The 57,671-nt window shown below is 38.9% G+C and carries 48 protein-coding genes and 1 pseudogene (1 of these 49 running past the window's edge); 26 read left to right on the top strand and 23 right to left on the bottom strand.

Going from position 1 to position 57,671, the window contains the following annotated elements; all coding sequences use genetic code 11:
* The 3 genes from GQR38_RS09535 to GQR38_RS09525 all read right to left on the bottom strand — a co-directional run.
* On the bottom strand, nucleotides 1-137 hold the beginning of the coding sequence (locus tag GQR38_RS09535) for a threonine/serine exporter family protein (RefSeq protein WP_076924234.1). The gene continues 1,090 nt to the left of window position 1, outside the view; the window shows 137 of its 1,227 coding nt (coding positions 1-137); the start codon lies at nucleotides 135-137; the stop codon falls past the left edge of the window.
* A gap of 116 nt (nucleotides 138-253) precedes the next feature.
* Nucleotides 254-1,483, bottom strand: coding sequence for a glycosyltransferase family 4 protein (locus GQR38_RS09530; protein ID WP_165721678.1), 1,230 nt, complete (start codon nucleotides 1,481-1,483; stop codon nucleotides 254-256).
* Entirely contained in the window at nucleotides 1,480-2,475 is a 996-nt protein-coding gene (locus GQR38_RS09525; protein ID WP_165721677.1) for a LacI family DNA-binding transcriptional regulator, read from the bottom strand. The genes GQR38_RS09530 and GQR38_RS09525 overlap by 4 nt, the downstream gene beginning before the upstream one ends.
* 166 nt (nucleotides 2,476-2,641) lie before the next feature.
* Between GQR38_RS09525 and GQR38_RS09520 the strand changes: the two genes are divergently transcribed.
* From GQR38_RS09520 to GQR38_RS09500, 5 genes are all read left to right on the top strand, one after another.
* A complete protein-coding gene (locus GQR38_RS09520; RefSeq protein ID WP_165721676.1) occupies nucleotides 2,642-5,104 on the top strand; it encodes a prolyl oligopeptidase family serine peptidase in 2,463 nt (820 codons plus the stop codon).
* Entirely contained in the window at nucleotides 5,105-5,380 is a 276-nt protein-coding gene (locus GQR38_RS09515; protein ID WP_165721675.1) for a hypothetical protein, read from the top strand.
* Nucleotides 5,381-5,451: 71 nt separating this feature from the next.
* Nucleotides 5,452-6,069, top strand: coding sequence for a LysE family translocator (locus GQR38_RS09510; protein WP_165721674.1), 618 nt, complete (start codon nucleotides 5,452-5,454; stop codon nucleotides 6,067-6,069).
* Nucleotides 6,070-6,122: 53 nt separating this feature from the next.
* The gene (locus GQR38_RS09505) at nucleotides 6,123-6,395 is read left to right on the top strand and encodes a DUF2798 domain-containing protein (RefSeq protein WP_240917393.1); all 273 of its coding nucleotides are present in this window, start codon (nucleotides 6,123-6,125) and stop codon (nucleotides 6,393-6,395) included.
* 293 nt (nucleotides 6,396-6,688) lie between these two features.
* On the top strand, nucleotides 6,689-6,877 hold the full coding sequence (locus GQR38_RS09500) for a DUF2798 domain-containing protein (protein WP_231615234.1): 189 nt from the start codon (nucleotides 6,689-6,691) through the stop codon (nucleotides 6,875-6,877).
* Between the two features lie 52 nt (nucleotides 6,878-6,929).
* Here the strand turns inward: GQR38_RS09500 and uvrA are convergent, their stop codons facing one another.
* A complete protein-coding gene (gene uvrA, locus GQR38_RS09495) occupies nucleotides 6,930-9,488 on the bottom strand; it encodes an excinuclease ABC subunit UvrA (RefSeq protein ID WP_206006134.1) in 2,559 nt (852 codons plus the stop codon).
* 268 nt (nucleotides 9,489-9,756) lie between these two features.
* Here uvrA and GQR38_RS09490 point away from each other — a divergent pair, with 268 nt between their 5' ends.
* The 6 genes from GQR38_RS09490 to GQR38_RS09465 all read left to right on the top strand — a co-directional run bounded on the left by GQR38_RS09490 (nucleotide 9,757) and on the right by GQR38_RS09465 (nucleotide 17,906).
* On the top strand, nucleotides 9,757-10,161 hold the full coding sequence (locus tag GQR38_RS09490) for a hypothetical protein (protein ID WP_346774068.1): 405 nt from the start codon (nucleotides 9,757-9,759) through the stop codon (nucleotides 10,159-10,161).
* 55 nt (nucleotides 10,162-10,216) lie between these two features.
* Nucleotides 10,217-10,762 carry a hypothetical protein gene (locus GQR38_RS09485; protein WP_165721673.1) on the top strand — a complete coding sequence of 182 codons (546 nt, stop codon included), beginning with the start codon at nucleotides 10,217-10,219 and terminating at the stop codon, nucleotides 10,760-10,762.
* Nucleotides 10,763-11,154: 392 nt separating this feature from the next.
* The gene (locus tag GQR38_RS09480) at nucleotides 11,155-13,587 is read left to right on the top strand and encodes a TerB N-terminal domain-containing protein (protein WP_165721672.1); all 2,433 of its coding nucleotides are present in this window, start codon (nucleotides 11,155-11,157) and stop codon (nucleotides 13,585-13,587) included.
* 2 nt (nucleotides 13,588-13,589) lie between these two features.
* Complete coding sequence (locus tag GQR38_RS09475; protein WP_165721671.1) at nucleotides 13,590-14,897, top strand: ATP-binding protein; 1,308 nt, start codon at nucleotides 13,590-13,592, stop codon at nucleotides 14,895-14,897.
* The gene (locus GQR38_RS09470) at nucleotides 14,894-17,119 is read left to right on the top strand and encodes a DEAD/DEAH box helicase (protein WP_165721670.1); all 2,226 of its coding nucleotides are present in this window, start codon (nucleotides 14,894-14,896) and stop codon (nucleotides 17,117-17,119) included. The genes GQR38_RS09475 and GQR38_RS09470 overlap by 4 nt, the downstream gene beginning before the upstream one ends.
* 355 nt (nucleotides 17,120-17,474) lie before the next feature.
* On the top strand, nucleotides 17,475-17,906 hold the full coding sequence (locus GQR38_RS09465; RefSeq protein WP_165721669.1) for a universal stress protein: 432 nt from the start codon (nucleotides 17,475-17,477) through the stop codon (nucleotides 17,904-17,906).
* A 348-nt stretch (nucleotides 17,907-18,254) separates the two neighbouring features.
* On the opposite strand, the gene GQR38_RS09460 is transcribed toward GQR38_RS09465, so the two are convergent.
* Together GQR38_RS09460 and GQR38_RS09455 are read right to left on the bottom strand one after the other, a co-directional pair.
* Nucleotides 18,255-19,838 carry a sulfotransferase gene (locus GQR38_RS09460; protein WP_165721668.1) on the bottom strand — a complete coding sequence of 528 codons (1,584 nt, stop codon included), beginning with the start codon at nucleotides 19,836-19,838 and terminating at the stop codon, nucleotides 18,255-18,257.
* An 87-nt stretch (nucleotides 19,839-19,925) separates the two neighbouring features.
* Nucleotides 19,926-22,343, bottom strand: a complete 2,418-nt coding sequence (locus GQR38_RS09455; protein WP_165721667.1) for a TonB-dependent receptor — start codon at nucleotides 22,341-22,343, stop codon at nucleotides 19,926-19,928.
* A gap of 477 nt (nucleotides 22,344-22,820) precedes the next feature.
* On the opposite strand from GQR38_RS09455, the gene GQR38_RS09450 reads away from it, so the two are divergent.
* Nucleotides 22,821-23,915, top strand: a complete 1,095-nt coding sequence (locus tag GQR38_RS09450; protein ID WP_165721666.1) for an NADH:flavin oxidoreductase/NADH oxidase — start codon at nucleotides 22,821-22,823, stop codon at nucleotides 23,913-23,915.
* 74 nt (nucleotides 23,916-23,989) lie between these two features.
* Nucleotides 23,990-25,186 (top strand): MFS transporter, encoded by a 1,197-nt coding sequence (locus GQR38_RS09445; protein ID WP_165721665.1) that lies wholly within the window; start codon nucleotides 23,990-23,992, stop codon nucleotides 25,184-25,186.
* 72 nt (nucleotides 25,187-25,258) lie between these two features.
* Here the strand turns inward: GQR38_RS09445 and GQR38_RS09440 are convergent, their stop codons facing one another.
* The 4 genes from GQR38_RS09440 to GQR38_RS09425 form a co-directional block, all read right to left on the bottom strand.
* Entirely contained in the window at nucleotides 25,259-26,122 is an 864-nt protein-coding gene (locus GQR38_RS09440) for a DMT family transporter (protein WP_007375633.1), read from the bottom strand.
* Between the two features lie 232 nt (nucleotides 26,123-26,354).
* Entirely contained in the window at nucleotides 26,355-27,098 is a 744-nt protein-coding gene (locus tag GQR38_RS09435; RefSeq protein ID WP_002960591.1) for a FadR/GntR family transcriptional regulator, read from the bottom strand.
* Between the two features lie 430 nt (nucleotides 27,099-27,528).
* A complete protein-coding gene (locus tag GQR38_RS09430) occupies nucleotides 27,529-28,515 on the bottom strand; it encodes a Gfo/Idh/MocA family oxidoreductase (protein ID WP_165721664.1) in 987 nt (328 codons plus the stop codon).
* 297 nt (nucleotides 28,516-28,812) lie between these two features.
* Nucleotides 28,813-29,832: an AraC family transcriptional regulator gene (locus GQR38_RS09425; RefSeq protein WP_165721663.1), complete on the bottom strand. Its 1,020-nt coding sequence runs from the start codon at nucleotides 29,830-29,832 to the stop codon at nucleotides 28,813-28,815.
* 102 nt (nucleotides 29,833-29,934) lie between these two features.
* On the opposite strand from GQR38_RS09425, the gene GQR38_RS09420 reads away from it, so the two are divergent.
* Nucleotides 29,935-31,539, top strand: a complete 1,605-nt coding sequence (locus tag GQR38_RS09420; protein ID WP_165721662.1) for a GMC family oxidoreductase N-terminal domain-containing protein — start codon at nucleotides 29,935-29,937, stop codon at nucleotides 31,537-31,539.
* Between the two features lie 27 nt (nucleotides 31,540-31,566).
* Here the strand turns inward: GQR38_RS09420 and GQR38_RS09415 are convergent, their stop codons facing one another.
* The 3 genes from GQR38_RS09415 to GQR38_RS09405 all read right to left on the bottom strand — a co-directional run bounded on the left by GQR38_RS09415 (nucleotide 31,567) and on the right by GQR38_RS09405 (nucleotide 33,473).
* A complete protein-coding gene (locus tag GQR38_RS09415; protein WP_165721661.1) occupies nucleotides 31,567-32,382 on the bottom strand; it encodes a class I SAM-dependent methyltransferase in 816 nt (271 codons plus the stop codon).
* Nucleotides 32,383-32,385: 3 nt separating this feature from the next.
* The gene (locus tag GQR38_RS09410; protein ID WP_002960599.1) at nucleotides 32,386-32,787 is read right to left on the bottom strand and encodes a hypothetical protein; all 402 of its coding nucleotides are present in this window, start codon (nucleotides 32,785-32,787) and stop codon (nucleotides 32,386-32,388) included.
* Between the two features lie 266 nt (nucleotides 32,788-33,053).
* The gene (locus GQR38_RS09405) at nucleotides 33,054-33,473 is read right to left on the bottom strand and encodes a DUF3429 domain-containing protein (RefSeq protein WP_165721660.1); all 420 of its coding nucleotides are present in this window, start codon (nucleotides 33,471-33,473) and stop codon (nucleotides 33,054-33,056) included.
* A gap of 282 nt (nucleotides 33,474-33,755) precedes the next feature.
* Between GQR38_RS09405 and ahpC the strand changes: the two genes are divergently transcribed.
* Together ahpC and ahpF are read left to right on the top strand one after the other, a co-directional pair.
* Complete coding sequence (gene ahpC / locus GQR38_RS09400) at nucleotides 33,756-34,325, top strand: alkyl hydroperoxide reductase subunit C (protein WP_008134426.1); 570 nt, start codon at nucleotides 33,756-33,758, stop codon at nucleotides 34,323-34,325.
* A 154-nt stretch (nucleotides 34,326-34,479) separates the two neighbouring features.
* Complete coding sequence (ahpF, locus tag GQR38_RS09395; protein WP_165721659.1) at nucleotides 34,480-36,054, top strand: alkyl hydroperoxide reductase subunit F; 1,575 nt, start codon at nucleotides 34,480-34,482, stop codon at nucleotides 36,052-36,054.
* 130 nt (nucleotides 36,055-36,184) lie between these two features.
* On the opposite strand, the gene GQR38_RS09390 is transcribed toward ahpF, so the two are convergent.
* The 4 genes from GQR38_RS09390 to GQR38_RS09375 all read right to left on the bottom strand — a co-directional run bounded on the left by GQR38_RS09390 (nucleotide 36,185) and on the right by GQR38_RS09375 (nucleotide 39,919).
* Nucleotides 36,185-36,445, bottom strand: a complete 261-nt coding sequence (locus GQR38_RS09390; RefSeq protein WP_165721658.1) for a hypothetical protein — start codon at nucleotides 36,443-36,445, stop codon at nucleotides 36,185-36,187.
* A gap of 40 nt (nucleotides 36,446-36,485) precedes the next feature.
* Nucleotides 36,486-38,507 (bottom strand): ATP-binding protein, encoded by a 2,022-nt coding sequence (locus GQR38_RS09385; RefSeq protein ID WP_165721657.1) that lies wholly within the window; start codon nucleotides 38,505-38,507, stop codon nucleotides 36,486-36,488.
* Nucleotides 38,508-38,917: 410 nt separating this feature from the next.
* Nucleotides 38,918-39,139: a hypothetical protein gene (locus GQR38_RS09380; protein WP_007581825.1), complete on the bottom strand. Its 222-nt coding sequence runs from the start codon at nucleotides 39,137-39,139 to the stop codon at nucleotides 38,918-38,920.
* A 9-nt stretch (nucleotides 39,140-39,148) separates the two neighbouring features.
* Entirely contained in the window at nucleotides 39,149-39,919 is a 771-nt protein-coding gene (locus GQR38_RS09375; RefSeq protein WP_010555290.1) for an undecaprenyl-diphosphate phosphatase, read from the bottom strand.
* Between the two features lie 237 nt (nucleotides 39,920-40,156).
* On the opposite strand from GQR38_RS09375, the gene GQR38_RS09370 reads away from it, so the two are divergent.
* The 3 genes from GQR38_RS09370 to GQR38_RS09360 are packed head-to-tail and all read left to right on the top strand — an operon-like array spanning nucleotide 40,157 to nucleotide 42,278.
* The gene (locus tag GQR38_RS09370) at nucleotides 40,157-40,444 is read left to right on the top strand and encodes a hypothetical protein (RefSeq protein WP_121955665.1); all 288 of its coding nucleotides are present in this window, start codon (nucleotides 40,157-40,159) and stop codon (nucleotides 40,442-40,444) included.
* A complete protein-coding gene (locus GQR38_RS09365; protein ID WP_206006132.1) occupies nucleotides 40,441-42,036 on the top strand; it encodes a PepSY-associated TM helix domain-containing protein in 1,596 nt (531 codons plus the stop codon). Before GQR38_RS09370 ends, GQR38_RS09365 begins: the two co-directional genes overlap by 4 nt.
* Entirely contained in the window at nucleotides 42,033-42,278 is a 246-nt protein-coding gene (locus GQR38_RS09360) for a hypothetical protein (RefSeq protein WP_007581829.1), read from the top strand. Before GQR38_RS09365 ends, GQR38_RS09360 begins: the two co-directional genes overlap by 4 nt.
* A 9-nt stretch (nucleotides 42,279-42,287) precedes the next feature.
* Here the strand turns inward: GQR38_RS09360 and GQR38_RS20510 are convergent.
* Nucleotides 42,288-42,422, bottom strand: a pseudogene (locus GQR38_RS20510) (DUF6363 domain-containing protein); the annotation flags it as partial.
* A gap of 100 nt (nucleotides 42,423-42,522) precedes the next feature.
* Between GQR38_RS20510 and GQR38_RS09350 the strand changes: the two are divergent.
* On the top strand, nucleotides 42,523-43,395 hold the full coding sequence (locus GQR38_RS09350) for an SMP-30/gluconolactonase/LRE family protein (protein WP_165721656.1): 873 nt from the start codon (nucleotides 42,523-42,525) through the stop codon (nucleotides 43,393-43,395).
* Nucleotides 43,396-43,429: 34 nt separating this feature from the next.
* On the opposite strand, the gene GQR38_RS09345 is transcribed toward GQR38_RS09350, so the two are convergent.
* The 3 genes from GQR38_RS09345 to GQR38_RS09335 form a co-directional block, all read right to left on the bottom strand.
* Entirely contained in the window at nucleotides 43,430-43,885 is a 456-nt protein-coding gene (locus GQR38_RS09345; protein ID WP_165721655.1) for an NfeD family protein, read from the bottom strand.
* Nucleotides 43,886-43,906: 21 nt separating this feature from the next.
* On the bottom strand, nucleotides 43,907-44,860 hold the full coding sequence (locus GQR38_RS09340) for a slipin family protein (RefSeq protein ID WP_007581832.1): 954 nt from the start codon (nucleotides 44,858-44,860) through the stop codon (nucleotides 43,907-43,909).
* Between the two features lie 129 nt (nucleotides 44,861-44,989).
* Nucleotides 44,990-46,429, bottom strand: coding sequence for a diguanylate cyclase (locus tag GQR38_RS09335; RefSeq protein WP_029769960.1), 1,440 nt, complete (start codon nucleotides 46,427-46,429; stop codon nucleotides 44,990-44,992).
* Between the two features lie 383 nt (nucleotides 46,430-46,812).
* On the opposite strand from GQR38_RS09335, the gene GQR38_RS09330 reads away from it, so the two are divergent.
* On the top strand, nucleotides 46,813-47,706 hold the full coding sequence (locus GQR38_RS09330) for a cation diffusion facilitator family transporter (protein ID WP_007581834.1): 894 nt from the start codon (nucleotides 46,813-46,815) through the stop codon (nucleotides 47,704-47,706).
* Nucleotides 47,707-47,775: 69 nt separating this feature from the next.
* On the opposite strand, the gene GQR38_RS09325 is transcribed toward GQR38_RS09330, so the two are convergent.
* Nucleotides 47,776-52,275 (bottom strand): EAL domain-containing protein, encoded by a 4,500-nt coding sequence (locus GQR38_RS09325; RefSeq protein ID WP_165721654.1) that lies wholly within the window; start codon nucleotides 52,273-52,275, stop codon nucleotides 47,776-47,778.
* A 166-nt stretch (nucleotides 52,276-52,441) separates the two neighbouring features.
* Here GQR38_RS09325 and GQR38_RS09320 point away from each other — a divergent pair, with 166 nt between their 5' ends.
* From GQR38_RS09320 to GQR38_RS09310, 3 genes are all read left to right on the top strand, one after another.
* The gene (locus tag GQR38_RS09320) at nucleotides 52,442-52,993 is read left to right on the top strand and encodes a hydrolase (RefSeq protein ID WP_165721653.1); all 552 of its coding nucleotides are present in this window, start codon (nucleotides 52,442-52,444) and stop codon (nucleotides 52,991-52,993) included.
* Nucleotides 52,994-53,141: 148 nt separating this feature from the next.
* A complete protein-coding gene (locus tag GQR38_RS09315) occupies nucleotides 53,142-54,608 on the top strand; it encodes a methyl-accepting chemotaxis protein (protein WP_165721652.1) in 1,467 nt (488 codons plus the stop codon).
* Nucleotides 54,592-55,116: a DUF6436 domain-containing protein gene (locus GQR38_RS09310; RefSeq protein WP_165721651.1), complete on the top strand. Its 525-nt coding sequence runs from the start codon at nucleotides 54,592-54,594 to the stop codon at nucleotides 55,114-55,116. The genes GQR38_RS09315 and GQR38_RS09310 overlap by 17 nt, the downstream gene beginning before the upstream one ends.
* Before the next feature lie 60 nt (nucleotides 55,117-55,176).
* Here the strand turns inward: GQR38_RS09310 and GQR38_RS09305 are convergent, their stop codons facing one another.
* Complete coding sequence (locus GQR38_RS09305; RefSeq protein WP_165721650.1) at nucleotides 55,177-55,734, bottom strand: TMEM165/GDT1 family protein; 558 nt, start codon at nucleotides 55,732-55,734, stop codon at nucleotides 55,177-55,179.
* A gap of 538 nt (nucleotides 55,735-56,272) precedes the next feature.
* On the opposite strand from GQR38_RS09305, the gene GQR38_RS09300 reads away from it, so the two are divergent.
* The gene (locus tag GQR38_RS09300) at nucleotides 56,273-57,298 is read left to right on the top strand and encodes a hypothetical protein (protein ID WP_101216112.1); all 1,026 of its coding nucleotides are present in this window, start codon (nucleotides 56,273-56,275) and stop codon (nucleotides 57,296-57,298) included.
* Complete coding sequence (locus GQR38_RS09295) at nucleotides 57,291-57,554, top strand: hypothetical protein (protein WP_206006128.1); 264 nt, start codon at nucleotides 57,291-57,293, stop codon at nucleotides 57,552-57,554. Before GQR38_RS09300 ends, GQR38_RS09295 begins: the two co-directional genes overlap by 8 nt.
* The last annotated feature ends 117 nt before the right edge of the window (nucleotides 57,555-57,671 follow it).

The raw sequence follows: 57,671 nt of genomic DNA, 5'->3' as shown, positions 1-57,671 counted from the left end.
GACGATTTAAGTCCTAAGTAAGTAGCCACTTCCATTAGGTGGGCTTCTAGGCGGTAGGCTGGGGTGCCATACTTGTGAAGCATTTTACCCAATTTAACGATAAATTTGCGTTTTTCTGTAAAGGTTGCAGTTTTCAAATCTTTTTGGACCAAATATTGCGATAACTAAGCTAAAAATATAGACAATACAGCTAAAACTGCCCACGTTTGATGGGCGCGATTTTAAACACTAATTGGTGTGTGTCTAGTCATTTTTAATCTAATTTTTTATTTTTTTCGGCTATCCATTGCGACATGTATTGAGTGCTGCGCATTGTATGATGTTTGAGCATTTGGCCTGTGAAGTTTTTTTCGCGATGAGCGCTTAAATCACAACTTATTGAATCAATTTTTTTAATTAACGCTGCGCTTAATTGGGCTTTATCGTACAGCGTATTAAGGAGTGTATTACCATCTTGCTGCGCTTGTTCAAAGTCACTTTGATTGGTGTGCATTTCAATGGCAGCGTTGGCAAAGTTATCGGCTGTGTTGGCTATTTTCCCCGGCCATGGTAAATCGTTATGCATGCCCTCTGCGCCAATGTTAGTGGTAACGCTGGGTGTTTGCATTATCATGGCTTCAAGCAATTTACCTTTAATGCCTGCACCAAAGCGCAGTGGAGCTAAACATACACGCGCACTTTGCATTACATCAAACGCATTATCAGCCCAGCCTTTTATTAAAAAACCGGTTTTAGGGTTATTTAGTGCCGTGGCTTTTGGTGGTGGGTAAGAGCCATAAATATGTAGTTCTGCTTTTGGGAGTTGCTTGCGAATAAGTGGCCATATTTTTTGTAAGTAAAGTACAGCATCCCAGTTTGGCGCGTGTCTAAAGTTACCTATTGTCATAAAGTGCTGGCGCTGCTCAAACGTTTTTGTACTTATAGGCAGTGAGCTTAAATCGACCATAAACGGTAAATGGTGTAATAAGCTTGGCTCTATTTTAAATACGCTGTTTAGCAGGCTCATTTCATAACTTGAAATAATTAAGCTCAGGTCGCAGCGTAAAATAGCGGCAATTTCGCGTTTTGCTATGTCTGAATGTAAATCGCTGGTTGTAAAGTCACGCTCACCTTTAAACGCTTCGTGGCGAGCATTACGTAGGCACTGTAAATCTTCGGTATCGAGAATTTTAATTGCGTGTGGGCAATGCTTATCGACGCGCCAGCCAAATTGTTCTTCCATCATAAAACGGTCAAACATGACTATATCTGGATTATAGGCTTTAACGTATTCGTCAAAGCTGTCGCAGTTTAATGCAATGCTTTGGCTGGTTATGCCGAAGTCGTCAAGGTTTACCATGTGATCGGTGCGCTGCGCGGGCGTTGCAAATTCAACGTCCCAGTTTTGCGCTCTAAATGCATTTAATAACGACATCATGTGCGTTCCCGCAGCAGACGAATTTGGCTCTGGCCATACGTAGCCAATTACCAGCACTTTTTTCATTGGCTAGAATCTCTAATTTGTAAGTTTACATTTACCAGTGTTTTTACTGGCGGGGCTGTATTTTGTAGTAGCTCTTGCAGTATTAAAAGGCACCGCTTGGCTATATCGGTTGTACTTATAGCCACGGTGGTTAAGTGATTATTTATAACCGCGCTATTAGGAATATGGTGGCAACTCACTACTTTAATACAGTGATGCGTTAATGAGTTAATAGCGGCAGTAACACCTTGAGCAATAATATCGTTTGAACACACCACTGCGTTTAATGTTGGGTTATGTTTATATGCTTCTATAAATGCATTTTTAGCGCTAAGGGCTGTGTTTACTGCGCAGTGAATGGGGGCTAATGGATTAATGCTGTGCTGCGCGCAAGCGGTATTAAAGCCACTTTGTAGTGCTTGTGAATCATTTAAAGTAAGTTCACTGCCTATAAATGCAATGTTTGTCACGCCTTGTGCGAGCAAATGCATACTGGCTACGTGGCTGGCTTTTTTATAGTCGGGTAATACACAAGGGGCTGCGCTAAAAGGCACTTCACTCATTACGGTAATTACTTTGTGTTGCGCGCTGAGCGTATCAAGCCATTTGGAGCAAGTATTAGCAACGGGGCAAATAATAAATGCAGCAGCGTTGTATTCCTTTAAGTTTTTAACTGCGTTTGCTTGTAGCTCAAGATTATTATTACTGCTTACAATCATGGCTTGTAGGCCACTTTCGTTTAACAAAAGTTGTAGGCTGGTAGCAAGTTGCGCCATAGTTGGGTTAGTTAAATCGTTTATTACTATGGCCACTAAATTTGAGCGCTTTGAGCGCATAGCAGCGGCATCACGATTATAAACGTAACCAAGCTCATCAATCGCTTTTAGTATTTTTTGTTTACTTTTATTGCCCACTTTATCGCTTTGGGTAAGTACCAAAGATACGGTTGATTTTGATACACCAGCACGCTCTGCAACATCAAAAATAGTGACTGATTTGGCTTTGTTATGCATTGTATTTTAAGTACCGCAGTGGTGAATAAATAGCGCTGTAGTTTAGCTTAATCAGCACTATTAAGTCATCTTTTAGAGGTGTTTAACTTACCTTAATACTTTATGAACAAAGCAAAACGTGTTTATATACGCCTATAAGAGTAAAAAATAACAAAAGGATAAAAACATGAGCGCTTTTAGGTTGTTAGTTGCCTTTATTTGTTGTGCGGCATTAGTACCAACAAGTTACGCCGAGCAGGGATATCAAACCCCATCACCTGAACTTGCAGCATTGGTTGACGCTAAGTTAGCACCCACTAGTTACTTATCGAGCGATGGCCAGTGGCTAGCGCTTTTTGAACGCAAACGTGTAGTAACCCTTGATGAACTTGCAAAAGAAGAGCTTAAGCTTGCTGGTATTAAGCTAAACCCCGCTAATTTTTCGCGCTCTCGTGTGAGTGCCAAATTTAGTGCCGTGGAGCTAAAGCATGTTCAAAGCGGGTCGGTTATCAGTATTAATAACTTACCTAATGGCATTATCCGTTCACCTAAATGGTCATCTAATAGTCAATATTTAGCCTTTATTGTTGAGCAACCAGCCCAAGCCAATTTATGGCTTTACAGCGTTGAAACCAAACAAGCAAAAGAGTTAACTAGCGCTGCATTAAATTCGGTACTAACTGCATCACCATATAAATGGCTGCCAGATAGCAGCGCCATTGTTGCAAACCTCGCTGTTAACTTTGGCAAGCCAAGGCTTGAAAATAACAGCCAAAATGTAGTGCCTGTTATTCAACAAAGTACTGGCGAAAAAGCGCCTGCACGTACTTACCAAAATTTATTAACAAGCCCGTTTGATGAATCACAATTTAAATTTTACGGCCAAGGGCAATTGGCTTACGTAACGCTTGATGGTAATACTCAAGCAATAGGTAGCCCTTCTTTATTTAAATCATTTTCGGTATCACCTGATTCTACCAATATATTAGTCGCCGGTATTAATGAGCCGTTTTCGTATCAAGTGCCTTACAGCCGCTTTGCAAGCACGTGGCAAATATGGGGCATGCGCGGCTATGCATTAGCAGAGCTGGCAAAACAACCACTTGCCGATAACATTCCACAAGGTTACGACAGCGTACGCACAGGCCGCCGTAATTTTGAATGGCGAGCCGATCAGGGCGCTGAAGTTATTTGGGCCGAGGCGCAAGATGGCGGCGACATGAAAACTGACGTTGAGCATCATGATTATGTATACAGCTTGCGTGCACCATTTAAACGCGAGCCTAAATTATTTGCCAAAGTAGAACGCCGTTATGCAGGAATGGAGTGGGGCAACGAAAACGTAGCAATGCTGACAGACTGGCGCTTTAGCGATCGCCAAGTACGTACTTACATAGTACAGCCACGAAATGCCGACAGAAACCGCGTTTTGTTTTCAGAGCGTAGTTACAACGACGCGTATAAAGATCCAGGTAATGCAATTTACGAGCGCAACGATTTAGGCGCAAACGTGATTAAAATTGTAGGCGGGCGTAATATTTACCTGCGCGGTAATGGTGCTTCAGAGCAAGGTAATGTGCCGTTTTTAGATCAATACGATGTTAAAACAAATAGCAGCAAGCGTTTATGGCAATCAGAAGCGCCATACTACGAGCGTGTACGCGCACTGCTTGACGACGAAGGTGAGCGATTTATTACTATTCGTGAATCTAAAACTGAGCAACCTAACTTTTTTATACGCAATTTAGATAACGACACGCTAACGCAATTAACGACATTTGAGCATCCGTATCCTGCATTTAAAGGGGTAACTAAAGAGCAATTACGTTATAAACGCGACGACGGTGTTGAGCTTTCGGGTACGCTTTATTTACCACCAGGGTACGATAAAACACAAGGCCCGTTACCTGTACTTATGTGGGCTTACCCACTTGAATACAAAGATAAAGCCGTAGCATCGCAAGTTCGCGAGTCGCCTTACGCATTTACCTACATTGGCTATTGGGGTCCTATGCCTTACCTTGCCAAAGGGATTGCCGTGTTTGACGACCCTAAAATGCCAATAGTGGGTATTGATGGCAGTGAGCCAAACGATAACTTTAGAAAGCAGCTAGTATCCAGCGCACAAGCAGCTGTTGATGTATTGGTTAAAAAAGGTATTGCCGATAAAAACAAAATAGCCATAGCAGGGCACTCATACGGTGCATTTATGGTTGCTAACTTATTGGCTCATAGCGATTTATTTAAAACAGGTATTGCCCGCAGTGGCGCGTATAACCGCACATTAACGCCGTTTGGTTTTCAAGGAGAAGAGCGTGATTTTTGGCAAGCACAAAGTGTGTACGCTAATATGTCGCCGTTTTTTCACGCTGAAAAAATTAACGAACCAATGCTAATGATCCACGGTCAGGAAGATCCTAATTCTGGCACTTTCCCAATGCAAAGTGAGCGCATGTACGCAGCCCTAAAAGGTTTAGGTAAAGATGCTCGCTTAGTAATGCTCCCATATGAAGCACATGGTTACCGTGCGCGTAAAAGCTTATTACACGTGTTGTGGGAACAAGAACAGTGGTTAGATAAGTATTTGTTAAATGATACAGCAAAGCCTGTCGAGGTCATTACTGAACCAATGGTAAGTACTGGGCAATAGATGCTTTTTACATATGGGGTGGGGTGCAAGAAGATCCACCCTCAATCTCACGGCACTTTCCCAATGCAAAGTGAGCGCATGTACGCAGCCCTTAAAGGTTTAGGTAAAGATGCCCGCTTAGTAATGCTCCCTTATGAAGCACATGGTTACCGTGCGCGTAAAAGCTTATTACATGTGTTGTGGGAACAAGAACAGTGGTTAGATAAGTATTTGTTAAATGATACAGCAGAGCCAGTAGAGGTTATTACTGAACCCGTGGTAAGTACTGGGCAATAGTAATAAACATGAGTAAGCAACAGCGCGGCTACTTATAGCCGCGTTTTTGCTTTTAATATGAGAGTAAATTAATGATTGATGTAGCAGCACTTGCGGTTTTTATCCCTACGTTCTTTTTTGTGTCGATAACGCCTGGTATGTGTATGACCCTTGCTATGACACTCGGTATGAGCATTGGCGTGCGCCGCACATTATGGATGATGATAGGTGAGCTGTTAGGTGTCGCAAGTGTTGCCATAGCGGCGGTATTAGGCGTTGCAAGCGTAATGCTAAATTACCCAGATGCGTTCGCTATTTTAAAGTGGGTAGGCGGTGCGTACTTAATTTATATTGGCGTTAACATGTGGCGAGCCAAAGGAAAAATGTCGGTCGATACCTCAAAACCAAGTGACGTAAGTAGGAAATCGTTATTTACGCAAGGTTTTGTAACCGCAATTGCTAACCCTAAAGGGTGGGCGTTTATGATTTCACTACTACCGCCCTTTATAAGTGTTGAGCATGCTGTAGCTCCTCAGCTTTTAGTATTGCTTGGCGTTATAATGACCACCGAATTTTTAAGTATGTTAGCTTACGCAACAGGCGGTAAAAGCTTACGTTTATTTTTAACTCGTGGTGATAATATAAAATGGATGAACCGTATTGCTGGTAGCTTAATGGGGTTAGTTGGAATTTGGCTTATTTTTGGTTAGTTTAAAAAGTAGTTGATTTTGTCATCTATTTAACGCTTAAGGCATGCCCAAAAATGAGTACACCCGTATTAGTAAATCCAGTAATGGTTGAGCCTAAAAAAACACCTGTAATTTATAAAATACTGGTTATGGTAAGTATTATCACTCTAATTGGCGGTACTCTAACTGGCATTATGACTTATGTGAATGTGGGTGTTACAGAGCATTTTTATGTAGATTGGTTTACCTCATTTATAAGTGCAGTACTTGTAATGGCGCCTATTGGTTTTGTAATGATGACCTTAATGCATAAGCTAGTTGCTAAGTTATTACCTAGGGCGTGTTGATCTTTGGTGGTTGAATTTGCAGCAGTATGTTTGGTTTTTAGGCAAGGCAGAGCCTATGTAGTGTGGTTATTCCCCATAAATAGGCGATAACGCAGCATAAATACCAAACATGCGCTGCCTATTGGGTTCTTTCTAGGGACGATTAACTCTTTGTTGCTCGGTTTTGACTTAGCCCACTAGGTTACAAACCTCGCGCCGTGATTTAATCGCCCCTAGATTGAACAAATTTCAATCTACAAAGATAAACACGCCCTAGTAGCGAGCTAAAACGTAATTTAGTGATTAGTGTTTTTATGGCGCTGATCATGGAGTCGGTGATGGCGTTTGTTACCGCTACTAATAATATTGGCTATGCAGATATGCGTGTATTTGTAACTGGATGGGCTGAAGGGTTATTAGCCGCATTACCAATAGGTTTAACTATAATGCTGATAATGTCGGTTACGGTAAAACCTAAAATAGAACGCTTTTTAAAGAGCTAATAACAAAAAAGAGCCATTGGCTCTTTTTTGTTATTTAGTGTTTACCTACTCTTTAAATTGCGCCATTCAAAAAAGGTGCTGTTCGGCTTATTTTAGATTGAGCTACATCGATAGGTTTCCCTTGCGCTACAATTAAGCCGCCTTCTTCACCAGCACCGGGTCCTACGTCAATTACCCAGTCACTATTGCGGGCCACTTGCATATCGTGTTCAACCATAATGACGGTATTGCCAGCATCTACTAATTTATTTAACTGCGACATCAGCATTGATACATCCGATGGATGCAGGCCTGTCGTTGGCTCATCAAGAACATAAAGTGTGTTACCGCGCTGCGCACGTTGAAGCTCTGTTGCTAATTTAATACGCTGCGCTTCACCGCCTGAAAGCTCAGTTGCAGGTTGTCCTAAACGCAAATACCCAAGACCAACTTGCATAAGTGCATCGAGTGCTCGCAGTATTGCAGGTTCATTTTCAAAAAAGGTATACGCCGATTCAACCGTTAAATTGAGGATATCGCTTATGTTTTTATCACGATATGTAACCTCAAGTGTTTGCTCGTTATAACGTTTGCCATGACATACTTGGCAAGGTGAATAAACGCTAGGTAAAAACAGTAGCTCTATACTCACAAAGCCAACGCCTTCACAGTTTTTACAACGACCTTTTGCAACATTAAACGAAAAGCGACCGGCATCATAACGGCGCTCTTTTGCTTTTTGGGTTGAAGCAAATAGTTTACGCACGTGATCAAACAAACCCGTGTAGGTAGCTAAGTTTGAACGAGGGGTACGGCCAATCGCTTTTTGATTTACGGTAATTAGGCGGCTTATATTATTTATACCTTCAATGATTTTTCCGCTGGTGTGTGTTTGCAGCTCTTGTTCGAGTAAGTCGGCTTCGTCGGTTGGCGCTTCCGTTATTATTTTTTGCCCAAGTGCTTCGTAAACAAGCTCTACTAACGCTTGGCTCACTAGGCTTGATTTACCAGAGCCCGAAATCCCAGTAACTGTTGTCATAACACCCAATGGAAATTCTGCATTGAGTTTTTTAAGATTGTTACGATCAATATCAGCCAATTTTAACCACGCTTTTGGCTGCCTTTGAGCCTTTTTTTGCGCGCTGTTTTGAGTAGACTCTTGACTGGTGTTTTTAGCAAAAAGGTGACGACCGGTGTGCGAATTTTTTATTTTTCTTAACCCTTCAACAGGACCGCTGTAAATAATGTCGCCACCATGCACACCGGCATCAGGGCCTACATCAACAATCCAATCGGCATGTTTAACAACGCTAACATCGTGCTCAACAACAAATACAGAATTGCCAGCCGCTATTAGCTCATCAAGCGCTTTTAAAAGTGCTTGTGTGTCTGCAGGGTGTAAACCCGCTGAAGGTTCATCTAACACGTAAACCACCCCAAATAATTTAGAGCGAATCTGTGTGGCAAGTCGCAATCGCTGTAGCTCTCCGGGTGAGAGCGTTGGCGTTGTACGCTCTAGCGACAAGTACCCTAAACCAAGCATGGTTAGTGCTTCAATACGGGTGAGAATGTCACTGGCAATGCGCTGCGTAACTATGGCTTGCTCTGGATTTTTTGTATTTTTATTTACTTTGGTATTGGCGGCGTTACTTAGTTTTTTAGCAAGTTCGTTTAATGTAAGTTGAGATAGCTCGCCAATATCGAGCCCTGCAAATTTAACACTTAACGATGCTTGTTTTAATTTTTTACCTTGGCAAGTTGGGCACTGCGATATTTGCATAAACTGCGATACGCGCTTTTTTGTACGCGGGCTTTGGGTAGTAGCAAAAGACTGTAAAACAAAGCGTTTAGCGCTTGAAAAAGTTCCCATGTAGCTTGGATTTTCGCTATTTTTTATCGCATTCTGTGTTTGCTCATAGGTGTAATCTGGGTATACCGGCACAGTAGGTGTTTCGTCGGTAAATAAAATCCAATCGCGTGCTTTTTTAGAAAGTTTGTTCCAAGGTGTGTCTATGTCATAACCAAGGGAAGTAAGAATACGGCTTAGGTTTTTACCTTGCCATGCTGGTGGCCACGCTTCAATGGCGCGCTGGCGAATAGTTTTTGTATCATCTGGCACAAGTAGCTTTTCGGTTACTTCAAACACTCGGCCTATTCCTGAGCATTCTGGGCACGCACCTTGTGGCGTATTTGGCGAAAACGCATCGGCATATAAAATACTCTGCCCAGCTGGGTAATCGCCAGCACGAGAGTAAAGCATACGTAGCGCGTTAGAAATAGTTGTTATGCTGCCAACTGATGAGCGAACCGACGGTGCGCCGCGTTGCTGCTGCAAAGCAACGGCAGGCGGTAGCCCTTCAATAGAATCAACATCGGGTTCATCAACTTGATCTATTAACCTACGGGCGTAAGGCGATACTGAATCAAGATAACGGTGCTGCGACTCAGCAAACAGCGTTCCAAACGCAAGCGACGATTTTCCAGAGCCCGATATTCCTGTAAAAACAACCAATGCGTTACGAGGTAAATCAACGTCTACATTTTTCAAGTTGTGAACGCGTGCCCCTCTTACTTGAATGCTATTACTGGGATCAGATAAATCCATTGTTGAGTTTTTATGTGTGCTTGCCATACGTTTATACTCCTGTTTAATCGCGCTTTTTACTTTAGGTTAGCTTTGAATTATTTACTCTTATCGCTCGTTATTACCCTAAAGTAGCGCAAGCACACTGAATGAGCGCTTAGTCTGTAGTGGGGCAGCCAAAGCGCTGTATAAAATGGCGATGATTGTTTGTTTACATAATGGGTATGGAATGCGAATATAATTTAAACAGTTATTGGTATGTAATTTGTTACGTAATTTACTAGGTATTTTACTAGGTAATAAAAAGGAACTAACAGTGAATAAAGCCTTCGTGATCATTTTGTTGATGCTTTCGTGGTCAACCCAAGCCGACTCTATCAAAGCGCTAAATGTTGACCGTGCAGTACCAAATAGCATGCACTTATCGTTTGCAAACGATAGCAACATAACCTCTAAAAAAGGGGATTTTAAAATCGTTAATTATGTATTAATGAGCAATGAAGAGGGCGAACGCTGGGCTGTTATAACACTAACTAACTTATCGTCGGGCAATCGCGAATTAGGCGAGGAACACATACTTGCACTTTTTGCCGACGGCAGCCGATTCATGCCAATGGAATTTAAACTCGGTTTCAAAGGTAGTGAAACACAATCGGTAGCTGTATCGTTTGCCGATTATAAATTCCCTATTTTAAGTGTGTATTCGAGTAACGATCTGTAATTAATAACGATGCGATAATATTAAATTAGGGATATTTTTAAAATTAAGGATGTTTATGAAGTTTGAAGATGCGCAACAAAATATGAACCTCGCATACTTCGGTGGTGGAACCGGTGTATTAGTGTCTGGCTTGGTTTGGTGTATAGCTGGCTTTGTCGCATTATTGTATTCAAATCAATCGAGTATGCTTACTTTGTTTTTTGGGGGCATGTTTATACATCCTTTAGCCATGCTACTTTCAAAAGCGCTTAAACGCTCTGGCAATCATGACCCTAAAAACCCATTAGGTAAATTGGCCTTAGAAAGCACTATTATTTTATTTGTTGGTTTGTTTTTAGCGTTTTATGTAGCAAAACTTCAAGCTGAATGGTTTTATTCAATAATGCTGATGATAATTGGTGTTCGCTATTTAGTTTTCAACACTTTATATGGCATGAAAGTGTACTGGATTTTAGGTGTTTCGCTTATGTTTTCTGGCATGCTGTGTATTGTATTAAATGCCACTTTTGTAATCGGCGCCTTTATTGGCGGGATAACCGAAATAGTATTTGCGCTAGTGATATTTGCCCAATCGAAAGGTATGGTTTTAAAAACAGAATAATAAGCCCCTATAATCACAAAATAATGTGCTGCTGGAGTTACCTTTCAGCTTGGTATATAGCAAAGGCTTTTTAAAGTATTAAGTATCTGCAAATTGCATGTATTCATTAGTTGGCTTAGAGCGAGAAGCAGTCAGTCACTAGCTATGGATTAAGCTCAAGTTTATCTTAAAATTTTGCAAATTTAAGAGCACAATACTGATGGTCAAGTCACATCAGTGGAGAGCCTTATACAAAATTAAGCTTTATTAAAGACGATTTTATTGTTTGATTAAGAATAACTGCAATTAGCTAGCAGCAGTATTATACATTTCTGATTTTTTTAGTAATATGTTAGTAGCCGATGGAGTTTTAAATACCAAAATGGTACCAACCATTTTTAAAGGGATGTTACATGGAATTCATTTTTATAATTGTAGTTGTTATATTGATAATCTGGTTAATTACCAGTTCACGCTCAAATTCAAATAAAGCAAAGCCTCGAGTATTAGATAATCCAAGCTCGGACATAAAAGGCACTTATGATACGTCAGCCTCTAAGTCTTCTATATCTGCTCTATCCAATGATGCAATCAGCCCAATAAAATCTATTAAAATTGATAAAGCATCAGTAAGTGTTGAATTACACGAACAAACTAATGAATTAGCAACCTCAAAGGAGACAACTCCAAAACCTCGCATCACTGTTGTTAATACATCTACCCCAACTATAGAAAGTGCTGATAGTTCGACAAATTCTGAAGACGATTTAGCCACATTTAATATTTTTGAGAGTAATGTATCTGAAGACACCTATATCAATAAGGGTAAACAAGCTCAATGGTTAAGCAAGGGTCAAGAAGTTACTATTCACAGTCGAAAGTTAAAAGGGTTTCTGTACGTAGGTGGGGTGATGGAATCATTGGTTGGTTATCGCTCTGAACCAGCATTAATTTGTACAGACTTACCAGTAATATCACCACGGACTAATTCAAACGAATTCCCAACTGATGAATCTTTAGGCTACTGGCCAAGCTACGGTTTATTATCTAAAGAGTCTAGAGGTGCCTACCTTGATTGGTTAGCAACCGATAGAAGTGCGGGCAACACCCCAATTGGCTTTGTATTTTTGTACTTTTACGGATTTGAAAGATTTGTTGTTGAGAATGGTCAAGATAATAAAATTGGAGAGGAACAATTTGAAGATATTTTTGATGAAGTACTTCGTTTACATAAAGTGTTTGCTTCAAATCGCTCTTTTGCGGGTTATTCAGCAAATCTCTTAGAGTTTATGTATTTAGTTAAACCTAAATTACTTAAAGGTAAAAAACATACATTACCGAAGACGCGTCATTCACTACTTTTTAAATTACGCCTTTCAGAGCAAATCGTTGCCACAGAAAAAGTGGATGATGAGTTGGCACTTGAATGGATCAAAAATACAGACCAATACAATTTAAAAACCGCAGCTAGGCGTTGCGATGTAGAGTTTGATGCACTTTTTAAACTTTACTACAATCAAAAATTCTCTGAGGGAATGCAAGTTAAACCAAATAAAACCAAGTTAAACGCTGAGTACTTTGCCGCCAGCGGTGGTATCCCTAGCGTTAAAATTTTACTAGATAGTTTACCAGACCCGAGTATATTAAAAGCCCCTATTAAAAAGCTAATACCTATTGCTGATAAAGCCGCTGAAGAGCTCGCTAGTTATAGCCGTTACTTAGGTAAAGCAGGCACTAGTAGAGATGACTTAGCTGCACTGATGTTACTTCCACGCGCTATTACTAATAGCCAACCATCACCATTAATTGAAAAGTTTAAAAAGTGGGCTAAGGCTATCATTTTAGAAAATGATGGGGTAACAAACGTTTCTGAATTTTGGTTGCAAACAGACTTACCAGCACCAAAAGCGATAAATAAAAAGGAAAGTGAACTCATTTATAACCTAGCGAGCTTTGCTGATATAGGTATTGCACCTGACTTACGTTACCACCATGCAAAACCTAAATTAGATGGCAAACTTGTCTTATTTACTCCAGGGCATGGGGAAGAGTTTGTCCCTAGTCATGTATTTAACCAAGTGGGTGTCGCACTTCGCTTAGGTGCGATGGTTGCAAACATAGATGGGGTTGTAGATGAGTCAGAAAGTTCTGAGCTAGAAAAGCTAATTGCTCATGATGAGAAATTAACGGATACAGAAAAGCGATCTTTAAAGGCTTATCTTACATGGCGATTAGTTACCCCATCGGATAATGCGGGTTTAAAAAATAGACTTAATAATTTAGGTGAAACAGAAATAGAATTTGTGAAGCGGTTTATTCTGTCTATTGCGCTCGCTGATGGCAACGTCGATAACAAAGAAGTAAAACAAATCGAGAAGCTCTACACGAATTTAGGGTTGAATAAAGAGTCTGTCACGAGTGATATTCATCAGCTTACTACAAGTAGTCATCAGCTTGCGCCAAAAAGTCAAAATTCATCAGAATTTAGCTTAGATGAAACAATCTTAGCCCTTCATGAAAGCCAAACAACAGAAGCTAAAAATATGCTGGAAAAGATCTTTACCTCAGATGAAGATGAAAGCGATTATATTGAAGTCTCAGAGCTGACAAACGAAGTTGAAGGATTAGATCAGGCTCATAGCCAGTTGTTTGAAAAGCTATGTGCTAAAGCGCAATGGGGTCGCGAAGAGGTAGCTCAAATGTGTAGTGAGCTAAAATTAATGGTCGATGGTGCTATAGAAACCATTAATGACTGGTCATTTGATTTAGTGGATGCACCAGTAATTGATGATGACGGTGATATATACATTGATGAAGAAATAGTCGAAGAGATAAGGGAGTTATAACAATGGCAGCAAAAAAAATTAGATCAAAAGAGCGCGATGCAATTATACAGTCTCTTAAATCGGGTGTTACCCCAAAAGTCGGCATACAGCATATACAAGTAGGTCGTGGTAATGAGCTTAAAGCGCTCATTAAAGATATCGACAGAGTGACAGAGGGCGGCTCTGCTTTTCGGTTAATTATTGGCGAATACGGCTCAGGTAAAACATTCTTTTTAAGTGTAGTAAGAGCGATAGCATTAGAGCGCAAGTTAGTTACTGTTAATGCAGATCTATCTCCTGACCGTCGTATTCATGCATCATCTGGACAAGCCAGAAACTTGTATTCTGAGTTAATGAGAAACATGTCTACTCGTAATAAGCCTGATGGTAATGCATTGACCAGTGTGGTTGAAAAGTTTATTACCGAGGCACGAAAAGAAGCAGATAATACAAGCAAAGAAATAACCACAGTGATCCACAAAAGGCTCGCGTCTCTCTCTGAGCTTGTAGGTGGTTACGACTTTGCAAAAGTTATAGAAGCATACTGGACTGGCCATGAAACAGATAACGAGCAACTTAAGAACAACGCTGTAAAATGGTTAAGAGCAGAATATGCAACAAAAACAGATGCTCGCAAAGATCTTGGTATAAGAAGTATTATCTCAGATGCGTCGTTTTATGACTCTCTAAAGCTTATGAGTTTATTTGTAAGGCAAGCTGGCTATGAAGGGTTATTAGTTAACCTCGATGAAATGGTAAATTTATACAAACTCAATAGCACCCAAGCACGATTATCAAATTACGAGCAAATTCTAAGAATACTCAACGACTGCTTACAAGGATCGGCTGAGTACTTAGGGTTTTTACTCGGTGGTACACCCGAGTTTTTACTTGATCCAAGAAAAGGGTTATATAGCTATGAGGCGCTGCAATCTCGTTTAGCTGGCAATACGTTTGCAAAGCAAGCTGGTGTTATTGATTACTCATCTCCAGCATTGCATTTGGCAAGTTTAACGCCAGAAGAGTTATTTATACTACTTAAAAACCTGAGACATGTTTTCGCATCAGGTGATGAATCGCTATATTTAGTTCCTGACGAGTCCCTTAAAGCATTTTTAGTCCATTGCAGTAAAACAATTGGAGACGCTTACTTTAGAACGCCAAGAAATACGATCAAAGCGTTTTTAGATATGCTTGCCGTGATTGATCAAAATCCAAACATTTCGTGGGACAGTTTAATAAAAAATGTTGATATTGCAGAGGAAAAACCTTCCGATGTAGAGCTAGACATTGAACCTGAAGACGATGAGTTAGCTGACTTCAAATTATGATTGACGCACACGAAAAGCTCGATTTGCGCATTCAGCAGTGGATTTTTAAACAAGGTTGGGATCGGCTCAGAGAGATACAATGTTTAGCAATTGACCCTATTCTTTCAGGCAATACTGATGTGCTTATTAGTGCCTCTACTGCCGCAGGTAAAACCGAAGCATTTTTTTTACCTGCAATAAGTAGCATCGCAGATCAAGTAAGCGGTGTAGGCATTTTATATATCAGCCCGCTAAAGGCGTTAATAAACGATCAAGATCGAAGGCTAGAAAGCTTGTCAGACTTGTTAGACATACAAGTTACACCTTGGCATGGTGATAGCCCTCAAGGTCGAAAAAATAAGCTGAAACGAAATCCATCTGGCATCATGTTAATAACGCCAGAGTCCCTAGAGTCATTATTAATAAGAGACAGTGGCTGGGTAAAATCTGCTTTTCAGAATTTAAAGCATATAGTTATAGATGAATTTCACGCATTTATTGGTACTGAGCGTGGCCATCACTTATTGAGCTTACTGCACCGCTTAGAGCATTTGCTTGGCCGTGTAAACGCACCAATACCCAGAACCGCTTTAAGTGCCACTTTAGGTGACTTAGAAAGTGTCCCGGCATCTTTAAGACCCAATAAATCACTGTCTTGTAAAATAATAAAGCAAACGCAGTCTTCATCAACGTTAAAAATGCAAGTGAAGGGATACATTGAAAGCGCTGTAGTAACAGATGAGGCGGTTACTGCGGAGCAAAGCGTATGTAACGATTTATATGGCCTTTGCCGAGGTGGAAACCACTTAGTGTTTGCAAACAGCAGAAGTCGCACCGAAAGCATTGCGACCACTCTTGCTGAGATGTGTGAGAGTAACACTGTGCCTAACGAGTTTTTTCCACATCATGGCTCGTTAGCCAAAGAAATGCGAGAAACACTTGAAGCTCGGCTTCAGCAAGATCAAATGCCCACTACAGCAGTGTGTACTATGACTTTGGAGTTAGGCATTGATATAGGCAAGGTTAACTCTGTCGTGCAAGTTACTGCGCCGCATTCTATTGCAAGTTTACGGCAGCGCATGGGTCGTTCAGGTAGGCGTGGTGGCGCTAGTATTTTGCGAATGCTGATAACTGAGGCTGACCTTACAGAAAAATCGAGTATTGTAGATAAACTGCGGCTTGAATTGGTTCAATCGCTAGCGATGATACGGTTATTGGTTGCAAGTAAGTGGTACGAACCAGCAGACACTTCGCTCTATCACTTTTCAACATTACTTCATCAAGTTTTAGCTCTCATCGCGCAATGGGGGGGTATAAGAGCAGATCAAATCTACGTATTACTTTGTAAAGACGGTCCATTCCAACAAGTTACTGTTACACATTTTAAAGATTTGCTATCTCACATGGGTAAGGTAGATCTTATTACCCAGTTAGGAAGTGGTGAACTGGTTTTAGGTTTTATGGGTGAAAAAATAACAAATCATTATACGTTTTATGCCGTTTTTAAAACCCCTGAAGAATTTAGAATTATAACGGGTAGTAAAACACTAGGGACATTACCCGTAGATAGCCTTATTTTAGAGGGCCAACATATTGTATTTGCGGGTAAACGTTGGGTGGTTGAGCTAGTCGATACAGACAAAAAAGTGATTTCAGTACAGCATGCAAAAGGAGGGAAACCACCTAAATTTGGTGGTTCAGGGATGGCTGTTCATGATGTAGTGAGACAAGAAATGCTTAAAATTCTGGAAGAAGGTGACTACAGAGTTCAAGTTGGTGAACAAAGAATTGAATTTGCTGATGCCGTTGCTCAAGCACTTTTCAAAGAAGGTGCTGACTTTTTTAAAACTGCAAAACTTGAAAGTACGCATTTCTTACAGCATGGCAATACAGCCGTTTTTTTGCCCTGGGCCGGCGATAAAGTTGTAAATACACTCGTTGCAGTACTTATACACAAAGGGTTTGGAGCAGGTGCATTTGCAGGAATTATAGAAGTTGAGAATACCTTAATTGATGATGTTATCGGGGCTCTTAAAAGCTTTCGAGATGATCAAACCATATCAGCAATTGATTTAGCTGATGCTATTGCAGAAAAAGCCATAGATAAGTTTGATGAATATTTACCTCAAGAAATTCTTGCAAAAGGGTATGCCGCTAGAGCATTTGATGTAGAGAAGGCCCGAGTATTAGTCAAAAAATTGCTCATGGCAAGATTTAAACAAGCCAAAGAGGTTAAATTATGACTTCATACATTATATTCATCAAGGATCATCAATGTCCGCTTCTGGCACTTTTGTGAAGTTCAACTGTGAGCGAAAAACTGACTGTCAGCCCCAATTATTCCAAATATTGATTATCTTATAAAAGAAACAACAACGACAACCAGATTAATAAACCCCGCAATCACAGCCTAATCAATAAGCATAAATTGATGAGGTATTGTTACTTTTAGTGCCTTATTGTTATTTATTGATCGTAATCAATAGATAACCTTTTAATACTCACTACACTTAACTTGCTGAGATGGAGCCGAGTCTATTCTTATGGAGTTGGTAATATCATTGAAAAATATGATTTTAGATTGTGAAGGAGAATAATATGCGCACAGGTAATATTTTATGGCCTACGGATTTTTCTGATACTGCATCACATGCTTTGCAATATGCCATTGAAATGGCGAATTTATATCAAGTAGGCATTCGTATTTTACACATTATTGATCAGCCTTCAGATAATGAGAATTATATGATCCTTGCGATAACTCCCCAAGAGTTAGCTAAAAATATGGAAGACGCTGCGGCGAGTAAAATGCATGAGTTATTAGGTCAGTTGAATACTGATTTAAAGATTGAAACGGTTATTCGACATGGTGATGCCATTAATGAGATTTTAGATGAGGCTAATAGCGGTGATATAGGCATGGTGGTAATTGCCAGTCATGGGAGAACCGGACTTTCTCATTTTTTGAATGTTAGCGTTGCAGAAACGATCGCCAATAAAGCTGATTGCCCAGTGTTAATAGTCAAATAAAATTGGCGTGTATCTCTTGTCCCGCTGCGGTTTTAGACGGGACAAAGTGGCCAGCAGGTTGGGTAAAAATGTGAGTTGTGTAAACATCAATACACGGTTTAATTGCCCGAAAGTGAACGTTTCATACTGGGGCAGTACCTGCATGTATAACCTGGTCTTTTCCTCATGAATTGACTGAATAATGAAGGTTCGCTTATGGCCACTCTCCAACCACTCGACAACATAAAATGTTGAAAATAATTGGCAAGGTATTTTACTGTGTCGGATGGCGCTTCGCTTATCCGACCTACGCTGGCACAAAGCGGACTATCCCTAAGTCCACTCATTTAACTCCCAGCTATAAAACCCTTACTCAAAACTGATACCTTGTTTTAAAAGGTACTCCACTGCTTTATCAGTATTGGGCTTAAATGCTTTCCAACGGCCTATTGCTTTATTATTAAGTGGTTGGCGTACCTGCATTTTACTGGCGGTAGAAACTGGTGCGGTGTTTAAGTGAAAATCTATACATTGCTCTTGCCACTCTAGGTTACAAAAGCTGACTAACTCTTTTATTTGTTGCTCAGGCTGTGCGACTAATTCTTCGTATTTTACTAATTTTACATTGCTGTGTTGCATGCTGAAGTGCTGCATTAGTTTGTAAAAACGGCTGTAAAATTTTGCAGTGTCGAGTAGGTCGAGCGAGTACGCATAGTAGGGATTATTAATGGTAAATAATTGGCGGTAGTTACCAATACAGGTGTCCATTGGATCGCGCAGCATACAAATAATTTTAGCGTTTGGCAGTGCTTTGGTTATTAAATCGATATAAAAAAAGTTAAACGGGAGCTTATCAATAAAGTGTTTATGGCTGCCTGTTATTACGCGTGTTGCGTTTAAATAGGTTGACCCAAGCTGATTAAAATCAAGTTCGTAGGCTTTACTGAGCGTTTGAGTGTCGAGCACGTGAGGTGTTTGTGTTTGGCTTAGCTTTTTAACACTTAGGCCAAAGTCTTGTAATTCACCGGCTGATTGCACGTCGCTGTGGCTCGATAAAATACGCTCAACTAATGTGGTGCCAGAGCGGGGCATACCTAATACAAAAATAGGTTCTGCCGTTGGGTTACCTTGTGTTAGCGCTTGTGTGTGCTGCTCACTTAAGCGTTTAATGTGTTCAAATAACTCAGTTGAGCTTTTATGATCAAAGGGCTGCACAGCACGTTTTGCTACTTTACCTTGCTCTAACGCGTTAAAAGCCTCTGAAAACTCACCAATATCTTGATACTCTTTTGCTAAAGCATGGCCAATATGCAGTTTTGCATCGGGGTGTGTTACTTGCTCAAACACGTTTTTTAAGCGCTCAATATGGTTGTTTTGCTTACTTACTTTAGTTAAATCACTTAATGCAAAATGACTTTGATGGTGCAGCGGGTTAAGCGCTATGGCATTTTCAAAAGCGTGTTGGGCTTTATCAAATAGTCCTAAAAATTTAGCGCTTACGCCGTAGTTATAATAAAACGGTGGTTGAGCTTTGTTAGCTGCTGTAGCCAGTTTAATAGCGCACTCAAAGTAGTTAAGTGCGTGTTCGTGAATGCCTGCTTGAGTAAGTGCAACGCCGAGTGTGTCGGCATCAAGTGCTTTAGTTATTTGCTTTAATGGCACCGATAGTGCGGTATTTTTTGCTTTTTGTAATTCGCCAGTAAGTGCGTAACATTTAGCAAGTTGCGCGGTGTATTCAATACTTTGGCCAAGGGTAAGGGCTTTTCCGATGAGCTTTATTGCTTTGTGTATTTGCCCAACAGTTAAATTAACCATTGCCAGCAAAAAATACCCATCAGCAAAGTCTGGTTTGAGTGTCACTAACTCCACTAGGGCTTTGTGTGCTTGCTCTATTTTACCTTGGTTTAGGGAGTGTATTGCGCTTTGATGAAGTTGCTTTAAATTTGGCTGCATGGTTTTGGTAATTATTATTTTGTAAAAGAAAATAAAAAGGCTCAAATAAATTTGAGCCTTAAAACATTGTTTAAAAATTACTATAAATTATATTTCAAATTTGTAGTTAAATTTAACACCTACCGTAAGCGGGCGATTAATGTAATGGCCGTAGTTACGTTGTATGTCGGCGCCATTAGCTGATGTTATATCTGCATCTGAGCGACGAACGGATGTAACCGCGTATTTGTTGAATAGGTTATCAACATATAGCGTAGTTGACCATGCATCAGCCGTTAATTTAGCTGATATATTACTTAAGCTGTAACCTGGTAGTGTTTCACCGTTATCACGAAGCCCTACTCTTGAAAGTACATCGCTTTGCGCGGTTAAACCGTAGTTAATATCAAGCGTTTTGTCGTTAAACACGTCTGTTTGATAGTTTACACCCATCGAAAATTGGTTTTCAGGTGAACCAGGTAAACGGTCGCCGTCTTCTGCGCCACCGGTACCATCGGCATTAAACAAAAATGGTGCGTCTGATGTTAGTTCTGCTTTTGTGTAAGCGTACGTAGCGTAAACCGAAAACGAGTCAGATAAAATAGCGCGGGTTGAAATTTCTACCCCTTTTGCATTAGCGCTACCTGCGTTTGAAAGGTACGTTAATTGACCTATATCTGTAGCGCCCGTAATTTGTGCATCATCCCAATCTACGTTAAATAACGCGGCGTTAAAGTGTAGTTGGCTTCTAAACCATGTACTTTTAAAGCCTAGCTCGTAGTTTGTTGTGGTGTCGGCTTCATATAATAATTCGTCAGGTTTACCACAACCTGTTTGTTGATCCTCAACAATTGGATCAGGGCAAGACACTAACCCATTTGAGCCGCCAATTCTAAAGCCTTCACTTACTGTTACATAACCCATTACTGAGTCAGTGAACTGGTATTTAGCATTAAATTTAAATAAGTTACCGTTATCGCCTGCTTCGTCTTTTTCGTATGCAACGGTGGTTACATCAGGATCTACTCCACCATACAATGTATTTGCTAGCGGGAAGTCAAAAGCCGCTTGCGACTCTATATCGTATTTGTAAAAACGGGCACCAATGGTCACATCTAATTTGTCGGTAACTTGGTAGCCAACTTCACCAAATAGTGCAGACTCAGTGACGGTACTTTTTGTAAGCTCTAAGTATTCTAATGAGTCAGGTCTTAGCTGCTCGCCACCAAAGTTATCGATAGCGAATTGGTCAAACCCAGGCGTAAACTCTCTGCTTGATGCTTCGGTTTCTGTTTTGTTGTAAAAGCCACCCACAATCCAGTTAAAGTCGCTGTCGCCTTGCGACACTAAGCGAATTTCTTGAGTGAAGGTATCTTCTTCGTCAATTTCACGGGTAAACGTTGAAAACGAAGGAAACTCTTCATAACCGTAATCAAGACGAATAAGTAAATCGGTTTGATCGCGTTGGCCGTCGGCATCAAAGCTTGAAATACCGGTTGCCGATACGAGCTCTGCAAAACCTAGGTCGGCTTTTAGTTCAAGGCTTAGTAATTGATCTTCTTTTTCGCGAGGCTCTTCAAAGCGATAAGCCGATTCGTATTTACCTATTACATCGCTTAAGCCGTTGTTTGCATTAAGGCTGTTGTAATGAACAATCGAGCGGCCTTCGCTGTCTTGGTTTTGATAAAAGTAGTTAAGCGTACCTTCAAATGATTCATTTGGTTTAAAGCGTACAGAAATACGACCAGTAGTGGTGGTTTCGCCGTTGGCGTCTTTCACATTTTTAAGGTTGTTGTTAACTGCTGAGCTGTCGCTCCAATCAGGATCTGGCAACGATACACCAGGCTCGCGTACTACGTAGCCGTAATCGATAAAACCTGGATCTTCATATACATTTAAGCTGGCGCGTACTGCTAATTTATCTTCAATAATAGGAAGGTTAAATATAAAGCCGCCTTCGCCACCTAAAGAGTCACTTTCTTTTGTTTGAAATAGGTCGCCGTAAACTTCAAGCGATGTAAAATCAAGCTCAGGCTGTTTAAGCATGTAACGAATTGCACCACCTAATGTACCTGCACCATAAAGCGTGCCTTGTGGCCCAATTAATACTTCAACACGCTCAATATCTACTAGGCGCATATCTACCGAAACCGGAATTTCGTTAATATAAGTAGATACTGTTCCGCCATCTGACGATGGACCAGATGAATTTGTATTTAAACCACGAACAATAATAGGCGAGCCAGAGCGGCCACCTTGATCGGTAATTGTTAAACCAGGGACCCAGCGTGCTACGTCGGCAAGTTCGCTAATATTTTGATCTTTCATTATATCAGCGTCAAGGGCGGTAATATTTAGCGGTGCATTTTGCACAGAGCCGCTGCGCCTTGTTGCTGTAACTTCGATTACTTCGAGTGATTTGTTTTTAGCTGCAACTTCTTCTTGAGCAAGTGCGGCATTAGGCAATAAAAATACGCTAGAAACAGCGCTCGAAATAGCCAAGGTTAACAAGCTTGGTTTAAACATAAAAAGTGATCCCCAGTTCAAATGTTTTACATTAGTAAATTAAGTTAAGCAGTTTATCAGGGAGTGAAGTAGCTTGGAATATTTAAATTGAATTTTAATTCACTTTTGTAGAATAAATATGGTTTGTATGTGGGGTTTTTATTTAGTTAATAGGCAATATAAGCAATAGCTTAGTGCTATTAGGTACAGTTAGGTTAAAAATCACACCCTTGTTTAAAGGTAAATAGTCATTCATTTTTTAAAGATGGCTTTATGACGTGTTCGTTAAACAAATTATTACATTAAAATTGATAGTTTATAATGTCATTAGTTATGCTTTTATCAGCACTATTAAAGTGTGTTTTTATCCCCATTAAGAGTGGTAGTCGTATTTATAAGTAACTGTGTAAGTTATTGAGTGAGCGTGTTTGATTGCCGCTTCGTATACTCTTTTTTGTTTTGTCCGCACTTTTTTGTGCGTGTTTTTAAGGATTAACAATGAGCCAACTATTTTCGCCTTTATCACTTGGGCAAGTAACGTTAGATAACCGTATTATTATTGCACCAATGTGCCAGTACTCAGCAAACAATGGCGCTGCTAGCGATTGGCACACTATTCATTTGGGCCAATTGAGTTTGAGTGGTGCAGGATTGCTAATTTTAGAAGCAACAGCAGTAAACCCAGAAGGGCGTATTAGCTACGGCGATTTAGGGCTTTGGAATAATGAAACCCAGCAAGCACTGGACAAAAGCCTGAAAGCAGTAAGGCAATACAGCTCTATGCCTATTGGTATTCAGTTAGCGCATGCTGGGCGTAAAGCCTCTACAGGTAAGCCGTGGGAAGATATTGGCGCTATTGCACCTGATGACGTAAATGGCTGGCAAACCGTGGCACCTTCGGCAGTTGCGTACGACGATAGCAGCCCAGTGCCAAAAGCAATGAGCCAAGACGACATAGACTCATTAATTAAAGACTTTGTAAGTGCAGCTAAACGCGCTGATGAACTCGGCCTTGATTTAATCGAGCTACATGGTGCGCACGGTTACCTGTTACACCAGTTTTTGTCGCCACTTTCAAACAAGCGCGATGACAACTACGGTGGTAGCCTAGAAAACAGAATGCGTTTATTGCTTGATGTGTTTAAAGCGGTAAGAGCGGTATTTCCTAGTGAAAAAGCGGTAGGTGTGCGTATTTCGGCAACTGATTGGGTTGAAGGCGGCTGGGATTTAGATCAATCGATAGTGCTTAGTAAAGCGCTTGATGAACTCGGCTGTGACTTTATTCATGTAAGTACTGCGGGTTTAAGTCCTGAGCAAAAAATACCAGTAAAACCTAATTTTCAGGTACCGTTTGCGACAGCCATAAAAGAAGCGGTTAAAATGCCTGTTATAGCGGTGGGTTTAATTACACAGGCGCAACAAGCCGAAGATATTATTAGTGAGCAGCAAGCCGATGGTGTAGCGCTGGCGCGTGGCATTTTATATAACCCGCATTGGCCGTGGCATGCAGCTGCAGAGCTTGGCGCTACAGTAACTGCACCTAAACAGTATTTACGCTCAAGCCCACATGGGCAGCCATCACCAATAAAATAAAACGAAGTTTTTTGTAAAAACCCAACCCGCGTTTGCTGGTTGGGTTTTATTATTTTTATAAAGTAGAGACACACATGACCCAACCAGGCGTTTCAGCGCAACCACTTAGCAATACACTCGTTACTATTATTGCTTTGTGTTGCGGTCTTATTGTTGCCAATATTTACTACGCTCAACCTATTATTGAGTTGCTTGCCCCAGAAGTTGGATTAAGTGCGCACAGTGCTAGCCTTATCGTATCGCTTACACAAATAGGCTACGCTTTGGGGTTGTTTTTTTTAGTGCCATTAGCTGACTTAATTGAAAATAAGCGTTTAATGCTTATTACTTTAGCTGTGTCGTTTTTGAGTTTAGTGGGTACGGCACTTGCTGATTCACCTAATGTAATGCTTATTTTATGTTTAATGATAGGCATGAGCTCGGTTTCTGTTCAGGTGCTTATTCCGCTTGCTGCGCATTTATCGTCTGACGAGAAGCGCGGGCAGGTTCTTGGTAATATTATGGCGGGTCTCTTGCTAGGTATTTTGCTGGCAAGACCTATATCGAGCTTAATAGCCGATCACTTTGGTTGGCGTGCTGTATTTTACTTTGCAGCAGGGTGTATGGTGTTTATTGCAGGCGTAATTTATTTTGCTATTCCAAGCAGGCAACCTACCCATAAAACAACGTATTTTAAGTTATTAAAATCGCTTAAACAGTTAATGATTAGCCAACCAGTGCTGCGCCAACGTTCACTTTTTCAAGCATTAATGTTTGCATCGTTCAGTTTATTTTGGACGAGCGTACCGGTTGTGCTTGCCCGTGAGTATGGTTTATCGCAATCAGAAATAGCATTGTTTGCATTAGTGGGTGCGGCAGGTGCTGTAGCTGCCCCCATTGTTGGTCGCTTGGCAGATAAAGGCTATACGCATCAGTTATCGTTACTGGCCAAAGTAATTGCAGCAGTGTGCTTTTTACCAAGCTTATTTGAGCTACCTTACGGCATTATAGTATTGGCATTAACCGGTGTGTTTATTGATTTTGCTGTGCAGGCCAATATGGTACTTGGGCAACGCGCAGTGTACGCACTAGAGCCACAAAGCCGAGCACGTTTAAACGCTATTTATATGACGAGTATATTTGTAGGTGGCGCAGTAGGCTCGCTTATTGCCAGCCCATTATATGAAGCGGGCGGCTGGACAGGTATTGCTCTGGTCGCTACCGGCATGCCGCTTATTTCGTTGATTGGTTATTTGGTTACAACTAAAAAGCAAGGTAAGGCTGTGAGTTAAAAAATTACCGGATACAACATAATAAAGTCACCATGTTGCGTGGTGACTTTATTTAGATTATTTGGTAGTTAACTAAGTAGTCTGTTTTTTTGCGTTTGAAAACGAGCTACCAACAGATGCAATAATTACAAGTAAAATAGCGAGCCACTGCCATAAAGTAAGCAATTCACCCAGTATAATAAACCCTGCGAGCGAAGCTATTGCAGGCTCTAAACTCATCATTACGCTAAACCCTTGTGAAGGCATGTTTCGCAGTGCAACCATTTCAAGTGTGTAAGGCAGTGCGCTTGATAAAATAGCAATACCAATACCCAGTGGGATAATTTCCCACGTAAACGCGGCGCTTTGCAGAATGCCGCCGTAAGGTACTAGCACTATAGCGGCAACGGTCATACCCAATGCGACAGTTGCTCCACCAGAGCTTTGTGTGCCCGTTTTTTTACCAAATAATATATAACCTGCCCAACATGCACCAGCACCAAGCGCAAGCGCTACACCCAATGGATCAAGGCTGTCTTGGCCGCTCATATCAGGAAGCAGAAGCAAAATACCGGCAATAGCACAGGCAACCCAAAATAAGTCACGTTTGCGGCGTGATGAAAATAAGGCAACAGCAAGCGGACCTGTAAATTCAAGCGCTACACCTATGCCTAGTGGAATGCGTTCAATGGCATAATAAAACAAAATGTTCATGCCGCCTAAACTTAAACCATACACAATTATAGGAATACGATTACCAGAAGTAGGTAAGTGTTTCCAAGGTTTAAACACTAAGCAAAGTATAAAGGCAGAAAACCCAAGCCTAAGGGCAGTTGTACCTTCAGGACCAACAATAGGAAAAAGCTGTTTTGCAAATGACGCGCCCGTTTGAATGGTCATCATTGCAAGCAGAACACACACGATAGCCAGTAAATAACTTTTTGAAGATGCTTGCATTTTTATCCTTGAGTTGAGTAACTCTATCAATTAGTTATGTAATGCAGGGAGTATAAAAGCTAAACCCGCCCGATATTAATGGCGGCATAGTATCTTTTTTTAAATTTATAGGTAAGTGTTTGCGACCAAAAATAGCGCAATTAAAAGTATATTAAATAGGGCGCGTAAATAAAGTAAGAGGTAAAGTTAGCAAACAGGCGTTTGCTAACTTTAATCAGTTGGTTAAAAGGCCTTAGTGGGCACTTTTATTAACTAAACCATCAAGCGAGTAAAGGCCTCGTTTTTCATCATTTTTGCGTTTAATTTCTTCAAGTGCACGCGATTCTACGGCATCAAATAAAGCATTAATTAAGCGGTTAAAATGTTTGTGCATTGCACTGCGCGCTGCATTTGCATCATGCGACTTTAGAGCTGTATAAATAGCGGTGTGTTCGTCCATAACGCACTCGTTATTGTTTTTACACACACTGCCATAGTCAGCAACAATTTGTGGGTTTGTTAAACGTAAATCCCACAAGTTAGACACTGCAAATTCAAGTGCTTTATTGCGTGTTGCTCTAGCTATAATTTCGTGGAACTCACGGTCGGCTTGCTCAACATAAAGGCCTTTTTCCATGGCAATTAATGTTTTATTTAGTTGCTCTAGTTCTTCTTCTGTAATGCTTTGAGCAGCTAAAGCGGCAATTTCGCCTTCAATTAATGCGCGAGCTTGAGTAAGTTCAAATGCACTGATCTCTTTTGATTTTATAGATGCATTTTTTTGTTCTACTACGTAAACACCAGAGCCGGTTTTAACTTCAACTCGGCCACGTACTTCTAATGCGATAATAGCTTCTCTAATGGTAGGGCGACTTACATCAAACATTTCTGCAAGTTCACGTTCAGGTGGTAAACGACTCCCAGCAGAAAATTCGCCTTGATTTATTAAAGACTCAATTTTATCAACTATGCGCCAAAATAAGCGACGATTACCCATACTTTACCTTCATTACCTTAAGGAATAATGGCCTCTGGGGCCTAAAAGTCAAAACCAACTGTTAATACCAGAGGTTACCTCAAAATTCACTATTATGTCAAAATTCTAACGCGATGTTATGGTTAAAAACCACTATACACCAATGGTTGTATTCTTGTATTACCAATTTAGTTTAAAATAATGCAATTGGCTAGCTTGATTGGTAATGTTTTTATGTGTTAGGTTAGTTTTAAGGTTATTGAATAATAAATATTGGTAATAAACCGAATTTGGGTTGTTAGTGTTAAGTTTGCTGTAGAAGTATTTGATTGCCCATGGATGGGGATCGCTATTTTTAAATGTGTTTTATAAGATATGTCGTTGTACGAGAGCTATTTAAGCTTTCTTCTGGGCGTTAACTGTCGTTGGTTAACGCCCAAATTTTATTTAATTAGTCGTTAGGGTACACAACCCCAAGCTGTTTGCGCGCTTCATCAAGTACGCTCATTACGTTACTGGCTAAAATATGTGTATTAACGGGTGACTCAAGAACATTTTGCTTCACTAATGCCATAAAATGTTCAACTTCGTATTTCATAAAGTGCTCATCAAACGGCTGGGATATAACCTCTACCTCACCATTATTAGCAATAAACTCCACCTTTTTGAGTTGCGATACGGCTTCTATACGTATGCGTCCAAGCTCGCCTTGTATTTCGGTTATGTTGTCGCCTTGCGATATTTTAGAGTAGCTAATAACGGCTTGTTTATCAGCGTAGTTTAGTAATACATCCCCCGCACCATCAACACCTGTATCAAGTAATACGCCGCTTGCGTGTACACTGCTTGGTGCGCCCCACAATGCAATCAATAAATACAGTGGGTAAATCCCTAAATCAACCAAAGCACCGTTAGCAAACTCGGGTAAAAATGTATTTGGGCGTTCGCCATTTTTATACTTATCGTAACGCGATGAATATTGACTGTACTGCCCAATATATTTACGTGGTATGCCAATTTTTACCATTGCCTGTTGCAGCCGTGCAAAGTTAGGCAAGTGAGTGGTCATCATGGCTTCCATGTAAAGGCGCTGATGCTTTTTTGCTGTAGCTATAATGCTTGCAAGCTCTTTAGAATTAGCAGCTGATGGTTTTTCGCCAAGGACATGTTTACCTGCTTCTAGGCACATAACGGCATATTGCTTATGTAAGCTGTTAGGGGCGGCTATGTAGACAGCATCAACATTTTGATCTTGGCATACTTGCTCGATTGAGGTGAAAATTTTTGCTTGTGCATTTTGTGGGTGTTTGGCTAAAAATGCTTCGCCGCTTGATACTGCGCGCGAGCACACCCCATATAAATTAAAATCGTTTAATGTATTTGCAGCGGCTAACAGTGTGTCGCTAATAAAATTGGTGCCAACAATAACAAAGTTCATGCTCACTCCTTAGCTTAAATAAAAATAATAATAAGAGTGTTTAGTTTAACATTTTTTTAGTCCTATATGCTTTAGGGCGTGTTGATCTTTGGTGGTTGAATTTACAGCAGTATGTTTGGTTTTTAGGCAAGGCAGAGCCTATGTAGTGTGGTTATTCCCCATAAATAGGCGATAACGCAGCATAAAGGCCAAACATGCGCTGCCCTATGGGTTCTTTCTAGGGACGATTGACTCTTTGTTGCTCGATTTTTACTTAGCCCACTAGGTTACAAACCTCGCGCCGCGATTAAATCGCCCCTAGATTGAACAAATTTCAATCCACAAAGTTCGACACGCCCTAGGAGAGCAACCAAACCAGCGTTTAACATTAACACTTAGCGTTGCTTGCTCCTGATACCCTAAAAGCTCAGATATGGTTGATATTGTAAATTGGTTTTGCGCTAAATAGTGTGCAGCTAAAGCGCGACGAGTGGCATCTTTAAGTTTTACAAAGCTCGTATTATGTTTGATAAGTTCTCGATGCAGAGTACGCGGGTGCATACCCAGCGCAGCTGAAATAGTTTGGTTACTACATTGATAAATAGGAAGCATAGGCCTAATTAGTGCACTAACTTGGTTGGGCAATGGTTGTGTGTGTTCTTTGTTTTTTGCCAAGAAGCTTAGCGCTGCTTGTACTTTATTTAGTTCAGGGTGATCAAGCTCAAGAGTTAAATCACTTTTTGAGATTACAATACCAGCGCTGTTGCGATGCTCTATAACGTTACAACCAAAGTAAGTGTTATAGGCACGAGTATTAGTACTTAATTTTTTTGGCAAAAATATATTAATTGGTTTGCAGCGGTTATTACTCAGCTTTTTAATAACAGCCAATGCTAAACCAATAGTTAGCTCAATCACTTGGTTGATGTTCGGTAATGGTTTTAAATTAATTTCGAATGATAAAAACAAGCTTTTATCATTCTCTAAAGGGTGCGAGTTTAAGCTAAGTGCAGGGCTGTGCAAGTGAAGGTATTTAATAACCCAATTAAGTGCATCACCTAAATTAGTACTACTTTTAGCTGCTATTGCAATATGCCCTAAAATATCAAAATTTTGTCTACTTGCGAGCTTAAGGCCAAAACTAGAGCAATTGAACTTACAAGCACAGTATTCTAATAGCTCAGCGTAATCTCGATAAGGTAAATATTGGTTATCGAGATTTTTAAAGTCAACGTTATTAATATTACAGTTTTGCATTATTTCATGCGGATCGCCGCCAAATTCGCTAATTAGGGTGTCTATACCTTGTAATGACGTGGCTCTGATTAGGCTGCTCATGGTTAACCTCAAATAAATGATGTCTAAAAATATCAAGTTTTGTTGAGTTTTTCTATGCACTATTACTGTTAAGGCCGTTTAAAACTTTTATTAAGGTACACCATGAACAATACAACATTTGATTACATTGTGATTGGCGCAGGTAGTGGCGGCTGCGTTATGGCATCGCGATTGTCTGAGGATAAAAATGTAAGTGTGTGCTTAATTGAAGCTGGGGGCAGCGATAAAAGTGCATTTGTACAAATGCCAGCAGGCATAGCAGCGAGTGTGCCTTACGGTATTAATAGTTGGCATTACAATACGGTGCCACAAAAAGTGCTTAATAACCGCTGTGGTTTTGTGCCGCGTGGCAAAGTGCTGGGCGGCTCGAGCTCTACCAATGCAATGGTTTATATAAGAGGTAATAAGTACGATTACGATAATTGGGCACAGCTTGGTAATGAAGGCTGGGATTTTGATAGTTTACTCCCGTACTTTATTAAAGCTGAGAACAATAAAGCGTTTATAAATAATGAGCTGCACGGGACAAAAGGCCCGCTACATGTACAAGAGCTAAATAACCCAAGCAATATAAACCAATACTTTTTAAATGCCTGTGCTGAGCAGGGCGTTAATTTAAGCGACGATATAAATGGCAAAGAGCAAAGCGGCGCACGTCTATCGCAGGTAACTCAGCACAATGGCGAGCGTTGTAGTGCAGCAAAAGCATATTTAACACCGCATTTAAACCGCCCAAATTTAACGGTATTAACCCATAGCCACGTTAATAAAATAAATATAACCAATAAGATAGCGCAAGGCGTGCAAATAGAGCGTAATAAAGAGGTTATTAATTTACGTGCTAAAAAAGAGGTAATACTTAGTGCTGGCGCTATTAATTCGCCGCAAATATTAATGCTTTCAGGTATTGGCCCAAAAGAGCAGTTAAGTGCACATAACATTAGGGTTCAGCACGTACTTGAAGGTGTTGGCGCTAATTTACAAGATCATTTAACGGTAGTGCCACTTTATAAATCAAAAACAAATAAAGGCACATTTGGTATAAGCCCGCTAGGCATTGTCAGCATTATAAAAGGCTGTGTTAACTGGTTTAGTAAACGAGAAGGGCGATTAACCAGTAACTTTGCAGAGTCGCACGCGTTTATTAAATTATTTGAAGGCTCGCCAGCGCCCGATGTGCAACTAGAGTTTGTAATTGGGCTGGTGGACGATCATAGTCGTAAGTTACACACTGGGCATGGTTACAGTATACACAGCAGTATTATGCGCCCCAAAAGCCGAGGTACTATTACATTAGCTGATAACAACCCGCGTAGTGCACCGCTTATAGACCCTAATTATTTAAGCCACCCAGACGACTTAGCTGTAATGATTGCTGGCCTTAAAAAAACACTCGCTATTATGCAAACTAAAGCTTTTGATAACATACGCGGTAAAATGATCTACCCGCTTGATATAAATAATGATGATCAGTTAATTGAGTTTATACGCCAAACGGCAGATACCGAGTATCACCCAGTTGGTACATGTAAAATGGGGCAAGATCCAATGGCAGTGGTGGATACTAATTTGCGAGTACACGGGGTAAGTAACTTACGCGTAGTCGATGCGTCGATTATGCCTACCATTATTACCGGCAACACAAATGCACCTGTAATTGCGATTGCTGAAAAAGCAGCTGATTTAATTAAACAGGCAAATGTTTAATTGAATCAACTTTAGTAGGGCTATTAATTAGCTATAAAATTCATTTAGCCATTGTTGCCAATCGCTTTCAAGATGTAGCATTTGCTGATGCTTTTTAGCGTTTAGATGCTTGGTTTCGTCCTCGCTTGCCATATAGGGTCCAACGCGGCAAAGGGGGCAATGGTTAGATGTTAAGTATGCAGGTTTGGTAAGACGTGAGCTTAATTCGCTAGTATGTGTGTCAATACTTTTTGGGCTGAAAACGTAAGTTATCCCGCTGGTGTCTTTTACGTGTTTATCGCGGTCAACATTACGAATTTTATAACCTTCAAAATGGCTAATATCAAATGGGATTTGGCCTAAATAATCAGCGTTTAAACCGTTATTTAAACTCCCTTCTATGTTCCATTCTCGATAAGGTTTTACATCCTTTGAAGTGATATAACACAGCATTGGGCCATTTTTATCAAGCGCGTATTCGTTAGCGTATTTAATAAATTGATGCAGCAAAGCGCGGTTTAATACGTTCATACTGGTTTGGCGCGTGTTGTTTTCAAATGCTTCACGGCCAACAAAGGCAGGTATAAGCGGAAATTGAAAAATAACCACGTCAAAGCTGTGCTGGTTTTCACTTAGAGTTTGCCAACACGCGGGATTTGTTACATCAAAACTATTAAGTACCTCAACGTTATGCGCTTTTAGGTTACCAAGTGCATTGTGCTGATACTTTTTCTCAATAGTAGTTTGGTCATCGTAAGTGGATGCAACCAAAGCTTTTGGCGATAGATGAGTGTAAATAGCGTTCGAAAACGATAAATCGCCATCGCCTACGGTGAGTATTCGCCATTGAGGATTTAAATACATATTTTATTTAGCGTTTATGTTTGTAGCAGTATTATTTATATCGCTATTTGTTTGTGAGTCTTTTGCTAGTAAACGATGAAACGCAAGTCTGGTTTTTAACCCTTCAATTGCGATTTGTTTAATAATAAGATTAAAGGTAATTAAAATGGCAAAGGCAATATGAATAGGGCCGTGAGTAAATCCTGCATCTGTATCGTAGAGTGTTAAACCGAATAGCAAAAATAAGACGACTAAGAAAATTTCGAGTAATTGACTTGAATAAAAACTTAAACGACCTTCGCTTTTATGATCTTTTTTAATGCGAATAGCACAAAAAAATGGGATCACTTTGATTTTAAATGCAGCGTTTTTTTCTACGTAGTTTTCGCCAAGTTCGTCGAGTTGTTGGCGTAGTTGGTCAATCATGGTGTGTCCTCAAATAGCAGTGCGCGGATATTACCTTATTACCACGCAATATTTAAGTTTACAGCCACTATTTAACCTGAACTCTGGTTAATAGATTTGCTAACGCATTGAATTATGGTGATATTTAAGTTTATTTTCTCTAGCCAGAGATTTTCTGTGAGAACAAGGCGAATTTACGCGTCAATAGCGGGCCTATTGCAAGTAAATTCAACGCAGTTAGCGCTGAAAATAGCTGCTTGAGATAGATTTATTATCCAGAGCTCAGGTTACTTAGGGTAAATACTCATACCAATAGTAAGGATATGACACACAAACACAACAGAGGTAAGTACTACACGCATTTTTTGATAATCTTTATGATAGGTTTTCCATTGCGGCGTGGCTTTTTCAAATATAAGTACTAACCAAAAACTAGCACCTAGCCAAGCCAGTGCCCACTCTACAGGTAAAAATGATAAAAATGGAACTGGGATAACAGGTAATACCGCTTTAATTGCATTGCTATAGCTTTGTTCTCCGGCGCGCCACAAGTTACCTGCCATAAATGCTAAAATGGCGATACTGTAAAAAGTAAAAAACTCTAAGTTAAGGCTATTACTGCCAAACATAAGTGGCCAACCTACACACCCTAAAAACGGGATTAAGCCTAAATAACCTAGTTGTATGTGGTTAACAAATTTTTCCATTACAGCGTGCCTTATGTTTAATGACTTATTTGAAGCGCGGCTATTGTAGCAGTATTGCGATTAGCGATCTTAATAATTCGCCAGCGTTTACAATCCAAATAATGCTTACGGTAAAAGAGATTACATAGTTCAATTCAAAAAACCGATTGTTTTAATCTAAACAATCAATTTTATTTAATTTCTCATTAGCCTTATTGTATCAATCAAGCCAACGCAGAAGGTCGTTTTAAACGAAAGCGTTGATTACTTTTTAAATACATTAAATATAGATGAGGAAATACCATGAGCACTTCATTAATCAATACAAAATTACAACCATTCAATGCAACCGCTTACCACAACGGTGACTTTGTAGAATTGTCTGAAAAAGATGTTCTAGGTAAATGGTCAATCTTCTTCTTTTACCCAGCTGATTTTACGTTTGTATGTCCTACTGAACTTGGCGATGTTGCAGATCATTACGCACAACTTCAAGAGATGGGCGTAGAAGTTTACTCAGTATCTACTGACACTCACTTCACTCATAAAGCATGGCACGATACGTCAGACACAATTGGTAAAATTACTTACCCAATGATTGGCGACCCAACAGGACGTATTACTCGTAGCTTTGGCGTAATGATTGAAGAAGAAGGCTTAGCACTTCGCGGTACATTTGTAATGAACCCAGAAGGCGAAATTAAAATTATCGAAACTCACGATTTAGGTATTGGCCGTAGCGCTAAAGAACTTGTTCGTAAAGTACAAGCTGCACAATACATTGCAACTCACGACGGTGAAGTTTGTCCTGCATCTTGGCAGCCAGGTGAAGACACACTTGCACCTTCACTAGACCTAGTTGGTAAAATCTAAGTATAGATTTATTCCTACTATAAGGGCAGGTAACTGCCCTTAAATCAACGAACATCCGTTTGTTGGTGCCTCCTATATCAATATACTTGTTTAAGCACATGCATTATTTGGCATGGGAGGCTTGCTGTTTAAATTTTCCTAAAAGGGTTAAGCCATGTTAGATAACAACATAAAAAATCAATTAAAAAGCCATTTTGAATCGCTTACTCAACCTGTTGAGCTGCTTATTGCCTTGGATGACAGCAAAAAATCAGCAGAAGTAGAAAGCTTAGCGAACGATTTAGCCTCACTGAGCGATAAATTTACGGTAATGAACAATCCTGATACAAGCGCGCGTCGCCCGTCAATGGTTGTACATTCACCTATTAAAAACACTCATATTACGTTTGCAGGCGTACCTATGGGCCACGAATTCACAAGTTTAGTGCTAGCACTTTTACATACTGGCGGACACGCAAGTAAAGCTAAAAGCGAAGACATTAAGCAAATACAATCGCTTACTCAAGAACTTAACTTTGAAGTATATATAAGTTTAAGTTGCCAAACGTGCCCGCAAGTAGTCCAAGCACTTAATACTATGGCAGCGACAAACAGCAATATTAAAGCGACCATGATTGATGGCGCATTATTTCAAAGTGAGGTAGAAGAGCGAAATATTTTAGCTGTACCGGCTGTATATTTAAATGGCGAACCATTTAGCCAAGGTGCACTAAGCCTTACCGACATACTCAATAAAGTAGATAGCAAAGGGGCACAGCGCCAAGCTGAATCGCTAAGTAAAAAAGATAAATTTGATGTACTTGTAATTGGTGGTGGGCCTGCGGGCGCATCGGCTGCGATTTACTCAGCACGAAAAGGGTTAAATACAGGTATTGTTGCCGACAGATTTGGTGGACAAGTTGCAGATACATTAGCAATAGAAAACTTTATTTCGATTAAGGCGACTGAAGGGCCAAAATTGGTTGCCCAGCTTGAAGAACACGTTAAAGAATACGATGTAGATGTAATGCATAATCAGCGTGCAGCGGCACTTGGTTATAACAATGGCTACGAAATTACACTAGAAAATGGCGCAGTACTCAAAGCTAAGTCGCTCGTACTTGCCACTGGTGCACGCTGGCGCGAAATGAACGTACCAGGGGAGCAAGAATATCGCGGCCATGGTGTGGCATATTGCCCACATTGTGATGGCCCTTTATTTAAAGGTAAACCTGTTGCCGTAATTGGCGGTGGCAATTCGGGTATAGAAGCGGCAATCGATTTAGCTAATATTGTGCAAAGCGTTACGGTACTTGAATTTGCAGACACACTACGTGCTGATGAAGTGCTTATTCGTAAAGCTAAAAGCATGGCTAATATTACCATTATCAAAAGTGCACAAACTACCGAAGTACTTGGCGATGGTAAAAAAGTAACTGGCTTAATGTACACAGATAGAGTGTCGGGAGAGAGCAAAGAGCTTGAACTTGCCGGTATATTTGTACAAATAGGCTTAATACCAAATACCGAGTGGTTAAAAGACAGCGACCTTGAATTAAGTAAATTTGGTGAAATATTGATTGATGCTAAAGGCGCAACTTCACTACCAGGAATTTACGGCGCGGGGGATGCAACCAATACTCCGTTTAAACAAATTATTATTGCAATGGGCAGCGGTGCAACAGCAAGTTTAGGTGCATTTGATTATTTAATTCGTCACTCTGAAGAAGCTGATCAAAGTGCTGCTTAACATTATTTAATAAAAAATTTAGTAAAAACTCTCTTGATATAACAGCAAGGCTACACCCATAGCTGTTTGTTAACCCAAGCCGCCCTTCTCCAAAGGCGGCTTTTTTAATGCTTAAGAATTAGCACACGATTTAATCGCACCCACCACCAGAATCACCGCCGCTACAATTTGTGTGAGAGTGCAATGAGTTACTGCTAGAGGAAACTGATGAGTCACTGCCAGTATAAGCTGATGATCCACGTGATGACTTAGCACTGATAAATGTAACTAACAGTAATACGCCTGATACGATAACTATTGTTATTGATGAGCTCCATTGCCCAGTGGAAACGCCTTTAAATACTGCAACAATAAGTACTGTTAGTAATATAGTTCTAATTATGTTTTTCATTTTATGTTCTGATTTTTCACCAGTGGCAGTGCAGTAAAAATTAGCTGATTTTTACGGTATGCTCAAGCGCATTAATAACTGCTCTTTCAAGTATGGGGAGTTTAAACGGTTTTGATATAAACATATCCATACCAGCTTGTTTACATGCAAGTTTGTCTTGTGATGAAGTATTAGCAGTTATAGCCACTATGTAGGTTCCTTCATGCGAGCAGATGTTTTCTGATCTAAGCTGCTTTGTTGCCTCAAATCCATCGAGTATGGGCATTATGCAGTCCATAAAAATAAGGTCATAATGCTTTTGGCGACATTTTAATACAGCATCTTGGCCATCTACTGCAGAGTCGGCTTTTATATTAAGTTTGCCTAAAGAAGCATGAAGTACCAACCTATTAATGTCGTTATCATCGACTACAAGCACTGATAGTTCACTGCCGTTGATATCTAACGTTGATTTAAGGCTTTCTTGTTTTTGTTCTGTCCCTTTCTCAATAGGAATATTTACTAAAAACGTAGTGCCTTTATTCGGTGTACTTTTTACCTTTATTTTTCCGCCCATATATTCAACAAGCTCTTTTACTATTGCAAGGCCAAGGCCTGTTCCACCTTTTGAATTCTTAGCATCTACTTCTTGAGAAAAAGGAGAAAACAGTGATTCTAAAAAGTTTTTACTCATTCCTCGGCCTGTATCAGACACTTCAATATTTAAACTTAACTTAGCTTTTACTTTAGAAAGGCTGGTGTTTAGTGTAACTGAACCATTTTCAGTAAATTTAAGTGCATTACTCAGTAAGTTAGAAGCAATCTGGCTAAGGCGTGTGTTGTCGCTAAACGCCCAGCAGTTGTCATCAATTGTATTATTTACTTGTAGCGTTACATGCGTGTTTTTAAATAGAGGTGTATACAAAGAAGTTAAATCGGTAAAAATTGTTTTTAGTAAAAAGTCAGTAGGCTCAAGCTTTAGCTCACCATGATTAATTTTAGAAAAATCGAGCACTTCGTTAATAATACTAAGTAAAATATCGGCGCTTCTAAGTCCTATTTTAATTTTTTCAGCGCGAACTTCTTCACTGTGTTCATCAACTAATGTGGTTAGCATACCTGTAATGCCATTCAGTGGGGTTCTTAATTCGTGGCTGATTTTGGCAAATAGCATGCTTCTGTCTTCAAGTAGGCGCTCTGCTTGAGCTTGCTTTTGTTTAAGCTCTTCTCGGAGCATTACTGACTCGGTTACATCTTGGCAGGTGCCAAATAATCGGACACATCGGCCTTCATCAAATTCGGCCTCACCAAAGGTAGCCACCCATAAATGTTTATTTTTAGCGGTTACTATTTCTAGTTCTAAATTCCATTTTTTGCCTTTTTCTATGGCTAATTCTACCGCGCGAGTAATGCCTTCACGACTTGGACCTTCTTTATAAAACTCGACTGCAGAATTCATTTGCGGTTGAAATTGTTCATCCACCTCATGTATGAGGTATGTTTGCTCGCTCCAGGTAATTTTATCGGAGACTAGATCAACCTCCCACGTACCTATATTTGCTACATTCTCTAACTTTAATAAAGTATTACTATTTTTTATTAGTTGTTCTTTAGCTTGAGTGCGAGCAAATTCCGATCCAAGCCATTGTGCAAATAACTCAATATAATCATAGGCTGCATCATTAAAAGCTGGAGAGCTGTTTATGGATGAAAAGTTAACGGTACCAAATATTTTTTCACCAATTTTTATTGGCGCGCCAATATAAGACTCTAACTGAAAGTTTATATAACAGGGGTGGTTTGCAATTGCGCTTTGAGATGCTTTATGAAAGGCAAGTGCAGAGCCTGCAGCGAGCGTATGTACGCAATAGGTGCCTTGTAATTCAAACACGGTACCGGGTAAAAGTGAGTTGTCAGGGGTTTTGGCATATAAAACGGTGTAGCTGTTTTCATCTACTTTACTAATAATACCTAGCTCAAGGTCAAATACTTCTAACCCAAACACTAAGAGCTTATTAATTTTACTTTCAAAATCAAGAGATTGATTAGAAACTATATCGTGAAAACATCGTAAAAAATTCAAAAGAAAACACCCCGTAAGCTTTTGTTCAATTTATATAATACATAGGCCAATTAGGGCATTGGTATTAGTTTAAAATCCAGTTTAGCAGTTTTAATTACTAATAACTAAAATTGATACGTATTAAATTTTATAACCTTATGTTTTTATGAACTAAGTTAGTGGTTTATTAATAGTAGTAGGGCCTGTTGACCTTTCAGGATTAAAAATTGTCCCTAGGCAGAACCCAAAGGGCAACGCATGTTTGGCATTTATGCTGCGTTATCGCCTATTTATGGGGAACAACCACACTAAATAGGCTCTGCCTTGCCTAAATACCAAACAGTCTGCTGTAAATTTAACCTCGAAAGATAAACAGGCCCTTGTATATAGCGCAACATGCCGCCGAGCATATAATACTCAGCGGTATACTTTTAATACGTTGAATTTGGGGTATATTGCGGGTTGATATCGCCGCCTACTTCCTCTGGGTCAACATCGTTAATAAGCAGTGTTTCACGTACCGCTTCAATGTGATCAAGTACGCTTTGGTAGCGCTCGCCATATTCATACTTTGTCACTTCAATCGCTTTAGGCATGTAAGTAAAAGCTATTTTTAAGGCGTGGAGTGCTTCTTCGTTTATTTTTTCGCTCATAATATTCTCTTATGTGTAGGCTATAGTTAGTAAAATAACACCAAATACGATTCGGTAAAGACCAAAACTAACAAAAGTGAAATTTTCTAGAAAGCGTATGAATAGTTTAATAGTAAAATAAGCAACTATAAAAGACGTTAAAAAACCCACAGCAAGGGCAGTTAGGTCATCTAAGCTAAACAGTTGGTAATGTTTAAGTAAGTCGTACCCTGAGGCTGCTGCAAGTACAGGTAAACCAAGTAAAAATGAAAATTCAGCGCTGGCTTTTCGGTTTAAACCACACAACATGGCACCAACAATAGAACTTCCAGCACGACTAGTCCCTGGAATTAACGCAAATACTTGTGCTACGCCAATCCAAAGAGCTTGTTTATAAGTAACTTGGGTTACATCGGTAGTTGTGCAGTGAGTCTCTTTATAACTGCGCTCTAATAGTAAAAAAATCACACCGCCTACAATAAACATAACACCTACTACTGGTACGCTAAACAGTGTTTTTATTACATCACTAAATATAAAACCAATAATACCCAAAGGAATAAATGCAATGGCAACTTTCACCCATAAATTGAAATGTTTAGGGCTGAACTTGTCTTTATAATTGGCTAGTACCGCTAAAATGGCGGCAAGTTGGATAATGACTTCGAAGGCGAGATTAGCGTCTGTTGATTCAATGCCTAACCACTTTGACGCTACAATTAAGTGCCCAGTTGATGATATGGGTAAAAATTCTGTTATACCTTCAATAATACCTAAAATAATCGCGTTAATTATATCCACGGTTTACTGCTTCCTGAAAAATTAAAAAGCCCGAACTCGGCTTAACTGAAATGACGCATTACTGCGTACCTAAATTGCGAGGCGTAGCATAAAAGCTCTTAAGACAAACCAACAGTGTTATTAGACTTAATGTGTTTAATAAATTGCATTAAGCGCTAAATGCACAATATAATGGCAATTGTTATCATTTACATATGCTGTTTTTGTATATGTTTGGGCAAATTTATTGAGCGAATAATGAATAATAAAAAAACGTTTACAGCTACACGGCGAAGGCACTTAATTGCGTGTGTATTAGCGCTAGTTACTGCGGTAATAATGATTCCGGGTATGACAACCTATTTACCGTTTCAAATGAATGAACAAATATTACTACCTATTTTACTGTTTCCTGTTATTTGGACTGCGTTGTTTATTTATGCGTATTTGGCACAAAAAGCATGGCAACCTTTTGTAGTCATGATTGCATTGTGTATATCACATGGTTTATTGAGTTTTTGGGCATTAACGCAGGGGCAGGGATGAAGTCGATTACTTTAAAAAAGCTATTTTTATTACATAGCTGGGTAGGAATTATTACTGCGGTACTGCTATTTATTGTTGCATTTAGTGGGGCGTTAGCAGTTCTGTCGCGACCTGAGTTAAAAATATGGGCTAATCCAGAACTGCAATCAAGCCAACACGTTGCTAGCGCGCAGATTAACCGACTAGTAAACGAATACCATAAACAAGTACCTAGTGAATTTGGCGAAAACATTCATGTGTTTTTACCAAGTGGGCATAACTTTCATTTGTTAACGTTGGTATTTGAATCTCACCATGGCGATGAAAATTACGACCAAGAGGTGGCCAGAGTATTTCAATTTCATCCCGATACGTTGACGCTGGAAAATACTTACTATGGGCCTAGTAAAGAGTTTTACGCTAATAAAAAAACAGATGCGCCAACCTACATAGGTGAGTTTCATGCAGATTTGCATTTAGGGCGACCAATTGGGTTAATACTCACTGGGTTTTTAGGTTTAACGCTTTTAGTAAGTGCAGTGACAGGCTTGTTTATTCATCGCAAATTGATAAAAGAGCTCTTTACGTTTAGGCGAGATAAAGGGTTAGATATTGCAGTAAGCGATGCTCATAAGGTTATAGGTATTTGGGGCAGCGTATTTAATATTGTGATTGGTTTTACAGGATCATTTTTAGGGCTCGCGACCATTATTTTACTACCAGCCGCTGCGTTTGTGAGCTTTGGTGGCGATCAAGATAAGTTAATAGAAACGTTTACCGCTATTCCTGAGCCTGTAGTTAGCCACATTAAGCAACCTACAAAAATAGACACTATTTTAGAGCATGCTCATAGTCGTTACCCTGAAGCAATAATTAGGGATGTCACAATAATGGCGCATAACGATGCGAATGCGCAGGTATATTTGCGTTTGTTAGGTGGTGAGGCTGTTGCTTCTCAGTTACTGCATTATCAGGGCAATGGTGAGTTTGTGCAGTCGATGAGTAGTTTTGGTGATATTTCAGGTGTTTCGATAAAAGTAATTGAGTTGATGTTTCCGCTGCACTTTGGGAACTTTGCAGGAGTGTTTGTAAAATTACTTTGGGTATTGCTTGGCTTAAGTACTGCGCTTTTACCTATTTCGGGCATGATGATGTGGCTAACAAAGCGCACACGTGGCAGTAGCCCTTCACTGAGTATGCAGGCATATGCACACTGGAATCGTTTTATTATTGGCAGTTGTGGCGGTTTGGTATTAGCAAGCTTTGTGCTATTTCCTGTGCAAGTTGTACTTAATTATAGCGTTGTTGGTGTGGCGCAAAATAGCTTTTTTGGACCCGTGTTCTTTTATACGTGGTTGGCATGGTTACTATTAAGTGTATTGCCCATAGGTTATAAAAACTATTTTAAGCTGACACTTTTACTATGCGGCGCTTCGCTTGCTTTGGTGCTGCCACTTAATATTTTACTTGGCGTTAGCAATGTTATTAACCTTAATAGCTCGCTTGTCGCGGTAGTAGATATAAGCTTTATGGTGGTGGGTATCGTGTGTATGTTTGTTGCCTTAAAAATAAAAAACACACAAAAATTAAAAATTGAGGTACAACCCGCATGAACGAGCTACTAATTACAATTGCGATGGTGAGTTTACTACTCATGATGCTCAACCTACGAAAAAACACACTTACATTAGCGACTAAAACATTTTTAAGTGCACTGCTATTTGGTTTAGCGCTGATATGTTTTATGAGTGTTTACGGTATTTTAGGCGGTGCAATATGCACCGTTGTGGGAGCTATGTTAGCTGGTTTACTAACCGCAGTTATTGCGGGTAAAGCACCGCAATTATTAGGTTAAATAATGCTGTTATTTAGCTAAAAAGGCCTTTGCAGTATCAACTCCCATGTTGTAACCACTATTAAGTATTTCAAACTTTTTAGTGGTACGCCCAACTTTAAAATTAGCCGGTGGTGCAATGATATTGATTTTGCAGTCACTAGGGCGTGTTGATAAATTAAAGCCAGGTACACATCGCGAAATCAACTGTTTTCTGGTAAAGTTTGGGTTACAAGGCTTTGTTAATAATAAAGAATAAGTATTTATGTTTGACCCTAGCGTAACCATTTTTGAAAGCACACAGAATCAGCTTGCAGAAAGTCCTCTTTGGCACCCTATGCTGAATACTTTTTTTTGGGTCGACATAAATAAAAAATTACTTTTAAGCAAAAAAATACACAGCGAAAGCCAACTAAAAACAGTTAATATGCCTGATACGCTCAGTGCAATAGCGTGGATTGATGAGCAGCACTTGTTGTTAGGTACAAGTACTGGATTATACAAATACCATATTAATTCGCGCACTCGCCACCTTATTCTTAATATTGAAAATACAGAGCTAAATAGGCGTTCAAACGACGGCCGCGCTGATCCATGGGGCGGCTTTTGGTTAAGTACAATGGACGTAAATGCTAAAAAAGGTGACGGTAAGATATACCGTTATTATAAACACCAGCTTAAAGCCGTTGTAAGTGGTTTGAGTATCCCAAATGGATTGTGCTTTGATAAGCCACGTTTACGCGGTTATTACTGCGACTCTTTAACGAGTTGTATTTATGTATTAGATTTGGATGAGCAAACTGGCGAACCTTGCTCTGAGCCACGTGTTTTTTATCAATTTAATAATACTGATGTTGACCCCGATGGCTGCGTAACCGACCAATTAGGTAATTTGTGGCTAGCTGTGTGGGGAATGGGGTGTGTTATGTGTTTATCCCCAGTCGGTGAGCTAATTAAAACAATAAAGCTTTGTGCAATAAAGCCGACATGCATCGCATTCGGTGGTGAAAATGCTGAGTTGTTACTTGTGACATCGGCATTTGATGAAGTGATTAATAATACTGTTACTGAACAAGGCGCTGTATTTCAAATCTCAGGCATAAAAAACGGGCAGTTTGAGCCGCCCGTTTTACTGTAATTTATTATATACAGTGCTTGTTTTAAAGTGATGATTAGCTTTTAGGCTTAACCCACATAACACCCACTTCTTTTTTGGTTACTAAAACCTCAGTACCGGCGCTAATTGGTTGCTCACTTTTGAGTTTCCAGCTAATACCTGAATATTGATGTGTAGTTAAACCTTGTTCTGTTACATCGCTAGTAAGTACAAAAGTAAGTTCAGCAAAATCACTATTCACTTGCTTCTTATCTACGCGATTTTGCATTTGTTTTAATGGTTTCCAAAGTGCAACGGCTAAGCCAGCTGTTACAACTGCATTACTCCAAAGGGCTGTTGCTAATGAGTCAGGTAAAATACCAAAACCCATTAATAATCCTGTAAGGAATAACGATAATCCAAAAAACAACAAAATAAATGTAGAAAGGCCAAGTACTGCTACTTCTATTATTAAAGCAACAATACCAAGTACCATAAGTGTTTGCGGTAAATTTTGCGTAATAAAATCCATACAAACCTCTTTATTTAGTTATTAACCCAGATGCTTTTTATTTAAGCTATTAATGATTGCCATACCTTGGGCAACCATTGAGCTTGCATCTGTCGCGTTGTCTGGCAGTAATACAATTGATGATTCACGAGCAATCGCTTCTTTAGCCGCGATTGCTTTAGTTGCTAAATCTAACTGAATTGCTTTTTGACCTTGCTCTGTATCTGCAGCTTCACCTATTTTAATAAGTGCATTTGCTTGTGCTTCTGCAACCGTAGTAATAGCTGTTGCTTCACCTTCAGCGCGTAAAATTTGCTCGGCTTTGTCGGCTTCAGCAGCAAGTACTTGTGCTTGTTTTTTACCTTCAGCAACGTTGATATTTGCTTGGCGATCACCTTCTGACTCTAAAATTTGAGCTCGTTTAACACGCTCAGCTTTCATTTGTGCTTCCATCGCTTCCATAATAGAGTTAGGCGGCACAATATCTTTAATTTCGTAGCGAAGTACTTGAATACCCCAAGGTTCAGATGCCTGGTTTATAGCTGCAACAATGTTGGTATTAAGTAAATCACGCTCTTCAAATGTTTTATCAAGCTCCATTTTACCTAATTCTGAACGCATTGTTGTTTGCGAAAGTTGTACAACTGCAAATGTATAGTCGTCAACGCCATACGTTGCTTTGTACGGGTCTAGTACCCTAAAGTACAGTACGCCATCAACTATAAGTGAGATGTTATCTTTAGTGATAGCTGACTGCGATGGTACATCTTGAGCTTGTTCTTTTAAGCTACGATCAGCCGAGATTCTATCAATAAATGGAATAATAAAGTTAAGGCCGGCTTCTTTAGTTGATTGGTATTTACCAAAACGTTCGATTAACCAGGCGCGGTTTTGTGGTACAAATTTAACGCTACTTTTTAAAAGCACGATAACAAAAACAAGTAAAAAAGCCTCAACAGTAAAAACCATATCGAGAATTTGTGTGACTGGATCCATTTAAACATTCCTTATAATAATTAAACGCTGAGTGGTTGTATTGTTTATAATTTCAGCGTGTATAGATTATCACTACAGCGAACTTTTAACCACTAAAACTCACTGTAGCGCGCCGACTTAGTCGGTTTTTTAAAAACTGGCTATTTTATTTCTGCCTGTTTCTTTTGCGTTATAAAGGGCTATGTCGGCGTTAGTTATTACTTCTTTAGGTGTTGTTTTTTGATTGGGTATAAGGCTATAAAATCCAATACTCAAAGAGAGGTAATTACTAGCACTTGAAAAATTATGTTCAATTGCGAGTTCTGCGATTTTTTCCTGAATAAGAACAGCAAACCTTTGACAATGATCTGTGTCGACTGCAGGTAAAATTATCGCAAATTCTTCACCACCGAAACGAGCGGCTAAATCACCTTCACGTTTACAAAGATCATGCAGCGCTTTGGCAACTCGTTTTAACACTTCGTCTCCGAGCTGATGCCCATAGTTATCGTTATAACGCTTAAAAAAATCAATATCACACATTATTAAACTAATGGGTTCTTTATTACGTGCGCCGCGCTTTATTTCGCATTTTAAAGTTTGATCAAAACAGCGTCTGTTAGCAATGTTTGTAAGGCCATCAGTATTAACTTGTTTGTTAAGTTTATGATTGGCATTAATGAGTTGCTGTTGAGCTTGTTGTAGCTCTTGCTTATAATTTAAATTTTTGAAAGCATTAGCAAGCATTTCACCTACTAACCTTAGGCGAATAAGGTCTAAATCAGTCCAGTTTCGCTTTTGAACAACGCAATCACAGCCTATAAAGCCAACGAGCTCTTTGTCATAACGTAACCCGATGCAAAGTACTGATTTTATTTTTTGTCGCTGAAAAATTATTTTTTCGCTCGTTGCTTGGATAGGTAACAACGTTACATCGTTAACTCTAAATAAGTGAGTACGGGCCATTAAAGTAAAAAAATAAGGGAGGTCGCTTTTTGGAAGGTCCTGTAAGTCGTCTTTAAATGCTTGTATATCGTTATTTACCCATTCGTGAGTGTTATTTATTGTTTTACCGTCCTCGGCAAACTTAAATAAATAACTTCTATCTGCGTGGCATACGGTACCAATAGCTTTTAATGCATAGTTGATATGCTTATCAACGTCGTCGTTTTGAATATCAATTAAGTCAGTTGATATGTTCGAAATGATATTATCAAAATCATATTGTTCTTCGACATTGTTATTTAATATATCAATGATAATAATTGAATGTGAGTTAGGTAATTTTGCAAATTTTACATTGAGTAGTAATTTAGATGTTTGTTTTGATAAAGCAAACTGGCATTGATTATTTGCTGTAAAATAGTCTAAGAATAGATCTTCGATTAACAGTTCTTTTTTACTGTGATGATTGGTCAAAGTGATGTGTGCAAAATCAATTTTATTAAAATGTGATTGGTCTTTTAAGCCAAACAAGTCCTGTGCTTGGCTGTTAACTTTAAATATATTTTCATTGGCATCATAAAGTAATACACAAAACGGCAGTAACTCCAAGTTTCGCCATATTTCATCTGATAGGTTATTACTCACTCAACTCTCCATGTGTTTAAGCCACAATTAAATTGTTATCTATTGTATTTTTATTGTTTTTACTTGGGCGTGTTAATCGTCCTTAGAACGAGCTCAAAAGGCAGCGCATGTTTGGTATTTATGCTGCGTTATCGCCTATTTATGGGGAATAGCCACACTACATAGGCTCTGCCTTGCCTAAAAAACAAAAATACTGGTGTAAATTCAACCACCGAAGTTCAACAAGCCCTACTAATTATTAGCACATTTTTTTTGATTTACTAAGTTTTTAGTGCGTTTGAGGGCAGTACGTATTATAATTGATACTGTATATCATTACCCTTTTCTACTCTAAGCCATCTTTGGTTTATTTGCACTTTAAGTATAGGTTATTCAAGCATTTCATGACAGAAATCACTACACACCAAGCTTCTCGTCGTCGGTTACTTATTGCGCTAGCAATTACGTGTTCGTTTATGGTAATTCAGGTTATAGGTGCTTATTATTCTAATTCGCTTGCTGTACTTGCCGATGCGGGGCATTTGTTTGTTCACAATAGCTCGTTATTCATCGCACTGATTGCATCAAGTCTCGCTATTCATTTTGCTAAAACCTATAACGATGGTCATCAAAGAGCCGAGCTTTTGGGTGGTCTGGTGAACGGATTTTTATACCTAGCAATCAGTTTAATTATTTTGTATGAAGGTGGTGAGCGCTATATACACCAGCATGAAGGAAATGAGCTGGCTATTAATAGTTATTTAATGTCGGTTATTGCTGCTATTGGTTTTTTATTTCATGGTGCTGCTGCATGGGTTTTATATAAAGGCCGCAAAGCGAGTATTAATGTTTACGCGGTATTTTTACATTCATTCTTTGATTTGATTTCTACCGTATCGACATTTGTGGCTGGTATTCTTATATATTTTACGGGCTGGGTTGTTATCGATATTTTATCGAGCATGTTAATCGCCTCTTTCGTGTTGTTTACCGGTGTTAAGGTCATTATTAGTTGTATAAAAGGTTTACGCTTAAATAAGGCCAAACTTCCTAAAGTTGCAGATATTGAAAGTGAGATTACAGATATGGAGCATGTTCACAATGTCCATAACGTCACTGTAACGCGTAAATATAAGGGTGTAGTAGTCGGGGCGCACGTTGTACTTAAAGAGCATTGTACTATTGAAAAACACGATGAAGCATGTCGTATGAAGGTAGAACAACTGTTAGCTGAAAAATTTAATGTACGCAATAGTGTATTACAAATAGAAAGCCACGAATGCCATCACATCCATTAGTAGCATTTAATTAATATAAAAGCGTGTAATAATGATTAGCACGCTTTTAATGTTTTAAATCAAATCAAATCAAATCAAATCAATGATATTGCTAAAACAATCGCTTTTACGTAAGTCTTTAGCATCCATTGGCCTTGCAAAGTAATAACCTTGCAGTACAGTACACCCAACCTCGGCTAAAAAGATCATCTGTTCGCGCGTTTCTACTCCTTCTGCAATACAGTAAAGATCTAGGTTTTCGGCCAATAAAAGAATGGTCTTAATAATTGACTCATCCCCTTTATCTATACCAATACTGTTTACAAAGCTTTGATCTATTTTAATAACATTAATAGGAAATTGGCTCAAATAGGTGAGTGACGAGTAACCAGTACCAAAATCATCAAGTAGTAATTTAAACCCAGCAGCTTTTAAGTTTTGTAGCTGCTTGGCTGCTTTGAGTTTATCTTCTAGTAAAATACTCTCTGTTATTTCAAGTCTTAATTGTCTTGGATGAACTTGAGAGTCCGCTAATATGGACATTAACCGCTGGGTTATGTTTGTTTTTAAAATGTGTTTAGGCGATAAGTTTAAAGATATATAAAACAATGGGTTTGCGCTGAGTATAGGTGCAATTTCAATAAGAGCTCGTTGCAATGCTTGCTCAGTAAGGAGTTCTATTAAACCAGTTTCTTCTGCTACCGGTATAAAAAGTGCTGGGGATACTAACTGGCCTTGATTTTTCCAGCGCATGAGTAACTCCACGCCATTTATTGTTTTTTCTTCTATGTCGATAATGGGCTGATAGTGATTAAAAAATCGGTTGTCTTTTACTGCATCTTTTAAATCATTTTCGAGCAGTAACTTTTGTTTTATCAGCTCATTCATTTCATCGCTAAAAAACTTAAAGTCGTTTCTCCCGCCTTGTTTAGCGTGCATCATCGCAACATCGGCATTACGGATAAGTATATCGGTGGTTACAGCATCAAATGGGTATAGAGCTACGCCAATACTGGCTGAAATATTAATAGAGAAGTCTTCAATAATTACTTTATTAGCTAACTCATTACTAATTTTTCTTACTGTATCGCGAAGAGACTGAAGCGATTTTATATTTTGAATCAGCACTAAAAATTCATCACCACTTTGTCGGCCAAGTTTTGCGTTTGCGCCGAGCATACCGTTCACTCTTTGGGTAATATTACACAAGAGCTTATCGCCAACTGCGTGGCCAAAAGAGTCATTAACAGGTTTAAACTTATCTAAATCAATAAATAATAATGCGCATTGTGTATTACTTTCATCGGCATACTTAATCGCTTTCTCAATGTTTTGATACATTAAACTACGATTTGGGAGATGCGTTAGAGGATCAAAGTTAGCCAAATAGCGCAATTCGTTTTCAGCACGTTTTTGCTCGGTTAAATCTGTAATAACCACCACATAGTAACTTGCAGTATCTTTTGTAACTGCTGTGGCACTTATATGAATTGGATGTTCGTTATTTCTTGCTGTTTTTATATAAGCATCACTTTGCCAGTTTTCTGTCGGTTTTAATTTTTTTAAAATACCAGCAAACTCTTTACACTTATCTTTACCAATCGCTTTTATGAACAATTTAGGACTAATTTTAGTGGCTACTTTTTCATTTGAAAATGTTTCAATAAAACTGTTGTTCGCAGAAAATGGCATTAAATGTTTATCGAGTATAAGGAGCCAATCATTTATTTGGCTGAACGCTTCACCTAAAATTTTTGCTTGTTGCTCGTTAGCACGTTGCGCTGTGATATTAGTATATATGCCAGAAACATATAACGGCTCATTTGTTTGAGGATCATATATAACTTGACCTGTATCTTGATACCATAACCAATGGCCATCTTTGTGCTGTAAGCGATAGGTTGCTTGCCAGTTTTGTTGTTTTTTGTACTTGAAGTAGTTTTCCCATTGGTTTTCAAAACGACGTCGATCATCAGGGTGTATTAGCGCCAAAAATTGTTCTATGTGTACGCGTACAGGCAAGCCTGTATAGCCTAATTCAATTCCTCTGAGCGTGCTTACGGAAGCATCTTTAAAATTATAATCCCACACGCCACTTTTGTTATTTTTAAGCGCGAGCTCTGTTTGCTTTTGCGAATGAATAGTCGCTCTATGAGCTTGTTCTATTGCAACTTGGCGGCTGCGGTATTGCCAAAAAATAAAAAACAATACGGCAAGTATTAAAATTATATAGGCGGCAATAGCAAAGGGCGACTTCCATGGAGCGTAAGCTACGTTGATGTTAAGCGTGGCTGGTTCGCTTGTAACAATACCATCGCGATTATGTGCTGATATTTTTAGTGAGTAACTGCCCGGTTGGAGCTTTGTGAAAAACACTTGATTAGATTGTAAGTCTTCATATGTAAGGGACGTTGGCCCTAAAAGGGTAACTTTATAATACGCTTTGTCTATATTGGGGTAAGAAAAGTTAGAAAAACTAACCGTCAACCCCATATCTTCATAACTGAGCTCAAGTGGTTGGCTAAGATATTGATGAGGGTAATAATTGAGCTCTTTGGTAAAAAGATTTATATCGGTAATCGCTACATTATTTTTTTTAAATAACTCTTCTTCATCAAAGTCTAGAGGGTCAAAGAGTAGAGCTCCGACATTGCTGCCAAAAATTAGCCTGTCATCATTTAACATTGTTGCAGCTATAGGAGTAAATTGGTTTATATTCAATCCGTCCTTTACTGAATAACTCACCACAATGAGTGTATCTAGGTTTATTTGGTATAAACCATTGTTACTACTTACCCATAAAAAACCATTTTGATCAGGAAGTAATGAATAGATAGAGTCAGTATTAAATGAATTTTTTAATCCTATGTAGTGTTTTCTCTCATAAGTAACTGGGTCAACACCAATTAAGCCTTCTTGGGTGGTTGCCAACCATAAAGTATTCCGTTTTGAGTCTAAGTAAAAGTTTTCTACAGTGTAAAAAATATCTTCTTTAGGATTAAAAGACTGAAATATAGTCGTTAAAGTTTTCGTTTTTTCGTTGTACCTAAAAAAACTTTTTGATGTACCAAGCACAAACTCTTCAGGATGTGTGTCGAGGTGTTTATAAAAAGCGTAAGAAAATAAAGGGTCGACTTGCTCTTTGAGTCCCTTAATAATTCTTGTTTTTCCGGTTGTTTCATTAAAAAGATAAAAGTTATCATCAGACATAAATGCATATGTGTCTGCAGATAATTGGGCAAAGCCAAATAAGTTTGATCGGTTAATTACATCATTCTCTGTGTCTTGGTTTTCAATAACTTTACCTGTTTGCTTATCAAAAAGTTTGAACCCGTTGAAAGTAACAAGCCAAAGAAACTGATCATCTCCAATCGAAGACGCAAAAATATCAAATACCGCAGATGCTCCATATATAGCTTTTGAGTCGGTCGAGCTTAAATATACTTTACTTTTATTTGTAACTTGGTCGTAGCGCGCAATACCATCTTCGGTCCCTAGCCATATAATATTATTTTTATCTTGATAGACAGCATGAACAGTATTATTCCCTGGTAAAAAAATATGTTTAAACCGTTGAGTTTTGACTGGCCAAGTAAACACCCCTTGGGTTCTAGAAGCTAGCCAAAGTACACCCGATTTATCAATCATTAGGTCGTTGATTGAGTTTTCACTAATATTAAACTTACTTTTTTCATAATTTAATATGAACTCTAGTTCTTTGGTTTCGCGGTGATAACTGAACAATCCACTTTCGGTTGCTACAAACTCCCCGTAAACAGTATTGGCATAATCCCATATATTATAATCAGGGATTAAAGTTGTAATATTTGCTGCAGATATATTTTTGTTATTATCGAATGCTAATTGATACATGCCTTCAACAGTACCAACAAGTAATCCTAATTCATTATCAACACTTAAGAATTTGACGTTTACATTATCTATCGTATTTTTTTCAGGGGGATGAAGAGGGATTTTTACAAGTTCTGAATTATCTATATTTGCCGTGTATAAGCCATCATTTGTACCAATATATAAAGTATTTTTATATATCGTTAATGACCTAATGTAGTCACCTTCATTTGGTAGAGCTAGTTTAAGTGCAAAGCGTTTGCTCGTCTCATCAAATGTATATATTTGACCATCTATGGCGAAGTAAAAAGTATTTTGTTTTTGGGTCATCGCGGAGATTGGAGAAAACATCTTTTGTTCTTTATCTATTTGACCTGAATAGATTTTTTCGGTTTTTAAAGTGAGGGGATCTATTATAAACGCACCAGAAAGATCAGTTGAAACGATAATCTTTCCGTCTTCGGCTTTAAATAACGCATAAATATAGTGTTTATCTAAGCCAAAGCCACCATTAAAAGTTTTTACTTTATACCCGTCAAAGCGATTTAAACCTTGTTGGGTAGCTATCCAAATATAGCCAATTTCGTCTTCTTGTGTCTGCAAAACGTAACTTTGCGAGAGACCTTCGTCAGTAGAAATACGTTGTAATTGTTGAGCATAGTTTTGTGATGCAAAAGTGCTTTGGATGCATAGTAAAAAAACAATGGTGATATGAAAAAAAAGTTTGCTCAAACGCACTTATAAACACTCTCAGTGGAAGATAGGATGATACTTAGCTAGATAGTAAATATAGCATAAGTTTTTATTTTTTAATTACAAATAATATACGTAAAGTTAAAAGCTCTATTTTCAAATAGTGAGCTAATCTATATAGATAACAGTTAATGTTCATAAGGAGAGTATAGTGGTTTTATCTAATATTGATGCAAAAAACAGCGTGTTATTAATAATAGACTTACAAGCGCTGCTTGCTCCTGCAATTAAAGACTTTCCGAATATTTTAAAAAGTACATTGCAGTTAGCGCAGGCAGGTATTATTCACGGCGTCCCAGTCTTAATAACCGAGCAATATGTCAAAGGGTTGGGCGCGACTAATCAGCAAATTAAAAATACGTTACCTAATGCTACGTATTTTCATAAAACGTACTTTAGTGCGTGTGCAGAGCCTGGCTTTGTTGATAAGTTAAAAAGCTATGGTAAAAAGCAAGTTATTGTTGTTGGCACTGAAGCGCATGTGTGTGTTTTACAAACATGCTTAGATTTAATAGAAAATGGTTTTGAAGTTATTATCGTACACGACGGAGTTGGCTCGAGAAATCCGCAACATAAAAATTTGGCGATTGAACAGCTACGCCAAGCTGGTTCGGTAATTTCATGCGCTGAAATAGTTATTTTTCAATGGACAAAAAAAGCAGCAACGCCTACGTTTAAAAAAATACTGCCTATAATTAAGTAGACCGCATGTATATAATGTAAATTAAATGTATTATTTTTTAATGTGTCGGTAGTTTATTATTGTGTTCAGTAAACTGAAACTCGTTTTTACACGTATATTGCAGACTGCTTTATAAAACAACAATGCAAACAACAATTTTAAGGTTTTTATGTCTAGTATTGGCCGGTTATTTACAATTATTTTTAGTCTTTTGTTTGTCGAATCTATCGCTATTGGCTTGTATTTCGACACATTAGCGCAGGCCTTTATGATAGGTTTGCCATTGTGTTTATTACCTATATGGCTTTTAAACACACAAGGGGATAGTCCTGTTACCCCGCATGTGGTAGCTGCCGCCATAATGATGTTTTCTTTTTTGCACATTCAACAAACTTTTGGGTTGATTGAAGTCCATTTTGAAATATTTATTTTAATGCCCATGTTAATTGTTTTTGTACAGTGGCGAGTGTTTATTACCACAATTGTATTTGTAGCTGTTCATCATTTATCTTTTTATTATTTACAAACTCAAAATACAGGGTTTTACGTATTTGACCCTGATAGGCTTGCTTTTACTACGGTGCTTATTCATGCTGGATACGCAATAGTTGAAGTGTTAGTTGCAGGCTACATTGCCGTAATGTTGCAACGTGAACGTCGTGCGGGCCTATCTTTAAGTTATGCGACAGAGCAAATCATGCAAGACCCTGAAAATATTAAACTCTCTCTTCGCGCTGATGACACTAAAAGTGAGGCTGTAGCAGGGTTTAACACGTTACTAGATTACTTATCGGATGTTATTAAGCAGGTACAAACTCAATCAGAATCACTGCAAAAAAACTCACAAGAGCTTATACATGTTCATGATCAGTTGGCGGGTGGTGCAGTGCAGCGTACACAACAAACTGATGATATTGCTAATTCTGGCGCTCAAGTTGCTAATGGTTTTAAACTTGTAGAAGAAGAAAGTGAGGTGCTAAAGCGTCAAGTAGACCATATTACACAAGCTGCCAGCAACGCATTAAAAGAAGTTCTTCAAACAGATGCTAAAAGTAGAGAGCTGTTAACACTACTTAACCATACTGAAGAAAAAATAAACCTCTTAGTGGCAGCGGGTGATGTTATTTCAGGTCTTCTAAATGAGATATCAGGTATTGCTGAGCAAACAAACTTACTTGCTTTAAATGCCGCTATTGAAGCTGCCCGTGCAGGCGAACATGGTCGAGGTTTTGCTGTTGTTGCTGATGAGGTAAGATCTTTGGCTAACCATAGTAAAGCAACAACAGATAAAATTAGTCTAACATTAAAAGATCTTGTTAATAATAGTAAAACGTCAACACAATCAATGAGTCAGTGTGTGAGTTTTGTAGTTGATTTAACAAGTATTAGTGCTGCAATGAAAGAGAATATTTCAGCAATGAGCGAGCAAATAGCCGCAGTATCTTCAAGCTCTGATTCAGTTGCACAAGTTGTAGCTGAGCAGGCCGGTAATACTGAATTAATAGCAAGCAGTACTGATACTATGCGCCAAAATCAGTACCAAGATACGCAAATAGTGCAGCAGTTAACCGCTAAGGTGCAGTTAATTGACGTAAGTATTGATTTGTTAGAGCAAAGCATTGCCAAGTTTAGATAAATCTAACTCTTTCGTATTTTCGCTTATAACTACATGGCTTATTTGTGTTGTTGCAGGGTTAGTTTATTTTCAATTAGAGCAGCTTAAACCGTTTGATAGCTCAAAAGTTTTATTGCAAAAACACTGGTTTAATAACTTTAAAAAGCAATTGGATTGGGTTGATACTGGTGAGCCGTCTTTAGTGCTTATAACAGAAAAAAAATGCGGGTGTACTATACAAGCTAAGCCGCATATTTCATCGTTAACCTCTTTTGCTGCCAATAAAGCTATGAAGGTTGTACAAGTTGAATTAACACCAAAGCTTAAACACGTTATTCCGGCAACGCCTGCCGCCGTTATTATTAATAAAAACGGTGAGTTTGTTTATGCTGGGCCGCTCTCTGAAGGATTAGCTTGTGCGCAAGGAAGTGGTTTTGTTGAAACTGCGGTCACTAATTTAGCTGCAGGTTTTAATTCCAACCTTTTAATTACGCAAACCAAGGGATGTTACTGTGTAAATAATGCATAAATAACGTATCGATAAACTAAAGCTCGCACTTAAATCAACAGTTGCGAGCTTTAACATTGATTAAATTGTAACTAAGCCATAAATACCTAATGACACAAACACACAAGCAGCAATAGCACGTACGGTGTTTAGAGATATTCTTTTTAGTAATGCATTACCAGCATATATAACAGGCACGTTAGCAATTAGCATACCTAACGTGGTTCCTACCGTAACCCAAAACACAGACTGATATTGTGCGCCTAACAACACCGTCGCTATTTGTGTTTTATCACCAATTTCTGCAATAAAAAATAATACAAAAGCGACTAAAAAAGCCCCGTAGCTATCGTATTTACTACTTACAGCTTCGTCTTTGTCTGGAACTAATAGCCAAAGGCCAACAACAATAAAGCTGATGTTTACAAGCCAAGGTAAATATTCAGAAGAAAGACTATTACTTAACCACTGCCCAAACCACGCTGATAAACCATGATTGAGTAAGGTTGCGGCTAAAATACCAAGAATAAGCGCGCCTTTATTACGAAAACGGGCGGCTAACAGGAGCGATAAAAGTTGGGTTTTATCGCCAATTTCGGCAAGTGTGACAGTGACGGTTGAGGTTAAAAAAACTTCCATTATTGATTCTTACAGGCGGGAATACTAAACCAAGGCAAACAACTATCTCCCGCCATGAGGATAGTGTCTACCTAGGTCTCGCCGATAACGCTTGCTACAACATTACAAACTTACCATGCACATGAGGTGCAATTATGTTGATAAGTTTACTCATTACTGAGCGGGCTACTCCCCTAAGAGGCGGGCATTATTCCACAAAACTTTTGTGCGGTAAATATTAAGAATCGAATATAGTTAATTTATTCGGGAGTAATAAAGTTAGCTTTTGGCAATTAGTTGATAGTCAGGAAAGAGCGATAACCGGACACTGAAAAAGTTAAATTTATTCCTGTGTTTCGAGTAGAAATCTAATTTTGTCCAATAACATTATTAAACGCCGCTTTGGGGCAAAATAAGATCCTTAATTCCTAGCTGTTTAATTACTTGTTTACAAAAGTAATTGTTGGTGAAATTATCAGGGTATGTAATCCCCCGTTTTGATATGCTATAAACCACTAAAATGCTGTTCAATAAGCAGTTATGCATAAAGGATTAAGTAATGGAGTCAATTCCACCATACGAAGGAAAGCCAACGGTTTACCTTGATCAGAATGTTTTAGATTTTTTCACGACACAAGGATTAGGTGAATTCGGCCAAATGCTTATAAAAGATTATCAAGTAGTTTATTCAGATGAAACGCTTAAGGAAATTCGGCGTTCTAAAGGTTTTGAAGAGATTTTCCTTAACGTGCTTAAAGATCTTAAAGCTAACTATTTAAAATTAATTGTTGAGCCACCTAGCTTTACCATCACTGACAACGCCACAATAAGTGAACGTGATCCTTTTGTTGTCTATAAAGAATACTGTGAAAATATTGACGATGGTGTCGACATAGAAAATGCAATGCAACAATGGTTGTTCAAATTCTCTGGTGGCAGAAAAGGCGATAGCATAAATGATATTCATAATGAACAAATCTCTGCATTCTCCGAGCTAATGGAATCAGTAATGGATAACTCTGACGAGTTTCCCGTAGAGACTCAAAGACAATTGCAAAGCTACACTCAGGAAATGATTTCTCAGTACAAAGCAACATTAGAAAGAACTGAAAACATGATGATTGAGAATATTGAAGATGATAAAAATTGGGATGGAATTAAAGATTTCCGTTCACAGGTCGGAATTGGCCCCAAGCAACTCAATAATATTGAACCACCAAATGTACTTGTCAAAATTTGGGATAAACTAAAAAGTCTCCCAACCTATAGCCAAGCAAACATGGATATTGATGACTTGTTTCAACTAAAGAAGAATCCTATTTACCCAGAACAGCCATATTTTAAACACCAAAAAGTGACGGGGATTTATAATATGTTAAACACTCTGGGGTATTATCCAGATTCAAAAGTACACAAAGAAAGACGATTTATTGCAGCAGCAAGTGATAATAGTCACGCATCTATAGCATCATTTTGTAATTTCCTTTTATCCAATGATGAGCATTTTATTAAAAAAGTTAATGCTGCATATGAGTATCTTAAAATACCAACACTAGCTAAACATGTGGTGTTCAAATATGCATAACAAGTTGTTAAAAAATGATGAAATACAGTTTTTCAACATTGGCCGTTTAAATACAGACTTTGGGATTTCTCGTGTATCAGGTGATTGGTGTTCAGAAAAACCTGAAGTTGAAAATATCAAAATTAAATCAATCGAAGTTATGGGAACTGATGGCTGGGTTTCACTCAATAAAACTAGCGAAAGCAATTCTCAATTAATTAATAGTTTACTGTCACTACTTTTGTCACATTTACTTTTAAAAAACAGTGCTGTTTAAACGTAAATATTACAAGAATCTAAGGTTACGCCCGTCCGCTTAATAAATTAATTAGTAATTAGGATGACATATATGGACGCTCCCTTGAAGTCAAGACGAGCTAATGTATAAACATCA

It is taken from the genome of Pseudoalteromonas sp. c7(2019) (assembly GCF_011378625.1).
Taxonomy (GTDB): Bacteria; Pseudomonadota; Gammaproteobacteria; order Enterobacterales; family Alteromonadaceae; genus Pseudoalteromonas; species Pseudoalteromonas arctica.
This window is presented reverse-complemented; position numbering and strand designations above follow the sequence as displayed.

Coding starts and splice junctions, on each gene's coding strand:
- GQR38_RS09530 (WP_165721678.1), bottom strand. CDS start 1,483: ATGAAAAAAGTGCTGGTAATTGGCTACGTATGGCCAGAGCCAAATTCG.
- GQR38_RS09525 (WP_165721677.1), bottom strand. CDS start 2,475: ATGCATAACAAAGCCAAATCAGTCACTATTTTTGATGTTGCAGAGCGT.
- GQR38_RS09520 (WP_165721676.1), top strand. CDS start 2,642: ATGAGCGCTTTTAGGTTGTTAGTTGCCTTTATTTGTTGTGCGGCATTA.
- GQR38_RS09515 (WP_165721675.1), top strand. CDS start 5,105: ATGCTTTTTACATATGGGGTGGGGTGCAAGAAGATCCACCCTCAATCT.
- GQR38_RS09510 (WP_165721674.1), top strand. CDS start 5,452: ATGATTGATGTAGCAGCACTTGCGGTTTTTATCCCTACGTTCTTTTTT.
- GQR38_RS09505 (WP_240917393.1), top strand. CDS start 6,123: ATGAGTACACCCGTATTAGTAAATCCAGTAATGGTTGAGCCTAAAAAA.
- GQR38_RS09500 (WP_231615234.1), top strand. CDS start 6,689: ATGGCGCTGATCATGGAGTCGGTGATGGCGTTTGTTACCGCTACTAAT.
- uvrA (WP_206006134.1), bottom strand. CDS start 9,488: ATGGCAAGCACACATAAAAACTCAACAATGGATTTATCTGATCCCAGT.
- GQR38_RS09485 (WP_165721673.1), top strand. CDS start 10,217: ATGAAGTTTGAAGATGCGCAACAAAATATGAACCTCGCATACTTCGGT.
- GQR38_RS09480 (WP_165721672.1), top strand. CDS start 11,155: ATGGAATTCATTTTTATAATTGTAGTTGTTATATTGATAATCTGGTTA.
- GQR38_RS09475 (WP_165721671.1), top strand. CDS start 13,590: ATGGCAGCAAAAAAAATTAGATCAAAAGAGCGCGATGCAATTATACAG.
- GQR38_RS09470 (WP_165721670.1), top strand. CDS start 14,894: ATGATTGACGCACACGAAAAGCTCGATTTGCGCATTCAGCAGTGGATT.
- GQR38_RS09465 (WP_165721669.1), top strand. CDS start 17,475: ATGCGCACAGGTAATATTTTATGGCCTACGGATTTTTCTGATACTGCA.
- GQR38_RS09460 (WP_165721668.1), bottom strand. CDS start 19,838: ATGCAGCCAAATTTAAAGCAACTTCATCAAAGCGCAATACACTCCCTA.
- GQR38_RS09455 (WP_165721667.1), bottom strand. CDS start 22,343: ATGTTTAAACCAAGCTTGTTAACCTTGGCTATTTCGAGCGCTGTTTCT.
- GQR38_RS09450 (WP_165721666.1), top strand. CDS start 22,821: ATGAGCCAACTATTTTCGCCTTTATCACTTGGGCAAGTAACGTTAGAT.
- GQR38_RS09445 (WP_165721665.1), top strand. CDS start 23,990: ATGACCCAACCAGGCGTTTCAGCGCAACCACTTAGCAATACACTCGTT.
- GQR38_RS09440 (WP_007375633.1), bottom strand. CDS start 26,122: ATGCAAGCATCTTCAAAAAGTTATTTACTGGCTATCGTGTGTGTTCTG.
- GQR38_RS09435 (WP_002960591.1), bottom strand. CDS start 27,098: ATGGGTAATCGTCGCTTATTTTGGCGCATAGTTGATAAAATTGAGTCT.
- GQR38_RS09430 (WP_165721664.1), bottom strand. CDS start 28,515: ATGAACTTTGTTATTGTTGGCACCAATTTTATTAGCGACACACTGTTA.
- GQR38_RS09425 (WP_165721663.1), bottom strand. CDS start 29,832: ATGAGCAGCCTAATCAGAGCCACGTCATTACAAGGTATAGACACCCTA.
- GQR38_RS09420 (WP_165721662.1), top strand. CDS start 29,935: ATGAACAATACAACATTTGATTACATTGTGATTGGCGCAGGTAGTGGC.
- GQR38_RS09415 (WP_165721661.1), bottom strand. CDS start 32,382: ATGTATTTAAATCCTCAATGGCGAATACTCACCGTAGGCGATGGCGAT.
- GQR38_RS09410 (WP_002960599.1), bottom strand. CDS start 32,787: ATGATTGACCAACTACGCCAACAACTCGACGAACTTGGCGAAAACTAC.
- GQR38_RS09405 (WP_165721660.1), bottom strand. CDS start 33,473: ATGGAAAAATTTGTTAACCACATACAACTAGGTTATTTAGGCTTAATC.
- ahpC (WP_008134426.1), top strand. CDS start 33,756: ATGAGCACTTCATTAATCAATACAAAATTACAACCATTCAATGCAACC.
- ahpF (WP_165721659.1), top strand. CDS start 34,480: ATGTTAGATAACAACATAAAAAATCAATTAAAAAGCCATTTTGAATCG.
- GQR38_RS09390 (WP_165721658.1), bottom strand. CDS start 36,445: ATGAAAAACATAATTAGAACTATATTACTAACAGTACTTATTGTTGCA.
- GQR38_RS09380 (WP_007581825.1), bottom strand. CDS start 39,139: ATGAGCGAAAAAATAAACGAAGAAGCACTCCACGCCTTAAAAATAGCT.
- GQR38_RS09370 (WP_121955665.1), top strand. CDS start 40,157: ATGAATAATAAAAAAACGTTTACAGCTACACGGCGAAGGCACTTAATT.
- GQR38_RS09365 (WP_206006132.1), top strand. CDS start 40,441: ATGAAGTCGATTACTTTAAAAAAGCTATTTTTATTACATAGCTGGGTA.
- GQR38_RS09360 (WP_007581829.1), top strand. CDS start 42,033: ATGAACGAGCTACTAATTACAATTGCGATGGTGAGTTTACTACTCATG.
- GQR38_RS09350 (WP_165721656.1), top strand. CDS start 42,523: ATGTTTGACCCTAGCGTAACCATTTTTGAAAGCACACAGAATCAGCTT.
- GQR38_RS09345 (WP_165721655.1), bottom strand. CDS start 43,885: ATGGATTTTATTACGCAAAATTTACCGCAAACACTTATGGTACTTGGT.
- GQR38_RS09340 (WP_007581832.1), bottom strand. CDS start 44,860: ATGGATCCAGTCACACAAATTCTCGATATGGTTTTTACTGTTGAGGCT.
- GQR38_RS09330 (WP_007581834.1), top strand. CDS start 46,813: ATGACAGAAATCACTACACACCAAGCTTCTCGTCGTCGGTTACTTATT.
- GQR38_RS09315 (WP_165721652.1), top strand. CDS start 53,142: ATGTCTAGTATTGGCCGGTTATTTACAATTATTTTTAGTCTTTTGTTT.
- GQR38_RS09305 (WP_165721650.1), bottom strand. CDS start 55,734: ATGGAAGTTTTTTTAACCTCAACCGTCACTGTCACACTTGCCGAAATT.
- GQR38_RS09300 (WP_101216112.1), top strand. CDS start 56,273: ATGGAGTCAATTCCACCATACGAAGGAAAGCCAACGGTTTACCTTGAT.
- GQR38_RS09295 (WP_206006128.1), top strand. CDS start 57,291: ATGCATAACAAGTTGTTAAAAAATGATGAAATACAGTTTTTCAACATT.